General features: G+C 76.3%; 56 protein-coding genes (2 of these 56 running past the window's edge). 17 read left to right on the top strand and 39 right to left on the bottom strand.

Translation table 11 applies throughout. From position 1 onward, the window contains the following. Positions 1-91, top strand: partial view of a TetR/AcrR family transcriptional regulator gene (locus UXQ13_RS04340; protein ID WP_336391865.1) — the 3' portion only. Its footprint begins 473 nt before the window's first position; the window shows 91 of its 564 coding nt (coding positions 474-564); its start codon lies beyond the left edge, outside the window; its stop codon occupies positions 89-91. On the opposite strand, the gene UXQ13_RS04335 is transcribed toward UXQ13_RS04340, so the two are convergent. Continuing rightward, complete coding sequence (locus UXQ13_RS04335; RefSeq protein ID WP_225231972.1) at positions 88-1,587, bottom strand: potassium/proton antiporter; 1,500 nt, start codon at positions 1,585-1,587, stop codon at positions 88-90. The two genes, UXQ13_RS04340 and UXQ13_RS04335, sit on opposite strands and share 4 nt — an antisense overlap. Positions 1,588-1,673: 86 nt before the next feature. On the opposite strand from UXQ13_RS04335, the gene ileS reads away from it, so the two are divergent. Beyond that, positions 1,674-4,841: an isoleucine--tRNA ligase gene (gene ileS / locus UXQ13_RS04330; RefSeq protein WP_225235985.1), complete on the top strand. Its 3,168-nt coding sequence runs from the start codon at positions 1,674-1,676 to the stop codon at positions 4,839-4,841. Positions 4,842-4,898: 57 nt separating this feature from the next. Here ileS and UXQ13_RS04325 read toward each other — a convergent pair whose 3' ends face one another. From UXQ13_RS04325 to mraZ, 20 genes are all read right to left on the bottom strand, one after another. Continuing rightward, positions 4,899-5,714: a hypothetical protein gene (locus UXQ13_RS04325; protein ID WP_225231973.1), complete on the bottom strand. Its 816-nt coding sequence runs from the start codon at positions 5,712-5,714 to the stop codon at positions 4,899-4,901. A gap of 98 nt (positions 5,715-5,812) precedes the next feature. Beyond that, on the bottom strand, positions 5,813-6,529 hold the full coding sequence (locus tag UXQ13_RS04320) for a DivIVA domain-containing protein (RefSeq protein ID WP_225231974.1): 717 nt from the start codon (positions 6,527-6,529) through the stop codon (positions 5,813-5,815). A gap of 94 nt (positions 6,530-6,623) precedes the next feature. Continuing rightward, entirely contained in the window at positions 6,624-6,899 is a 276-nt protein-coding gene (locus UXQ13_RS04315) for a YggT family protein (RefSeq protein WP_225231975.1), read from the bottom strand. 75 nt (positions 6,900-6,974) lie between these two features. Further along, complete coding sequence (locus tag UXQ13_RS04310) at positions 6,975-7,754, bottom strand: cell division protein SepF (protein WP_225231976.1); 780 nt, start codon at positions 7,752-7,754, stop codon at positions 6,975-6,977. Positions 7,755-7,825: 71 nt separating this feature from the next. Next, positions 7,826-8,533, bottom strand: a complete 708-nt coding sequence (locus UXQ13_RS04305) for a YggS family pyridoxal phosphate-dependent enzyme (RefSeq protein ID WP_225231977.1) — start codon at positions 8,531-8,533, stop codon at positions 7,826-7,828. Further along, positions 8,530-9,324 (bottom strand): peptidoglycan editing factor PgeF, encoded by a 795-nt coding sequence (gene pgeF, locus UXQ13_RS04300; RefSeq protein WP_336391864.1) that lies wholly within the window; start codon positions 9,322-9,324, stop codon positions 8,530-8,532. The genes UXQ13_RS04305 and pgeF overlap by 4 nt, the downstream gene beginning before the upstream one ends. Before the next feature lie 14 nt (positions 9,325-9,338). Beyond that, positions 9,339-10,577, bottom strand: a complete 1,239-nt coding sequence (ftsZ, locus tag UXQ13_RS04295) for a cell division protein FtsZ (protein WP_336391863.1) — start codon at positions 10,575-10,577, stop codon at positions 9,339-9,341. A 274-nt stretch (positions 10,578-10,851) separates the two neighbouring features. Then, positions 10,852-11,433: a peroxidase-related enzyme gene (locus tag UXQ13_RS04290; RefSeq protein WP_225231979.1), complete on the bottom strand. Its 582-nt coding sequence runs from the start codon at positions 11,431-11,433 to the stop codon at positions 10,852-10,854. A 19-nt stretch (positions 11,434-11,452) separates the two neighbouring features. Beyond that, positions 11,453-12,253, bottom strand: coding sequence for a cell division protein FtsQ/DivIB (locus UXQ13_RS04285; RefSeq protein ID WP_336391862.1), 801 nt, complete (start codon positions 12,251-12,253; stop codon positions 11,453-11,455). A gap of 3 nt (positions 12,254-12,256) precedes the next feature. Next, the gene (gene murC / locus UXQ13_RS04280) at positions 12,257-13,693 is read right to left on the bottom strand and encodes a UDP-N-acetylmuramate--L-alanine ligase (RefSeq protein ID WP_225231981.1); all 1,437 of its coding nucleotides are present in this window, start codon (positions 13,691-13,693) and stop codon (positions 12,257-12,259) included. Continuing rightward, positions 13,690-14,820: an undecaprenyldiphospho-muramoylpentapeptide beta-N-acetylglucosaminyltransferase gene (murG, locus tag UXQ13_RS04275; protein ID WP_336391861.1), complete on the bottom strand. Its 1,131-nt coding sequence runs from the start codon at positions 14,818-14,820 to the stop codon at positions 13,690-13,692. The genes murC and murG overlap by 4 nt, the downstream gene beginning before the upstream one ends. A 25-nt stretch (positions 14,821-14,845) precedes the next feature. Continuing rightward, a complete protein-coding gene (ftsW, locus tag UXQ13_RS04270; RefSeq protein WP_336391860.1) occupies positions 14,846-16,501 on the bottom strand; it encodes a putative lipid II flippase FtsW in 1,656 nt (551 codons plus the stop codon). A 13-nt stretch (positions 16,502-16,514) separates the two neighbouring features. Continuing rightward, complete coding sequence (gene murD, locus UXQ13_RS04265) at positions 16,515-17,936, bottom strand: UDP-N-acetylmuramoyl-L-alanine--D-glutamate ligase (RefSeq protein WP_225231984.1); 1,422 nt, start codon at positions 17,934-17,936, stop codon at positions 16,515-16,517. Next, the gene (mraY, locus tag UXQ13_RS04260) at positions 17,933-19,009 is read right to left on the bottom strand and encodes a phospho-N-acetylmuramoyl-pentapeptide-transferase (RefSeq protein ID WP_225231985.1); all 1,077 of its coding nucleotides are present in this window, start codon (positions 19,007-19,009) and stop codon (positions 17,933-17,935) included. The genes murD and mraY overlap by 4 nt, the downstream gene beginning before the upstream one ends. Beyond that, positions 19,006-20,385: a UDP-N-acetylmuramoyl-tripeptide--D-alanyl-D-alanine ligase gene (locus UXQ13_RS04255; RefSeq protein WP_225231986.1), complete on the bottom strand. Its 1,380-nt coding sequence runs from the start codon at positions 20,383-20,385 to the stop codon at positions 19,006-19,008. The genes mraY and UXQ13_RS04255 overlap by 4 nt, the downstream gene beginning before the upstream one ends. After that, the gene (locus UXQ13_RS04250; RefSeq protein ID WP_225231987.1) at positions 20,382-21,872 is read right to left on the bottom strand and encodes a UDP-N-acetylmuramoyl-L-alanyl-D-glutamate--2,6-diaminopimelate ligase; all 1,491 of its coding nucleotides are present in this window, start codon (positions 21,870-21,872) and stop codon (positions 20,382-20,384) included. Before UXQ13_RS04250 ends, UXQ13_RS04255 begins: the two co-directional genes overlap by 4 nt. A gap of 81 nt (positions 21,873-21,953) precedes the next feature. Beyond that, positions 21,954-23,804 carry a peptidoglycan D,D-transpeptidase FtsI family protein gene (locus UXQ13_RS04245; RefSeq protein WP_225235986.1) on the bottom strand — a complete coding sequence of 617 codons (1,851 nt, stop codon included), beginning with the start codon at positions 23,802-23,804 and terminating at the stop codon, positions 21,954-21,956. Between the two features lie 2 nt (positions 23,805-23,806). Next, the gene (gene ftsL / locus UXQ13_RS04240; protein ID WP_336391859.1) at positions 23,807-24,388 is read right to left on the bottom strand and encodes a cell division protein FtsL; all 582 of its coding nucleotides are present in this window, start codon (positions 24,386-24,388) and stop codon (positions 23,807-23,809) included. Beyond that, positions 24,385-25,359: a 16S rRNA (cytosine(1402)-N(4))-methyltransferase RsmH gene (gene rsmH / locus UXQ13_RS04235; RefSeq protein ID WP_225231739.1), complete on the bottom strand. Its 975-nt coding sequence runs from the start codon at positions 25,357-25,359 to the stop codon at positions 24,385-24,387. Before rsmH ends, ftsL begins: the two co-directional genes overlap by 4 nt. Before the next feature lie 541 nt (positions 25,360-25,900). Next, on the bottom strand, positions 25,901-26,335 hold the full coding sequence (gene mraZ / locus UXQ13_RS04230) for a division/cell wall cluster transcriptional repressor MraZ (RefSeq protein ID WP_336391858.1): 435 nt from the start codon (positions 26,333-26,335) through the stop codon (positions 25,901-25,903). A gap of 330 nt (positions 26,336-26,665) precedes the next feature. Between mraZ and UXQ13_RS04225 the strand changes: the two genes are divergently transcribed. From UXQ13_RS04225 to UXQ13_RS04215, 3 genes are read left to right on the top strand one after another with little or no spacing between them, the layout of a single operon-like run. After that, positions 26,666-27,667, top strand: coding sequence for an AAA family ATPase (locus tag UXQ13_RS04225; protein WP_225231988.1), 1,002 nt, complete (start codon positions 26,666-26,668; stop codon positions 27,665-27,667). A 3-nt stretch (positions 27,668-27,670) separates the two neighbouring features. Further along, entirely contained in the window at positions 27,671-29,029 is a 1,359-nt protein-coding gene (locus tag UXQ13_RS04220) for a DUF58 domain-containing protein (protein WP_225231989.1), read from the top strand. Further along, the gene (locus UXQ13_RS04215; protein ID WP_336391857.1) at positions 29,026-31,320 is read left to right on the top strand and encodes a transglutaminase TgpA family protein; all 2,295 of its coding nucleotides are present in this window, start codon (positions 29,026-29,028) and stop codon (positions 31,318-31,320) included. The genes UXQ13_RS04220 and UXQ13_RS04215 overlap by 4 nt, the downstream gene beginning before the upstream one ends. 105 nt (positions 31,321-31,425) lie before the next feature. Here UXQ13_RS04215 and UXQ13_RS04210 read toward each other — a convergent pair whose 3' ends face one another. The 6 genes from UXQ13_RS04210 to UXQ13_RS04185 all read right to left on the bottom strand — a co-directional run bounded on the left by UXQ13_RS04210 (position 31,426) and on the right by UXQ13_RS04185 (position 36,333). After that, positions 31,426-31,824: a DUF3040 domain-containing protein gene (locus UXQ13_RS04210; RefSeq protein ID WP_225231991.1), complete on the bottom strand. Its 399-nt coding sequence runs from the start codon at positions 31,822-31,824 to the stop codon at positions 31,426-31,428. A gap of 198 nt (positions 31,825-32,022) precedes the next feature. Beyond that, a complete protein-coding gene (gene dinB, locus UXQ13_RS04205) occupies positions 32,023-33,273 on the bottom strand; it encodes a DNA polymerase IV (protein WP_225231992.1) in 1,251 nt (416 codons plus the stop codon). 45 nt (positions 33,274-33,318) lie between these two features. Continuing rightward, complete coding sequence (locus UXQ13_RS04200) at positions 33,319-34,035, bottom strand: glycosyltransferase (protein WP_225231993.1); 717 nt, start codon at positions 34,033-34,035, stop codon at positions 33,319-33,321. Next, positions 34,032-34,637 (bottom strand): SAM-dependent methyltransferase, encoded by a 606-nt coding sequence (locus UXQ13_RS04195; RefSeq protein ID WP_225231994.1) that lies wholly within the window; start codon positions 34,635-34,637, stop codon positions 34,032-34,034. The genes UXQ13_RS04200 and UXQ13_RS04195 overlap by 4 nt, the downstream gene beginning before the upstream one ends. Further along, a complete protein-coding gene (locus UXQ13_RS04190) occupies positions 34,634-35,368 on the bottom strand; it encodes a PIG-L deacetylase family protein (RefSeq protein WP_225231995.1) in 735 nt (244 codons plus the stop codon). The genes UXQ13_RS04195 and UXQ13_RS04190 overlap by 4 nt, the downstream gene beginning before the upstream one ends. Then, positions 35,365-36,333, bottom strand: a complete 969-nt coding sequence (locus UXQ13_RS04185) for an acyl-CoA dehydrogenase family protein (RefSeq protein ID WP_336391856.1) — start codon at positions 36,331-36,333, stop codon at positions 35,365-35,367. The genes UXQ13_RS04190 and UXQ13_RS04185 overlap by 4 nt, the downstream gene beginning before the upstream one ends. Before the next feature lie 119 nt (positions 36,334-36,452). On the opposite strand from UXQ13_RS04185, the gene UXQ13_RS04180 reads away from it, so the two are divergent. The 3 genes from UXQ13_RS04180 (at position 36,453) to UXQ13_RS04170 (ending at position 38,960) form a co-directional block, all read left to right on the top strand. Further along, positions 36,453-36,704 (top strand): BatC protein, encoded by a 252-nt coding sequence (locus tag UXQ13_RS04180; protein ID WP_336391855.1) that lies wholly within the window; start codon positions 36,453-36,455, stop codon positions 36,702-36,704. A gap of 68 nt (positions 36,705-36,772) precedes the next feature. After that, positions 36,773-38,011 carry a cupin domain-containing protein gene (locus tag UXQ13_RS04175; RefSeq protein WP_225231998.1) on the top strand — a complete coding sequence of 413 codons (1,239 nt, stop codon included), beginning with the start codon at positions 36,773-36,775 and terminating at the stop codon, positions 38,009-38,011. Beyond that, positions 37,989-38,960, top strand: coding sequence for a sucrase ferredoxin (locus UXQ13_RS04170; protein ID WP_225231999.1), 972 nt, complete (start codon positions 37,989-37,991; stop codon positions 38,958-38,960). The genes UXQ13_RS04175 and UXQ13_RS04170 overlap by 23 nt, the downstream gene beginning before the upstream one ends. Before the next feature lie 11 nt (positions 38,961-38,971). Here the strand turns inward: UXQ13_RS04170 and UXQ13_RS04165 are convergent, their stop codons facing one another. From UXQ13_RS04165 to UXQ13_RS04140, 6 genes are all read right to left on the bottom strand, one after another. Continuing rightward, the gene (locus UXQ13_RS04165) at positions 38,972-39,331 is read right to left on the bottom strand and encodes a hypothetical protein (RefSeq protein WP_225232000.1); all 360 of its coding nucleotides are present in this window, start codon (positions 39,329-39,331) and stop codon (positions 38,972-38,974) included. Beyond that, positions 39,328-40,488 carry an alkaline phosphatase family protein gene (locus UXQ13_RS04160; protein ID WP_225232001.1) on the bottom strand — a complete coding sequence of 387 codons (1,161 nt, stop codon included), beginning with the start codon at positions 40,486-40,488 and terminating at the stop codon, positions 39,328-39,330. Before UXQ13_RS04160 ends, UXQ13_RS04165 begins: the two co-directional genes overlap by 4 nt. Further along, on the bottom strand, positions 40,485-41,279 hold the full coding sequence (locus tag UXQ13_RS04155; RefSeq protein WP_336391854.1) for a methyltransferase domain-containing protein: 795 nt from the start codon (positions 41,277-41,279) through the stop codon (positions 40,485-40,487). Before UXQ13_RS04155 ends, UXQ13_RS04160 begins: the two co-directional genes overlap by 4 nt. A gap of 41 nt (positions 41,280-41,320) precedes the next feature. Next, complete coding sequence (locus UXQ13_RS04150) at positions 41,321-42,100, bottom strand: SAM-dependent methyltransferase (RefSeq protein ID WP_336391853.1); 780 nt, start codon at positions 42,098-42,100, stop codon at positions 41,321-41,323. A 69-nt stretch (positions 42,101-42,169) separates the two neighbouring features. Continuing rightward, entirely contained in the window at positions 42,170-42,649 is a 480-nt protein-coding gene (locus UXQ13_RS04145; protein WP_225232004.1) for an SAV_6107 family HEPN domain-containing protein, read from the bottom strand. After that, positions 42,649-42,966 carry a hypothetical protein gene (locus UXQ13_RS04140; RefSeq protein ID WP_225232005.1) on the bottom strand — a complete coding sequence of 106 codons (318 nt, stop codon included), beginning with the start codon at positions 42,964-42,966 and terminating at the stop codon, positions 42,649-42,651. Before UXQ13_RS04140 ends, UXQ13_RS04145 begins: the two co-directional genes overlap by 1 nt. A 214-nt stretch (positions 42,967-43,180) precedes the next feature. Here UXQ13_RS04140 and UXQ13_RS04135 point away from each other — a divergent pair, with 214 nt between their 5' ends. Both UXQ13_RS04135 and UXQ13_RS04130 read left to right on the top strand, forming a co-directional pair. Beyond that, a complete protein-coding gene (locus UXQ13_RS04135) occupies positions 43,181-43,888 on the top strand; it encodes a maleylpyruvate isomerase family mycothiol-dependent enzyme (RefSeq protein WP_225232006.1) in 708 nt (235 codons plus the stop codon). A gap of 50 nt (positions 43,889-43,938) precedes the next feature. Beyond that, a complete protein-coding gene (locus UXQ13_RS04130; protein WP_225232007.1) occupies positions 43,939-45,402 on the top strand; it encodes a peptide MFS transporter in 1,464 nt (487 codons plus the stop codon). Positions 45,403-45,417: 15 nt separating this feature from the next. On the opposite strand, the gene UXQ13_RS04125 is transcribed toward UXQ13_RS04130, so the two are convergent. Then, on the bottom strand, positions 45,418-46,617 hold the full coding sequence (locus UXQ13_RS04125; protein WP_225232008.1) for a Fic family protein: 1,200 nt from the start codon (positions 46,615-46,617) through the stop codon (positions 45,418-45,420). 86 nt (positions 46,618-46,703) lie between these two features. Here UXQ13_RS04125 and UXQ13_RS04120 point away from each other — a divergent pair, with 86 nt between their 5' ends. The 6 genes from UXQ13_RS04120 (at position 46,704) to UXQ13_RS04095 (ending at position 51,954) form a co-directional block, all read left to right on the top strand. Next, positions 46,704-47,186, top strand: coding sequence for a YbaK/EbsC family protein (locus UXQ13_RS04120; RefSeq protein WP_225232009.1), 483 nt, complete (start codon positions 46,704-46,706; stop codon positions 47,184-47,186). A 69-nt stretch (positions 47,187-47,255) separates the two neighbouring features. After that, positions 47,256-47,822, top strand: coding sequence for a GNAT family N-acetyltransferase (locus UXQ13_RS04115; RefSeq protein ID WP_336391852.1), 567 nt, complete (start codon positions 47,256-47,258; stop codon positions 47,820-47,822). Beyond that, positions 47,819-49,420 carry a phytoene desaturase family protein gene (locus tag UXQ13_RS04110; RefSeq protein WP_336391851.1) on the top strand — a complete coding sequence of 534 codons (1,602 nt, stop codon included), beginning with the start codon at positions 47,819-47,821 and terminating at the stop codon, positions 49,418-49,420. Before UXQ13_RS04115 ends, UXQ13_RS04110 begins: the two co-directional genes overlap by 4 nt. Positions 49,421-49,427: 7 nt before the next feature. After that, on the top strand, positions 49,428-50,198 hold the full coding sequence (locus UXQ13_RS04105) for a carotenoid biosynthesis protein (RefSeq protein WP_225232012.1): 771 nt from the start codon (positions 49,428-49,430) through the stop codon (positions 50,196-50,198). Continuing rightward, entirely contained in the window at positions 50,195-51,310 is a 1,116-nt protein-coding gene (locus tag UXQ13_RS04100) for a glycosyltransferase family 2 protein (RefSeq protein WP_336391850.1), read from the top strand. Before UXQ13_RS04105 ends, UXQ13_RS04100 begins: the two co-directional genes overlap by 4 nt. Further along, complete coding sequence (locus UXQ13_RS04095) at positions 51,307-51,954, top strand: flavin reductase family protein (RefSeq protein ID WP_225232014.1); 648 nt, start codon at positions 51,307-51,309, stop codon at positions 51,952-51,954. Before UXQ13_RS04100 ends, UXQ13_RS04095 begins: the two co-directional genes overlap by 4 nt. On the opposite strand, the gene UXQ13_RS04090 is transcribed toward UXQ13_RS04095, so the two are convergent. Beyond that, entirely contained in the window at positions 51,933-52,913 is a 981-nt protein-coding gene (locus UXQ13_RS04090; protein WP_225232015.1) for a carbohydrate kinase family protein, read from the bottom strand. The genes UXQ13_RS04095 and UXQ13_RS04090 overlap by 22 nt on opposite strands. 97 nt (positions 52,914-53,010) lie before the next feature. Then, positions 53,011-53,673, bottom strand: a complete 663-nt coding sequence (locus UXQ13_RS04085) for a CDP-alcohol phosphatidyltransferase family protein (protein ID WP_225232016.1) — start codon at positions 53,671-53,673, stop codon at positions 53,011-53,013. Positions 53,674-53,702: 29 nt separating this feature from the next. Here UXQ13_RS04085 and UXQ13_RS04080 point away from each other — a divergent pair, with 29 nt between their 5' ends. Next, positions 53,703-54,509 carry a lipase family alpha/beta hydrolase gene (locus tag UXQ13_RS04080; RefSeq protein WP_225232017.1) on the top strand — a complete coding sequence of 269 codons (807 nt, stop codon included), beginning with the start codon at positions 53,703-53,705 and terminating at the stop codon, positions 54,507-54,509. A gap of 14 nt (positions 54,510-54,523) precedes the next feature. Here the strand turns inward: UXQ13_RS04080 and UXQ13_RS04075 are convergent, their stop codons facing one another. The 3 genes from UXQ13_RS04075 to UXQ13_RS04065 all read right to left on the bottom strand — a co-directional run. After that, on the bottom strand, positions 54,524-55,306 hold the full coding sequence (locus tag UXQ13_RS04075) for a hypothetical protein (protein ID WP_225232018.1): 783 nt from the start codon (positions 55,304-55,306) through the stop codon (positions 54,524-54,526). A 92-nt stretch (positions 55,307-55,398) separates the two neighbouring features. Beyond that, the gene (locus tag UXQ13_RS04070; protein ID WP_225232019.1) at positions 55,399-56,211 is read right to left on the bottom strand and encodes an ABC transporter permease; all 813 of its coding nucleotides are present in this window, start codon (positions 56,209-56,211) and stop codon (positions 55,399-55,401) included. Next, positions 56,208-56,574, bottom strand: partial view of an ABC transporter ATP-binding protein gene (locus UXQ13_RS04065; protein WP_336391849.1) — the 3' portion only. Its footprint extends 551 nt past the window's final position; only the last 367 of its 918 coding nucleotides appear in the window; its start codon lies off the right edge, out of view; it ends in the stop codon at positions 56,208-56,210. The genes UXQ13_RS04070 and UXQ13_RS04065 overlap by 4 nt, the downstream gene beginning before the upstream one ends.

The following is a 56,574-nucleotide window of genomic DNA, read 5'->3' as shown; positions in this document are numbered from 1 at the left end:
CGGCACCCTGGCGATGCGGCTGCGCCCGGGGGCCGACTCCGCCGTCGCCCGCGGCCGCGCCACCGCCGAGGCCCTGGTGTCCAGCGTCTAGTCGACCTCGGTGGGGCGGCCGGCCTCGCCGCGCCAGGTGGCGAGCCGGCCGGCCCGGCTGACCGCCCGGAGCCGGCGCTCGGCCTCGGCGCGCGAGCCGCGGGCCGACACCAGCAGGGCCTGGTCACCCCGCATCAGCCGGGTCTCCGGTCCGGGCACGAACGGCTTGCCGTCCCGGACGACGAGGACGACGGCGGCGTCCTCGGGGAGCCGCAGCTCGGGCAGGTAGACCCCGTGCAGCCGGGACCCCGGCGGCACGGTCAGCTGCATCAGCTCGGCGCCCAGCTCGTCGAGCGGGGCGGACTCCACGTCGATGTCCCGCGGGGTGACCGGGGTGGCGATCCGCAGCAGCCGGGCGACGGCGGGCAGCGAACCGCCCTGCACCACGGTGAACACGACGACCAGCACGAAGACGATGTCGAACACCCGGGTGGCCCCCGGCACGGCCGCCGCGATCGGGAAGGTGGCCAGCACGATCGGCACCGCGCCGCGCAGGCCCGCCCAGGAGATGAACGCCTGCTGCGCCCACGGCACCCGGAACCAGGCCAGGCTGGCGACCACCGACAGCGGCCGGGCCACCAGCAGCAGCGCCAGGCCGACCAGCAGCGCCTCGGGCACCGCGGCCAGCAGCCGGCCGGGGCTGGCCAGCAGGCCCAGCAGCACGAAGAGCCCGATCTGGGCGAGGCTGGCCATGCCCTCGGCGAACCCGATGGTGCCGGCCCGGTGCGGCAGCGGGGCGTTGCCCAGCACCAGCCCGCACAGGTAGACCGCCACGAACCCCGAGGTGTGCACCAGGTCGGCCGCGGCGAAGGCCAGCACGCACAGCGCCAGGGTGGCCAGCGGGTAGAAGCCGGCCAGCGGCAGCGCGGCCCGCCGCAGCAGCCAGGCCCCGCCGAACCCGATGGCCACGCCGATGACAGACCCACCGGCCAGCTCGCCCAGGACCTCGACCAGGGTGATCCACCAGGCCGCGGTCTCCCCGCCGACCAGCCGCTCGCTGAGCACCAGCACGAGCAGGATGACCGGGGCGTCGTTGAGCCCGGACTCCATCTCCAGCGCGGCGGCCATCCGGCGCGGCAGTGGCAGCCGGCGCAGCGTGGCGAACACCGCGGCCGCGTCGGTGGAGCTGACCACCGCCCCCAGCAGCAGTGCGAAGGTCCAGGAGAAGTCCAGCAACCAGACGGCCACCGCCGCGGTGACCGCGATGGAGACCACCACGCCGACCGTGGCCAGGGTCAGCCCCGGCCCGACGGCCCGCCGGACGTCGGACCACCGGGTGGTCAGCCCGCCCTCGGCGAGGATCACCACCAGCGCGGCCACGCCGAGGGTCTGGGTCAGCTCGACGTCCTCGAACTGGACGCCGGCGCCGCTCTCGCCGAGCGCGACGCCGAGGGCCAGGTAGATCAGCAGCGCCGGCAGACCGAGCTTGTCCGACAGCCGCAGGGCCATGGCGGCGGTGAGCACGACGAGGGCCCCGACGGCGAGGCCGATGGTCACCGTCGTCGACATCTGCCCCCCGCCACGACCGCAGTCTCCCGCACCCGTGCGTCGGCCCGGTAACTCCGCTGGCGGGCCCTGGGATGATGGAGCACGTGAGCAGCCCCACCTCCCCGTTCCGCCCCCTCCCCGCCCAGGTGGACCTGCCGGCCCTCGAGCACGAGGTGCTCGACCGGTGGGCCGCCGAGAAGGTCTTCGCGCGGTCGCTGGAGGCCTCCGCGGGCCGGCCGCAGTGGACCTTCTACGAGGGCCCGCCCACCGCGAACGGTCGACCGGGCACCCACCACATCGAGGCCCGGGCGTTCAAGGACGTCTTCCCCCGGTTCAAGACCATGCAGGGCTACTCGGTGCCCCGCCGGGCCGGCTGGGACTGCCACGGCCTGCCGGTGGAGATCGCGGTGGAGAAGGAGCTGGGCTTCTCCGGCAAGCCCGACATCGAGGCCTACGGCATCGCCGAGTTCAACGCCCGCTGCCGGGAGTCCGTGGAGCGGCACGTCGCCGACTTCAGCGAGCTCACCGACCGGATGGGCTACTGGGTGGACATGTCCACCGCCTACTGGACGATGAACCCCGAGTACGTCGAGAGCGTCTGGTGGTCGCTGAAGACGATCTTCGACAAGGGGCTGCTGACCGAGGACCACCGGGTCGCCCCCTACTGCCCCCGCTGCGGCACCGGTCTGAGCGACCACGAGGTCGCCCAGGGGTACGAGACGGTGACCGACCCCTCGGTCTACGTCTCGCTGCCGATCACCAGCGGCGAGTGGGCCGGTAAGGCGGACCTGCTGATCTGGACGACGACGCCCTGGACGCTGCCGTCGAACACCGCTGTCGCGGTCAACCCCGACGTCACCTACCTCGTGGTGCGCGCCGACCACGCGGGCACCGAGCGCACCGTCGTCGTCGCCGAGCCGCTGGTGACCGCCGTCCTGGGGGCCGACGTGCCCTACGAGGTGCTGGCCACCACCACCGGCTGCGACTGGGAGCGGGTGCACTACCAGCGGCCCTTCTCCCTGGTCGAGTTCCCCGAGGGCGACGCCCACTACGTGCTGCTCGCCGACTACGTCACCACCGACAGCGGCACCGGGTTGGTCCACCAGTCCCCCGCCTTCGGCGCCGAGGACCTCGCGGTGTGCCGGTCCTACGGGCTGCCGGTCGTCGTCCCGGTGGACGCCACCGGGCACTTCGCCGCCGACGTCCCCCTGGTGGGCGGGCACTTCTTCAAGGCCGCCGACCCCACCCTGGTCCAGGACATGGCCGACCGCGGCGTGCTGTGGCGCGAGCAGCGCTACGAGCACCCGTACCCGCACTGCTGGCGCTGCCACACGCCGCTGATGTACTACGCCCAGCCGTCCTGGTACATCCGCACCAGCTCGGTGAAGGACCAGCTGCTGGAGCAGAACGAGGGCACCCGCTGGCACCCGGAGAACGTGCAGTGGGGCCGCTACGGCGACTGGCTGCACAACAACGTCGACTGGGCGCTGTCCCGCGACCGGTACTGGGGCACGCCGCTGCCGATCTGGCGCAACGAGCTGGACCCCGCGCACCTGGTCGCCGTCGGCTCGCTGGCCGAGCTGTCGGAGCTGACCGGGCGTGACCTGGCCGACCTGGACCCGCACCGGCCCTTCATCGACGACGTCACCTTCACCCTGCCCGGGGTCGAGGGTGAGTTCCGCCGGGTCCGCCAGGTCATCGACGCCTGGTATGACTCCGGCTCGATGCCCTTCGCGCAGTGGGGCGCCCCGCACCGCAACCAGGAGCAGTTCGAGGCCGCCTACCCGGCGCAGTTCATCTGCGAGGCCATCGACCAGACCCGCGGCTGGTTCTACACGCTGATGGCCGTGGGCACCCTGGTGTTCGGGAAGTCCTCCTACGAGGACGTGCTGTGCCTGGGCCACATCCTGGCCGAGGACGGCCGCAAGATGAGCAAGCACCTGGGCAACATCATCGAGCCCATCCCGCTCATGGACCGGCACGGCGCGGACGCCGTCCGCTGGTTCATGCTGGCCGGCGGCTCGCCGTGGCAGGCCCGCCGGGTCGGCCACGAGACGCTGTCCGAGGTGGTCCGCAAGGTCCTGCTGACCTACTGGAACACCGCGAGCTTCTTCACCCTCTACGCCTCGACCAACGGCTGGGACCCGGCCACCACCCCGGCTCCCCCGGCCGCCGAGCGGCCGCTGCTGGACCGCTGGGCGCTGGCGTCGCTGGCCACGGTCACCGACGGCGTCACCCAGGCACTGGAGGCCTTCGACACCCAGACCGCGGGCAAGCTGCTCGCCGGCTTCGTCGACGACCTGTCCAACTGGTACGTCCGGCGCTCGCGCCGGCGCTTCTGGGACGGCGACGCGGCCGCGCTGGGCACCCTGCACGAGGTGCTCGACGGGCTGACCCGGCTGATGGCCCCGTTCACCCCGTTCGTCACCGAGCGGGTCTGGTCGGAGGTGGTGGCCCCCGGGCTGCCGGACGCGCCGGACTCCGTGCACCTGTCCTCGTGGCCGCAGGTCGACGAGGCCGCCCGCGACGACGAGCTGGTCGCCCAGATGGAGGTCGTCCGTCGACTGGTGGAGCTGGGCCGCTCGGCCCGCACGGCGTCCAAGGTGCGCACCCGGCAGCCGCTGGCCCGGGCGCTGGTCGCCGCGCCGGGCTGGGCCGACCTGCCCCGGGACCTGGTCGCCGAGGTGGCCGAGGAGCTCAACGTGGCCGAGCTGGCCCCGGTCGCCGAGGCCGGGGGCGACCTGGTCGACGTGGGTGTGAAGGTCGACTTCCGGGCCGTGGGACGGCGGATGGGCAAGCAGGTGCAGGCGGTCGCGCAGGCCGTCGCCGCCCGGGACGCCGCCGGGCTGGTCGCCGACTACCGGGCCGGCACGGCGTCGGTGACCGTGGACGGCGCCGACGTCCCGCTGGTCGAGGGTGACCTGGTGGTCACCGAGACCCCGCGCGAGGGCTGGACCGTGGCCTCGGGCGGCGGGCTGACCGTGGCGCTGGACCTGACCATGACCCCGGAGCTGGAGCGGGCCGGGCTGGTCCGCGAGGTGGTCCGGCTGGTGCAGGACGCCCGCAAGGCCGCCGGCTTCGAGGTCAGCGACCGGATCCAGCTGTGGTGGACCGCCGACGGCCAGCTGGCCCAGGCGCTCACCGAGGCCGGCGACGCCCTGGCCGCCGAGGTGCTGGCGACCACCGTGCACGCGGGCACGGCCGGCGACGGCACCGGCGTCGAGGGCCCGGCCGGCGGCCGCGTCTGGGTCGCCCTCGCTTGACGCCCACCCCGAAGCCCTCGATGGCAGGGCGCCGGGCCGGGCCGGTCGGTGCCGAGATCAGGCCTTGGCGGCGGCGCGGCGGCGGCGCTCGGCGTCGGCGAGGTGCCGGTCCGGGCGGCAGATGCCGCAGGCGGTGAAGCCGTCCTCGCGGGCCTCGCTCAGCGGGAGCGGGAACTCCTCCTCGCCGGCGGTCTGGCTGCAGCCGGCCAGGTGGTAGCGCGGGTGCTCGTCGACGACGACGACCTCGTCGGTGAGGTCCAGGATCATCAGCAGGTCGGTGACCTCGACGTCCTCCTCGACCGGCTCGCCGTCCTCGCCCAGGGCCGCCACGGCCCGGGGCGTGTGCGACCCGGTCGACGGCCCCGCCACCGCGGGCGGTGCCACCGCCTCCGGGACCGGTGCGCTGGTCTCGGCCGGCTCGGGGGTCTGCGGAGGCACGTCGGGCTCGGGCTCGGGCTCGGGCACCTGTACGGGGATGACGGCTGTCTCGAGCTTCGCGGGCTCGACGGCCGTCTCGGACTCCGCGGGCTCGACGGCCTTCACAGGCGCGGGAGGCTCTGCAGCGGGCTCCGCAGCCTTCACGGGCTCCGCAGCCTTCACGGGCGCAGCGGCCTCCACTGCCCCCGGGGTGGCCTTCGTGGCCCCCACCAACGCCGTGGCGGGCTCAGCGGCCTTCGTGCTGGCCGGGGCCTCGGTATCGGTGGACCGGGCGCGGGCGGCACGGTTGCGGCGGACGGAGCTCAGCACCAGGGCGACGGCGGCCAGCGCGCTGACGCCGATCGAGCCCCAGAGCATGGTCGTCTCGCCGTTGCCGAGGCCGCCGACGAGCAGGGCCCCGGCGACGAGGATCAGGAGGCCGGCCAACGCGATCACGGCCGGATCGTAACGGGGACCGCACAAGCCGGGCACCACACGACGGAGCCCCCGCAGACCTGGTGGTCTGCGGGGGCTCCGTCGTACGGCGCGCTGGGTCAGGCGCCGGCGTGCTGGTTCTGCCGGGCGTTCGAGGCGGGCTCGGCCGAACCGCGGCTGTCCAGGTCGCGCAGGTGCGACTCGAGGTAGGACCGCAGGCGGGTGCGGTACTCGCGCTCGAAGGTCCGCAGCTCCTCGATCTTGCGCTCCAGGCTGCTGCGCTTCTCCTCCAGCGAGCCCATGACCTCGACGTGCTTGCGCTCGGCCTCCTGGTCGAGGGCCGTGGCCTTCGCCCGGGCCTCGCGCTCCATCGTGTCGGCGCGGGTGCGGGCGTCGCCCAGCATCGCGTCGGACCGCTGCTTGGCCTCGGCGAGCTGCTGCTCGCTCTTGGCGCGGGCGTCGGCCAGCATCCGGTCGCTGTTGGTCTTCGCGCTGCCGACCAGCTGGTCGGCCTGCTGCTTGGCCTCGTTGACGTACCGGTCGGCGGTCTCGGTCGCCAGGGTCAGCATCCGGGAGGCGCGCACGCCGTCGTCCTCGCGGGGCTGCTGCACCGGCGGCGGGGGCGGAGTGGCGGCGACGGGCTCGGCCGGCCGCTCCTCGGCGCGGGCAGAGCCGCCACCGTTGCTGCGGAGCTCGTTGTTCTCCTCGATCAGGCGAGCGAGCTCGGCCTCGACCACGTCGAGGAAGGCGTCGACCTCGTCCTCGTCGTAGCCACGCTTGCCGATCGGCGGCTTCTTGAAGACGACGTTGTGCACGTCGGCGGGCGTGAGTGGCATCGGGGTCACCTCGGGTCGGACGGGAGGAACAGGGCGCAGTCTCCACGGGCGGCACGTGGCCGCGACCGCAGGACCGGTCCTAGGACAGAACTGGTCACACGGACGCAGCCAGTGAATCGACGATGCCGCGCAGGATGAACACGGCGATCAGGAGCACCATAAACCCGAGGTCCAACCTGATGCTGCCCAGGTTCAACGGCGGGATGACCTTCCGGACCGCCTTCAGCGGCGGATCGGTGGCTGCGTAGACGACCTCCAGGCCCGCGGCGACGGCACCCGAGGGGCGCCAGCTGCGGGCCAGGACCATCACCCAGTCCACCACGAAGCGGGCGAACAGCAGGATCAGGAAGACGAGCAGGACCGATGACACGATCTGCAGGAGAAGGGACACGGTCCTCGCTCGTTCGGGGCTGGGCGGACGGGTGCCCGCCGGCAGCCGATGGGGTCAGGACTGGCTGACGAACCCGCCCTCGCGGATCCGGGCCTTGTCCTCGGCGGTCACGGCGGTGCCGGCCGGGGAGAGCAGGAACACCTTGGCCGTGACCCGCTCGATACTACCGTGCAGGCCGAAGGACAGTCCGGCGGCGAAGTCGACGAGCCGCTTGGCGTCCGCGTCGTCCATCTCGGCCAGGTTCATGAGCACCGCGTCGCCCTCGCGGAAGCGCTCGCCGATGGTGCGCGCCTCGTTGTAGGTCTGCGGGTTCAGCGTGGTGATCCGGTAGCCCTTGGGGGCCGGTGCCGGCGGGGTGACCACGGGCGCGGGCACCGGAGCCGGCTCGGGGGCCTGCAGGGCCGCCGCGGTGGCCCCCACGGGGCCGGAGGTGGCGGTGCCGCCCGACAGCGCGGAGCTGCCGGCCAGGGCCGACCCGCCGGAGCGGGAGGCACCGGTCAGCCGCGGGCCGACCGTCGCCGGTGCGGCGAGGTCGAGCCGGCGCGGGCCGGTCCGCCGGGGCAGTGCGGGCTCGGCGACCGGCGGGGTGGCCAGCACCTCGGCCGGCAGCTCCTCCGAGGGGTACTCCGCCGACGGGTAGGTCGTGTCGTACCGGTCGTCGTACCGGCTGTCGTGCTCGTACCGGTCCCGGTCGGTGGCGCGCCGGTCGGCACGCCGCTCGGGGCGGTCGTCGTAGTCGGACTGTCGCGCGTCGTACCGCCCGTAGGCGGCCCGGGTGTCGTCGTCCTCGACGAGTCCGAGGTAGATGCCCATCTTGCGCATGGCGCCGGCCATCGAAGGGCCCCTCTCTGCTGGTCGTCATCCGTGACTGGTGGGACCCGTGTGACGGTGGTGCCTGGTGTGTCCTACGGTCCTGATCCGGAGGCTAGGGCGCGGTCGCCGAACAGTGCGGTTCCGACACGCACCAGCGTGGCGCCCGCGGCCACGGCTGCCTCCAGGTCGGCCGACATGCCCGCCGACAGCTCCGCGGCCCCCGGGTGGTCGCTGCGCACCCGGGCCGCCAGGGCGGCCAGCCGCTCGAAGGCCGGGCCCGGGGCGCCCTCGCGCGGGGCCACGGCCATCAACCCGCGCAGCCGCAGCGACGGGTGGCCAGCCACCTCGTCGGCGAGCTCGGCGGCGTGCTCCGGTGCCACCCCGCCCCGGGCGGCGGTCCGCCCCTCGGGCCCGCCCAGGTCCACCTGGACGAACACCTCGGTGACCAGCTCGGCCCGCTCGGCCACCCCGGCCAACCGCTCGACCAGGGAGACCCGGTCCACCGACTGCACCACCGCGCCGACGCCGACCACCGCGGTGGCCTTGTTGCGCTGCAGCTGGCCGACCAGGTGCCAGCGCAGGTCCAAGTGGGCCAGCTCCTCGGCCTTGGCGACGAGGTCCTGCACCTTGTTCTCGGCGAACTCCCGCTGCCCGAGCTCGGCCAGGGCCACCACGTCGGCGACCGGCCAGGTCTTGCTCACGGCCAGCAGCGCGACCTCGGCGGGGTCCCGCCCGGCCGAGCGGGCCGCGGCGTCGACCCGGGCCCGGACGGCGGCCAGGGCGCCGGCGGGGTCCTTCACGCCTCGAGCCAGACGACGCCCGCCTGCCGGCCGGTGACGCCGTCGCGGCGGTGGGAGAACAGCCGGCGGTCCTCGACGGTGCACCGCGGGTCCTGCACGACCTGGCCGACACCGCCCGCGCGGAGGACCTGGGTGAGCCCGGCGCGCAGGTCCAGCGCCGGGGTCCCGGTGCGGGAGGTGACCGCGGCGTCCTTCGCGACCCGGGCCACCTGCACCTGCATCGCCCGGGGCACCTCGTAGTCGGCGCCGCACACGGCCGGGCCGAGCAGCGCCTGCACGTCACCCGGTCGCGAGCCGAGCCGGGCCATCGCGGCCAGCGCGGCGGGCACCACGCCCTGCCGCACGCCCTCGCGGCCGGCGTGCACCGCGGCGACGACGCCGGCGACCGGGTCGGCCAGCAGCACCGGCACGCAGTCGGCGACCAGCACGCAGAGCACCAGCCCGGGGGTCGCGGTGACCAGGGCGTCGGCCTGCGGCGGCGGGCCGGTCTGCGGCCCGTCGACGACCACCACGTCGGTGCCGTGCACCTGGTCCATCCAGACCAGGGCGGCCGGGTCGACGCGCAGCTCCCGGGCCAGCCGCGCCCGGTTGGCCGCGACGTCGTCGGGGTCGTCCCCGACGTGGCCGCCGAGGTTGAAGGCGTCGTACGGGGACGACGAACGGCCGCCCCGCCGAACGGTGACCCCCCGCCGGGGGCGGGGGGACCGGGTCGGCGGGGCGGCCGGGCCGCGACCTGCTGGAACGGCCTCGGTGCAGGGTCCCGCGCCGAGCCTGCGAGGTGTGGGGGGCACCGAGGTCCTTCTCCTTACTGGGACCGCAGGAACTCGGGGATGTCGAGCTCCTCCTCGAAGTCGTCCGAGGACAGCGGACGACGGGCACCCTGGCCCTGCACCGGCGGCAGCGGCGGGACGGTGATCCCACCACCCTGCTGGGGCGGGGTCCGGGGGGCGGGCTGGGACTGCTGCACCAGGCGCTCGCCGGTCTGGCGCGGAGCCATCGGGGCGGGCTGGACCGGCCGCTGCTGCGGCTGGGCAGGTGCGGTGGCCACCGGGGGCGCCGCGGCGGGCTGGGCGTCCTTGCGGGCCGCGCCGCTGGGCTTGCCGTTGTCGAACCCGGCCGCGATGACCGTCACCCGGACCTCGTCACCCAGGGCGTCGTCGATGACGGCGCCGAAGATGATGTTGGCGTCGGCGTGGGCGGCGTCGGAGACCAGCGAGGCGGCCTCGTTGATCTCGAACAGACCCAGGTCCGAGCCGCCGGAGATCGACAGCAGGACGCCGTGGGCGCCCTCCATCGAGGCCTCCAGCAGCGGCGAGGCGATCGCCTGCTCGGCGGCCAGCAGCGCGCGGTTGTCCCCGCGGGCGCTGCCGATGCCCATCAGCGCCGAGCCCGCCCCGGACATGACCGACTTGACGTCGGCGAAGTCCAGGTTGATCAGGCCGGGCGTGGTGATCAGGTCGGTGATGCCCTGCACACCGGACAGCAGCACCTGGTCGGCGGTGCGGAAGGCGTCCATGACGGACACGTTCCGGTCGCCGAGCTGCAGCAGCCGGTCGTTCGGGATCACGATCAGCGTGTCGCACTCGTTGCGCAGCTCGTCGATGCCCGACTCGGCCTGCACGGCCCGCCGCTTGCCCTCGAAGGAGAACGGACGGGTGACCACGCCGATGGTCAGCGCCCCGAGCTTGCGGGCGATGGACGCCACGACGGGCGCGCCGCCGGTGCCGGTGCCACCACCCTCGCCGGCGGTCACGAAGACCATGTCGGCGCCCTTGAGCACCTCTTCGATCTCCTCGCGGTGGTCCTCGGCGGCCTGCCGGCCCACGTCGGGCTGGGCGCCGGCGCCCAGGCCGCGGGTGAGCTCGCGGCCGACGTCGAGCTTGACGTCGGCATCGCTCATCAGCAACGCCTGCGCGTCGGTGTTGATCGCGATGAACTCGACCCCCTTGAGGCCGACCTCGATCATGCGGTTGACCGCGTTCACCCCGCCGCCGCCGATGCCGACGACCTTGATGACCGCGAGGTAGTTGTGCGGAGGTGTCATGCTGCGCTCCCCAACTGGACCCTCATCCTCAGGTTAAGCCTTATAGTTATGTCAACTAGGGCGATGGGAGCGACGCTAGGTGGGCAGGTTGCCCGACGCCAGCACCCCCGGCGAGCACGGCGTGTCGGTCCCCCGCAGCCCGTCCGTCCCCGGCGACCCGTGCGTCACACCGGTCTCACGCCTCGTGACGACCCGCGCCGTCGACGTCTCATCCTGGGGTGGAGACCGGGCCCGGGCAGATTTTGCTCACCCGTCGCGGCCCGGGCGTGTCGCGCTAGCTCCGCGGCTGCCGGCCCATGAGGAAGAACTCCGGGTTCGGCGGGATCGCCGCCCAGTGCGCCAACCGGTTGGACAGCGCGAAGAAGCTCACGATCGCGCCGACGTCCCAGACGTCGTCCTCGGTGAGGCCGTGCCCGCGCAGGGCGTCCAGGTCGGCCGCGGTGACCTCGGCCGGCGCGACGGCCAGCCGGACGGCGACGTCGAGGACGGCGTGCATCCGCGGGTCCAGCGGTGCCTTGCGCCGGTCGACGGCGACCTGGTCGGCCAGGTAGGGGTCGCGGGACCGGATCCGGGCGATCGCCCCGTGCGCCACCACGCAGTACAGGCAGTCGTTGGCCGCGCTGGTGGCCACCACGACGACCTCGCGGTCGGCCTTGGACAGCCCGGGGGTCTCCTTGTCCATCAGTGCGTCGTGCATCGCGAAGAACGCCCGGGCCTCGTCGGGCCGGTGGGACAGGGCGGCGAAGACGTTGGGCAGGAACCCGGACTTCTCCTCGACGCCGTCGAACCGCTCGCGCAGGTCGGCGGGCAGGTCGGCGCGGGCGGGCACGGGGAACCGGGAGATCGGTGCGCTCATGGGCCCCACCCTGCACCGCTCAGCGCAGCACGACCTCCTCGGGCGAGCTCACGTCGATCTGGGTGGCCGGGTCGAGGGTGCCGGCGGCCAGCTGGTCGAGGACGGCGGCCAGCACCTGCCCCTTGCGGGCCGCGTCGGCCGCGCTCCCCCACAGCACGCTGGTCCCGTCGGTCAGCGTCAGGGTCACGTCGTCGGCGCCGGTGGCCACCACCTCGGTGACCTGCGGCAGCACCGCGGCCGGCAGCGACACGATCGCCGCCAGCGCCGCCCGGGTCGCCCGGTCGTCGGGCCCGGGGTCGGCGACCTGCAGCGGCACCACCCCGGCCGGGGCGTCCCCGGTGATGGTGTCGAAGAGGGTGCCGCCGGCGTCGACCAGGGACCGGGTGCCGGCGGTGGAGACCACCGCGACCGGCACCCGCTCGCGCAGGGTCACCACCACCCGGTCCGGCCAGCCCCGGGTGACCTCGGCGTCGGCCACCTGGGGCAGCGCCGCCACCCGGGCCGCGGCGGCCTCGGTGTCGACCCGGACCAGCGGGGTGCCCGGGGCCACCCCGGCGGCCTCCCGGACCTCGTCGGCGGACAGCGTGGTCGCGCCGTCCACCTGCACGGTGCGCACGGCCAGCAGCGGGCTGGCCAGCACCACCCAGGCCAGGACGGCGACCAGGACGGCGACCGTGCCCGCGATCAGCAGCCGGCGGCGGCGCGGGCCCAGCGGGGGCCGGCGCGGCCGGATCCGGGTGACTCCCCCACCGGGTCGCCCGGCAGCACCCCGGCGCGGACCGCGGTGGCGGTCCCGGGTGGTGCTGCCCGTCCGCGGCACGACCTACCGCACCCCGTCCGCGCGCTCGGCCAGGGCGGCCAGGATCTCCGGACCGACCATGACGACGTCCCCGGCACCCATGGTGAGCAGCAGGTCCCCGGACCGGGCGCGCTCGGCCATCACCCCGGCCGCGGCCGACCAGGACGGCTCGAAGCGCACCTGCCCGGCCGGCAGCGGGACGGCGTCGGCGACCAGGGCACCGGTCACGCCGGGCACCGGGTCCTCGCGGGCGCCGTAGACGTCCATCACCACGACCTCGTCGGCCAGGCCGAGGGCCCGCCCGAAGCCGGTGGCGAACTCGCTGGTGCGGCTGTAGAGGTGCGGCTGGAAGAGCACCACCAGCCGACCGTCGCCGACCACCGCGCGGGCGGCCCGCAGCTGCGCGTCGACCTCCGTGGGGTGGTGGGCGTAGTCGTCGTAGACCCGCACGCCGGCCGCGACTCCCTTGAGCTCGAACCGCCGGTGCACCCCGCCGAACCGGGCCAGACCGGCGAGCAGGCCGCTGGCCGGGAAGCCCAGCTCGAGCCCGGCCAGGAGGGCCGCGGCGCTGTTGAGCGCCATGTGCGCGCCGGGCAGCCGCAGGGTCACCCGGCCCAGCTCGACGCCGTTGTGCACCGCCGTCCAGCTGGTGCCCTCGGGCCCCACCACGAGGTCGCGCAGCTGCAGGTCGACCCCGTCGGCGAACCCGTAGGTGACCACCCGGGCGCCGCCGGTGGGCACCTCGCGCAGCCGGGCCGAGCCCGGGTCGTCGGCGCACAGCACCACGAACCCGGCCGGGTCGACGGTGGTGACGAACCGGTCGAAGGCGGCCTCCACCGCGGCCAGGTCGCCGTAGTTGTCCAGGTGGTCGGCCTCGACGTTGGTCACGATTCCGGCGTAGGGCGCCAGCAGGAGGAACGACCGGTCGCTCTCGTCGGCCTCGGCGACGAAGACGTCCCCGGTGCCGGCGTGCGCGTTGGAGCCGGACTCGTTGAGGTCCCCGCCGATGGCGAAGGACGGGTCGGCCCCGCACGCCTGCACGGCGACGGTGAGCATCGAGGTGGTGGAGGTCTTGCCGTGCGTGCCGGCGACGGCGACGCTGCGCCGGCCGGCCATCACGGCCGCCAGCGCGACCGCCCGGGGCAGCACCCGCAGCCCGCGCTCGCGCGCCGCGGCCAGCTCCGGGTTGTCCGGCCGGATGGCGGTGGAGACGACCACGGTGGCCGCGTCGCCCAGGTGCGCGGCGTCGTGGCCGACCTCGGTGCGGGCGCCGAGCGCGGCCAGCGCCAGCAGGGTGGGCGTGCTGCGCCGGTCGCTGCCGGACACCGCGACGCCGCGGGCCAGCAGGATGCGGGCGATGCCGCTCATCCCGGCCCCGCCGATGCCGATGAAGTGCACCGCGCCCAGCTCGTCGAGGGCGGGGATCGGGTCGGTCCAGGCGGCGACGTCGGCGGCGCTCATGCCCGCACCACCGAGAGGGTCAGGTCGGCCAGCTCCTCGTCGGCGTCGGGCACGCCGGCGGCCGCGGCGTGCCGGGACAGCTCGGACAGGCGGGCGGGGTCGGTGAGCACGGGCACCAGCGTGGACCCGATCCAGGCCGGGGACAGCTCGGCGTCGTCCACCAGCAGCCCGCCGCCGGCCTCGACGACCGGCAACGCGTTGCGGCGCTGCTCGCCGTTGCCGATCGGCAGCGGCACGAACGCGGCGGGCAGGCCCACCGCCGACAGCTCGGCCACGCTCACCGCGCCCGACCGGCACAGCGCCAGGTCGGCGGCGGCGTAGGCGAGGTCCATCCGCTCCAGGTAGTCCACCACCACGTAGGGCACCTCCCCGGCGGGCACGGCCACCTCGGTGTTCTTGGGGCCGCGGGCGTGCAGCACCTGGATCCCGGCCGCCCGGAGCTCTGCGGCGGCACCGGTGGCGGCGGTGTTCAGCGAGCGGGCGCCCTGGGAGCCGCCGAAGACCAGCAGGGTGGGCCGGTCGGCGTCCAGGCCGAAGTGCTCCCGGGCCTCCGCCCGCAGCGCCGCGCGGTCCAGGCCGGTGATCGCCGGGCGCAGCGGCATGCCCGTGTGCACCGCACCGCGCAGCGGGGTGCCCGGGGTGGTGACGGCGACCGCGGCGGCCAGCCGGGCCCCCACCCGGTTGGCCAGCCCGGGGAGCGGGTTCTGCTCGTGCACGACCACCGGGATGCCCGACCGGCGGGCGGCCAGGTAGGCCGGCAGCGCCACGTAGCCGCCGAAGCCGACGACGACGTCGGCCTCCAGCTCGGCCAGCAGCGCCCGGGTCTCGGCCACCGCCCGGCGCACCCGGCCCGGGACCCGCAGCAGGTCCGGGGTGGGGTTCCGGGGCAGGGGCACCGGCGGGATCAGCCGCAGGTCGAACCCGCGGGCGGGAACCAGCCGGGTCTCCATGCCCCGGGCGGTGCCCAGGCAGGTGACCCGCGGGGTGCCGCCGGGGGCGGTGGTGCGCCGGACGAGGGCGTCGGCGAGGGCCAGCATGGGCTCGATGTGCCCGCCGGTTCCCCCGCCGGCCAGCACGACGCTGACCGGCCGGGTGCGGACGGGGGGACGGGGTGGTGCGGAGGTCACGGGGTCAGTCTCACAGGGTCGGTGCTCAGCGCGGACGGCGCGGCCGGTCCCGGGGCACCCGGGGCGGCTCGCCGGCACCGGCGCCGACCCGCTGACCGACCCGCTGACCGGCCCGTTCGGGCAGGCGCTCGCGGGGCGCCGGCCGGGCAGCGCGGTCGGGGCGGGCGGCGCGCTCGGCACGGGCATCGCGGTCGGGACGGGCGGTGCGGTCGGGACGGGCGGCGCGTGCTGCCCGGCCCGGGTCGTCCTCGCGGACCCGGGCGACGGTGCGCCCGGTCGGCCGACGGCCGCCACGGCCCTCGACCGGCGGCGGGGTGCTGCGCCGACCCAGGGTGGGCAGCGGGGCGACGGCGTGCTCGGGCACCGGGACCAGCCAGCGGCCCAGCCGGCCGAGCCGGCCGACCGGGTGCGACCGGCGGTGCGCCCGCAGGTGCTCGATCGCGTCGGGCTCGGCCCGGGCGAACCGGACGAGGAGCCCGACGATGAACAGCGTCAGCACCAGCGAGGTGCCCCCGGCGGAGATCAGCGGGAGCGTCACACCGGTCACCGGGAGCAGGCCGACCACGTAGCCCATGTTGATCAGCGCCTGGCCGATCAGCCAGACGGTGATGGCGGTGCTGGCGAGCTGGATGAAGCGGTCGGTGGAGGTGCGGGCGATCCGGAAGCCGGCGTAGGCCAGCACGCCGTACAGCGTGATCACCACCAGGCAGCCGAGGAAGCCCAGCTCCTCGCCGATGATGGCGAAGATGTAGTCGCTCTCGGCGTGCGGCAGCAGGTTCCACTTCATCCGGCTGTTGCCCAGCCCGACGCCCCAGAACCCGCCGGTGGCCAGCGCGTAGAGACCCTTGATCGCCTGGAAGCCGCCGTTCTCCGCGTCGGCGAACGGGTCCAGGAAGGAGAACAGGCGGGCCGCGCGGTAGGACGCCGACAGCGCGGTGATCGCGATCCCGACGACGGCGAGCAGCCCGAGCCCGGCGATCCAGCGGCCGGGCAGGCCACCGGTCCACAGCAGGCCGGCCACGACGAGGCCCAGGCCGACGGTCGCGCCCATGTCGGGCTCGGCCAGCAGCAGCGCGGCGAAGACCACGAACGCCGGGACGACGGGGACCAGCAGCGACTTGGTGGTCAGCCACCGCTCGCGGACGGCGATGATGTGCGCGCCCCACAGCGCGAAGGCCAGCTTGGCGAACTCCGAGGGCTGGAAGTCGGCCACGCCCAGGTTGATCCACTGCCGCGCGCCGTTGAGCTCCTTGCCGATCCCGGGGACCAGCACCGCCAGCAGCAGGACGGCGGCCACCAGCAGGGCGACGCCGGACCACCGGCGCAGGTGCCCGACCGGCATCCGCACGGCGACCAGGGCCAGCAGCAGCCCGAGGACGGCGAACGTCAGCTGCCGGACGCCGGGCAGCCAAGCGGGCTGGTCGTCCAGCGCGGCCTCGACGCTGGAGGCCGAGAACACCATGACCAGCCCGATGGCCAGCAGCAGCCCGGCCGAGCCGAGCACGAGGTAGGTGCTGGTCATGGGCCCGTCGAGCCAGGCGGGTGCCCGGAACACCGGCTCGCGGGAGACCCGCGCGCCGCGCTGGGCGCCGCGGGAGGCCCGCGGTGCCGTCGCGGTGGTGGCGGTGCCCCTCGTGGCGCCCGTCGTGGTTCGGTCCGTGCCGGTCGTGGTGGCGGCCATGCCGGTACCCCCGTCAGTGCAGGGCGCGCACCGCGTCGGTGAAGGCGCGGCCGCGGTGCCCGTAGTCGGTGAACACGTCCATGGACGCGGCGGCCGGTGCCAGCAGGACGGTGTCGCCGGGACGGGCCAGCTCGGCAGCCGCGTGCACCACCTGGACCATCACCGCCTCAGCCGTCCCGCTCGTCACACCAGCCACACCGACATCGTCGCCGCTGGGGACGACGATCCGTGGGACCGCGGGGGCGTGTCGCGCCAGCGACCTGGCCAGCACCTCCCGGTCGCGGCCCAGCAGCACGACGCCGGCCAGCCGCGGGGCCACCGCGGCGACCAGCGGGTCGACGTCGGCGCCCTTGAGCAGCCCGCCGGCGATCCAGACCACCCGGGGGTAGGCGGCCAGCGACGCAGCCGCGGCGTGCGGGTTGGTCGCCTTGGAGTCGTCGACGTAGTCCACGCCGTCCACCGCGCCCACCAGCACGTTGCGGTGCGCGCCGCCGCGGAAGCCGGCCAGCCCGGTGCCGATGTCGGCCGCCGACACCCCGGCGACCCGGGCGAGCGCCGCGGCGACCAGGGCGTTGACCACGTTGTGCGGGCCGGCCACCTGCAGCCGGTCGGCGGCCAGCAGCACCTCGCCGGCCGGGTCGTCGGCGAAGGCGCGGTCCACCAGCACCCCGGCCCGCACGCCCAGCTGACCGGCGGCCGGCTCCCCCGCGGTCACGGTGACCGGGTGCCGGTGCGTCGCGACCAGCGAGGAGGCGACCGGGTCGCCGGCGTCGGCCACCGCGACCGGGGCCCGCTCGAGCACCTTGGCCTTGGCGTCCCGGTAGGCCTGCGGGCTGCCGTGCCAGTCGACGTGGTCGTCGGCGACGTTGAGCACCGCCGCCGCGGCCGGGGCCAGCGAGCTGGACCAGTGCAGCTGGAACGACGACAGCTCGACCGCGACCGCGTCGAAGGCCGGGGCGCCGTCGTCGTCCAGGGCGGTGACCACCTCGACCAGCGGGCGGCCGACGTTGCCCGCCGCCACCGCCCGTCGGCCCCCGGCCAGCAGCAGCGCCTCGAGCATGGTGACCGTGGTGGTCTTGCCGTTGGTGCCGGTGACGGCGTACCAGGGCGCGGGCTCGCCGCCGGCCAGCGGCAGCCGGAGCCGCCAGGCCAGCTCGGGCTCGCCGACCACCTCGACGCCGGCCGCGGCGGCCGACACCAGCAGCGGGGAGTCCGGGCGCCAGCCCGGGGAGGTGACGACCAGGTCGACGTCGTCCGGGCAGCGGTCGGTGGCACCCAGCCAGGTGGCGCCGGCGGCCTCGAGCTCGGCCCGGACGGCGGGGGTGCCGGCGTCGGCCAGCAGCACGGTGTCCCCGCGGGCCAGCAGCACCCGGGCGGCGGCGGCGCCGGAGACGCCGAGCCCGCAAACCAGGACCCGACCCAGCGGGCCGGTCACAGGCCGGTGAGGGAGAGCCAGTCGGCGTAGAAGGCGCCGATGCCGAAGGCGACGGCCATGCCCGTCACCAGCCAGAACCGCACGATCACGGTGTTCTCGGCCCACCCGGCCAGCTCGAAGTGGTGGTGCAGCGGTGCCATCCGGAAGACCCGCCGTCGGGTGGCCTTGAAGAACGCGATCTGGATGGCCACCGAGAGGGTGACGGCCACGAAGAGACCGCCGAGCACGACCAGCAGCAGCTCGGTGCGGGTGACCACGGCGATGCCGGCCATCAGCCCGCCCAGGGCCAGCGAACCGGTGTCGCCCATGAAGATCCGGGCCGGCGAGGTGTTCCACCACAGGAAGCCCAGGCAGGCGCCCATCGCGGCGGCGGCGACCAGCGTGACGTCCAGCGGGTCGCGGACGGTGTAGCAGCCCTCCACGGCGGCGGTGCTGCAGTCGTGGCCGAACTGCCAGAAGGAGATGACGACGTAGGCGCCGAACACCATGGCCGAGCAGCCCGCGGCCAGGCCGTCCAGGCCGTCGGTCAGGTTGACCGCGTTGGAGAACCCGGCGATGAACACCAGCGCGAAGAGCACGAACGCCGCAGACGGCAGCGCCAGCGGGGCGATCTCCCGGACGAAGGAGATGCTGGTCGAGGCCACCGGGGCGCGGCCGCCGATCTCGATGATCGCCAGGATCGCGAAGCTGAGCCCCACCACCGTCTGGCCGACCAGCTTGGCCGTGGAGTTCAGGCCCAGGCTGCGCCGGTGCCGGATCTTGAGGTAGTCGTCCAGGAAGCCGACCACGCCCAGCCCGACCAGCAGGAACAGCAGCAGCAGTCCGGTCGAGGTGACCCCGCGCCCGGGCTGCCCGAGCAGGAACAGGTGGGCCACCAGGTAGCCGATCACCGTGGCCAGCACGATGACCGTGCCGCCCATCGTGGGCGTGCCCTTCTTCGACAGGTGGCTCTCGGGACCGTCGTCCCGGATCTCCTGGCCGAAGCCCTGCCGGCGGAAGGTCTTGATGGCCACCGGGGTGAGCAGGATCGATACGATCAGCCCGACGGCGGCGGCGATGAGGACGGACTTCACGGCTGAGTTCTCCCGGTGGTGACCCCGTCGGCGATCAGGTCGGCGGCCAGCAGCTCCAGGCCGTAGGCGCGGGATGCCTTCACCAGGACGACGTCGCCCGGGACCAGCACCTCCGCGAGCAGCCGGCGGGCGGCGGCCCGGTCCGGCACGTGCAGCGAGCCCTCCCGCGCCGCGGCGATCGCCGCGGCGTCGGGGCCGACGGCGACGACCAGGTCGACGGCGTCCGCGGCGGCCGCGCCCAGCCGCCGGTGCTCCTCGTCGGCGCCGGCGCCCAGCTCGCCCATCGCGCCGAGGACGGCGACCCGGCGGGTGCCCGTCATGCCGCGGACCGCCGCCAGGGCGGCCCGCATCGACTCGGGGTTGGCGTTGTAGGCGTCGTTGACCACCACCACGCCGTCGGGGCGGGTGGTGACCTCCATCCGCCAGCGGCTCTGCGGCACCGCGGCCGACAGCCCGGCCGCGACCTGCTCCAGGTCGAGCCCGGCGGCCAGCGCGGCCCCGGCGGCGGACAGCGCGTTGGCCACCTGGTGGGCGCCCACGACCTGCAGCGCGACCGGCCGGGCGGCGCCGCCGGCGTGCAGGGTGAAGCGGGCCCGGGCGGCGTCGTCCAGCTCGACGTCGGTGGCCCGGACGTCGGCGTCCGGGCCGGTGCCGGTCAGCAGGACCCGGGCACCGGTGCGGTCGGCCATCGCGGCGACCCGCGGGTCGTCGGCGTTGAGCACGGCCGTGCCGGTGGCCGCCTCGGCCAGCTCGCCCTTGGCCGCGGCGATCGCGTCGGCGCTGCCGAACTCGCCCAGGTGGGCCGAGCCGACGTTGAGCACGACGCCGATCGCGGGCCGGGCCACCGCGCAGAGCCGGGCGATGTGCCCCGGGCCGCGGGCGCCCATCTCCAGCACCAGGTACCGGGTGCCCGGCTGGGCGGTGAGCACGGTGAGCGGCAGGCCGATGTCGTTGTTGAACGAGCCGGGCGGGCTGACCGTGGCCCCGACCCGGCCGAGCACCTGGCCCAGCAGGTCCTTGGTTGAGGTCTTGCCCGAGGAACCGGTGATGCCGATCGTCGTCAGCTCGGGCAGCCGGGCGTGCACGGCGTGCGCCAGCCGGCCCAGCGCGACGACCGGGTCCTCGACGACCACGACCACGGCGCCCTCCTGGGGCCGGGTGCCCAGCGCGCCGACCGCGCCGGCGGCCACGGCCGCGGCGACGAAGTCGTGGCCGTCCACCCGCTCCCCCGGCAGCGCCACGTACAGGTCGCCGGCCGCGACGGTGCGGGAGTCGACGGTCACCTTCCCGGTCACCGTGCCCACCGCCGTCGGGTCCGCGCCGGTGAGCACGCCGCCCACCGCCTCGGCGACCTCGTGCAGGCCCAGTGCGATCACGCCCGTGCCCCCAGTGCTCGTCGGAGTTCCAGCCGGTCGTCGAAGGCGCTGACCACCCCGGCGACCTCCTGGCCGCTCTCGTGGCCCTTGCCGGCCAGCAGCAGGGTGTCACCCGCGCGCGCGGCGCCCACCGCCGCCTCGATCGCGGCCCGCCGGTCGCCCACCTCGCGCACCTCGCACGCGGTGTCCGCCGGCACCCCGGCCAGCATCGCGGCCCGGATGGTCGCGGGGTCCTCCGAGCGGGGGTTGTCGTCGGTGACCACCAGCAGGTCACTGCCGGCCGCGGCGGCGGCACCCATGGCCGGGCGCTTGCCGGGGTCCCGGTCACCGCCGCAGCCGAGCACCGTGATCAGCCGGCCCGGGGTGCTGCCCCGGAGCGCGGCGAGCGCGGTGGCCACCGCGTCGGGGGTGTGCGCGTAGTCCACGACGGCCACGAAGGGCTGGTCGGCGTCCACGGGCTCCATGCGGCCGGGGACGACGGTGCCGGCGATGCCGGTCAGCGCGTCGGCCACCGGCACCCCGACCGCGTCGAGCAGGGCGACGGCGAGGACGGCGTTGGCCACGTTGAACCCGCCGGGCAGGCGGAGCCGCGCGGCGTGCCGGCCGCCGGACGGGGTGTGCAGCGTGAACGCCGAGCCGCCGTCCTCGGTGGTGGTGACGTCGGTGGCCCGCCAGTGCGCCTCGCTCCCCCGGCCCGAGACCGTCACGGTGCCCGGGTGGACGAGGCGGCGGGCGTGCGCGTCGTCGACGTCGACCACCTCCACGGCGGCCCGGCCGTCGAAGAGCATCGCCTTGGCCGCGAAGTAGCTCTCCTCGTCGCCGTGGAAGTCCAGGTGGTCGCGGGAGAAGTTGGTGAAGCCGGCCGCGGCGAAGCGCACACCGCCGACCCGGCCGAGCACCAGGGCGTGGCTGGAGACCTCCATGACCACCGCGGAGACCCCGGCGTCGCGCATGCCGGCCAGCAGCGCGTGCAGGTCGGGGGCCTCGGGGGTGGTGCGCACGCTGGACAGCTCGGTGAGCACGGGCTCGCCGTCCGGGCCGGTGCCGCGGGTGCGGATCTGCACGGTGCCGATCAGCCCGCTGGTCCGGCCGGCGGCGGCCAGCCCGGCCTCGACCAGGTAGGCGGTGGTCGTCTTGCCGTTGGTGCCGGTGATGCCGATGACCGCCAGGTCGTCGGCCGGTCGGCCGTGCACCCGGGCCGCGACCTCGCCGAGCACCGCCCGCGGGTCGGCCACGACGCAGACCGGCAGGGCCTGGTCGGTCACCTGGGCCGCGCCCTCGGGGTCGGTGAGGACGGCGACCGCGCCGGCGGCCAGCGCCTGCGGCAGGAACCGGATGCCGTGCGCCTTCGCGCCGGGCAGCGCGGCGAACAGCGACCCCGGGCGCACCCGGTCCGAGGCCAGGCTCACCGCGACCAGCTCGGTGGCGGCATCGCCCTGGACGGGCACGCCGACGAGGTCGGCCAGCTCGGACAGCGCGGTGCTCACGGGATCCCAATCTAGCGGCGGGGCACGCCGGGTCCGGGCATCGACCCGGTGATCAGCGCAGGTGATCAGTTCGTCGGCCGGTCAGTTCGTCGGCGCGGTCCCGGTCAGCTGGAAGTCCGGGCGGGCGGTGCCCGAGGGCACCACGCCGTCGGCGGTGAGCACGTAGCGCATGACGTCGGCGAACACCGGCGCGGCGACCTGGCCGCCCTCGGCGTCGCTGGAGGGACGCTCCAGGTCGACGGCGACGACGTACTGCGGGGCGTCGGCCGGGGCGAACCCGACGAAGGTGGTGAAGTAGCCGCCGCCGTCGTAGCAGCCGCACTCGGGGTTGGCCCGCTGCGCGGTGCCGGTCTTGCCGGCGACGCGGAACCCGTCCACCTCGCCCAGCGGGGCGGTGCCGCCGGGGCCGACCACGGCCTCGAGCATGTAGGCCATCTGCTGGGCGGTGGACTCGCTGACCACCCGGGTGCCCTCGGGCTGCTGCTCGGAGGTCACGGTGCCGTCGGGGGCGGTGACCGCGGAGACGATCCGCGGCGGGATCCGGACGCCGCCGTTGGCGATGGTCTGGTAGACCGACGCCATCTGCAGCGCGGTCACCGAGACGCCCTGGCCGATCGGTACGTTGGCCGCCCGGGACGCCGTCCAGTCGGCGGAGTCCTGCAGGATGCCGGCGCTCTCGCCGGGCAGCTCGATCCCGGTCGTGGAGCCCAGGCCGAAGGCCCGCATGTACTCCTCGAGCCGCTCGTCCCCGACCTCGCGGGCCAGCATGATCGTGCCGACGTTGCTGGACTTGGCCAGGATGCCGGTGACCGTCCAGTCGACCGGGGCGTGGTCGTGGGCGTCGGTGACGACGACGTCCCCGGCCTGGATGTGCCCCGGGACGGTGAGCACGGTGTCGGGGGTGGCGTAGCCCTCCTCGATGGCCGCCGAGAGGGTGACCGCCTTCATCACCGAGCCGGGCTCGAAGACGTCGGAGACCGCGGGCAGGCCGAGCAGCTCGGGGTCGGTGCTGCCGGCCTGCGCCGGGTCGTAGCCCGGGCAGGTGGCCATGGCGACGACCTCGCCGGTGCGCACGTCCAGGACGACGGCGGACCCCTGGGTGGTGGCGCCGTCGGCGCAGGCCTGGTCCAGCCGCTGCTGCACCGTGTACTGCAGGTCCTCGTCGATGGTCAGCGAGACCGACGAGCCGTCCTCGGCGGGGGTGGACTCGTCGATGCCGGCGGGGATGGGGACGCCGCCGGCGCCCACCTCGACCCGGCGCTGGCCGTTGGTGCCGGCCAGCACGTCGTCGTAGCGCTGCTCGATGCCGGCCAGGCCGTCGCCGTCCCGGCCGACGAAGCCCACGACCTGCCCGCCGACGGTGCCGGCGGGGTAGAGCCGCACCGGGTCGTCCTCGAGCACGATGCCGGGCAGCGCCAGGTCGGTGATCCGGTCGCTGGTGGCGGTGTCGACGTCCTCGGCGAGCACGGAGTACCGGCCGTCGGCGGTGAGGTCCTCGGTCAGCTGGGAGGTGGGGACGCCGAGCAGGGTGGTCAGCGCGAGCGCCGTCCGCTCCGGGTCCTCGACGATGGTCGGGTCGGCGACGACCTTGCTGGCCTCGACGGTGTAGGCCAGCGGGTTGCCGTCCCGGTCGAGGATCGCGCCGCGGATGGCGGCGATGTCGAACACCCGCATCCGGTCGGTCTCGGCGGCCTGGGCGTAGGCGCTGCCGTCGATGCCCTGCAGGACCACGAGCTTGGTCACCACGGCGACCAGCAGCACGACCAGGATGCCCAGACCGGCCTTGTTCCGGCGGGTGCGCACGGCGGGCGAGAGCCCACGGGTGCGCCGGGTGCCGGGCTCGCGCCGCGGGCGGAGGGCGTCGTGCGAGCCCGGACGGCGGGGGGTGCCGGTCCGGACCGGGCGCCGGCTCGGGTCGGGTCGTCGGTCCACGGTCAGCCTCCTGCCGGCGCGGGGGCCGCTGCGGGGTCGGGTGCGGGCTCGGGCTCGGGGGCGGGCACGGGGGCACCGCGCACCACGGAGGTGCCGTCGGGGCCGAGCACGAGGTGGCCGGCGGTGTCGGCCGGCACCAGCCCGGCCGCGGCGGCCGCGGCGGCGAGGGCGGCCGGGGTGCGGGCCGAGGTGACCTGCTGCTCGAGGCGGTCGACCTGCCGGGAGAGCTCGGTGTTGGCCGCGCGCTGCTGGGAGGCCCGCAGCGAGTCCACCGCGATCGCGGTGTTCAGCGCGAGCAGACCCAGCGCGGTGCCGGCGATCAGCACGACGAGCAGCGCGACGAACGGTGCCCGGCGGGGGCGCGCGGCGGCCACCCGGCGGGGGCGGGCGGGGGTGCCGACGGGGGCGGTGACCAGCCGGAGCTGGGGCCGGACGTGCACCGGCCCGGTGCGCCGGGTGGTGCCGGTGCGCGGGCTGCTCGTCCGGGCGGTGGCGGCGCGGCCGCCGGTGGACCGGGCGCTGCCGGTGCGGGTTCCGGACCGGTCGCGCAGGGGGCCGGTGGGCACGCGGGCGGTGGCGCTCACCGGTCAGCCCGCCGGACGCGCTCGGCGGCGCGGACGCGGGCCGAGGCCGCGCGGGGGTTGGTCGCGGTCTCCGCGTCGCCCGGGGCCTCGCCGCCGCGGGTCAGCAGCCGCAGCACCGGGGCGTGCTCGGGCATCGGGAACGGCATGCCCGGAGGGGTGCCGTCGGCGGCGCCGAGCGCCAGGGCCTGCTTCACGATCCGGTCCTCCAGGGAGTGGAAGGTGATGACGACGACGCGGCCGCCGACGGCGAGGGCGTCGACCGCGGCCGGGAGCACCCGGGTCAGGACCCCCAGCTCGTCGTTGACCTCGATGCGCAGCGCCTGGAAGGACCGCTTGGCCGGGTGGCCGCCGGTCCGCCGGGTCGCCGCGGGGATGGAGTCGCGGACCAGCTCGGCCAGCCGTGCGGTGCCGGTGAAGGGCTCGCGGGCGCGCTCGCGCTCGATGGCGGCGGCGATCCGGCCGGCGAAGCGCTCCTCGCCGTAGACCTTGAGGACCCGGGTGAGCTCGCCACGGGAGTAGGTGTTCACCACGTCGGCCGCGGTGCGCGGACCGCTGGGGTCCATCCGCATGTCCAGCGGTGCGTCGGTGGCGTAGCTGAAGCCGCGGCTGGGCCGGTCCAGCTGCAGGGAGGAGACGCCGAGGTCGAACAGGATGCCCTGGACCTCGTCGATGCCGAGGTCGGCCAGCACGTCGGGCAGCTCGTCGAAGACGGCGGGGACCAGGGTGACCCGGTCGGTGTGGCCGGCGGCGGCGATCCGGGCGGCGGCCTCGGCGCGGGCGTCGGGGTCGCGGTCCAGGCCGACCAGCCGGAGACCGGGGTGAGCGTCGAGCATGGCCAGGGAGTGCCCGGCCAGCCCGAGGGTGCAGTCGACCAGCACGGCGCCCTCGGCGGCGCAGGCCGGGCCGAGGAGCTCGGTGACCCGGTCGAGCAGCACGGGGACGTGCAGCGCTGGCTGCTCGTCTGCGCTCATCGGGTCCTCCAGGTGCGGTCCGTGCTGCGGGGCGTCGTCTCGGCCGTGGGACGTCGTCGGTGCGCTGGTGGTGCGTGCTCTGGGGTTCTCGGCCGGTCCCGGCCGATCTCCACTCGGTTCTCCTCGACCGCTGCAGGTCGAGGCGGTGCGGGTGTGGCTCGTGGTGCTGGTGGGACGTCGGCGGGCCGGAGGGTGCCCGGGTCCGGGTGGTGCGGAGGGGTCCGGGGCGTCGCGCCCGGTGCGTCGGTCGGTGGTGCGGCCCGCCCCACCGCGGGGCCCGTCCGGCGACGGGGAAGGTCACCGGCACGGGCCCCGCATCGGGTGCGGCTGCTGCTCGGGTCAGGGAGCAGGTCGTGCTGTGCGGTTCTCGTGTGCGGTGGTGCTGTGCGGTCGTGCGGTCCGTCTCGGCCGGGTCCAGCCGCGGGGAAGTCGGCTGGCGGGTCCGGTGGTCCGAGCCCCGGGGAAGTGGGCTCGGGCTGGAGGCGGGTGGGTGTCGGTGGAGCGCGGTGGGTGGGGCGGGGCGCCGTGGGGCGCCGGGGGCTCAGGACAGGGTCGGCATCCCCTCGCTCTCGCTCTCCGCGTAGGCGGCCTCCTGCTCGGCGACGTAGGCGTCCCAGGCGGTGGCGTCCCAGATCTCGAACCGGGTGTCGACACCGACCACGACGACGTCGCGGTCGAGACCGGCGTAGTCGCGCAGCAGCGCCGGGAGGGTGATGCGGCCGGCCTTGTCGGGCTCCAGCTCGACCATCGAGCCGAAGCCGAGACGGTTGACCGCCCGGGCCTTGGAGGTGTCGGCGGCCATGGCGGCCGCGCGGGCCCGCTGGACCTCGGCGACGCGCTCGTGGGTCAGGCCGTAGACGCAGCGCTCCTGGCCCTTGGTCAGCACGACGCCGCCCGAGGCGAGCTCGCGGAAGCGCACCGGGAGGGCCAGGCGGCCCTTCTCGTCGAGCCGCAGGGCGTGGCTGCCGAGGAACACCGGTCCACCACCCCCACCCGCTCTTCCCGGGGGCCTCGCAGGTCCCCCTGTAGGCCCTGCCTCCCCATCGAGCGCCACAGTAACCCACTGGCCCCCACTGGACACCACTTCGCACCCCGTGTCCCCTTTTCCCCCACCGACCCCCACCGGTAGGGGTCTGTGACAGGAGTGACTCGCCCTCCCCGACCGTCCAGAGGGCCCCGGATCCGGCCGATCCCGTGGGCCTCCCGGCACAGGGAGGCCCCGCGTGCCGGGTGGGGGCCGGGGTCACCGACCGGGGCGGGCTCGGACCGCGGCACCGGGCGGGTCGGGGCACGTACCGTGGCGGGGGTGACGGAGGCGACAGCGCTGGGCGCGTCGGGCGGGGCGCGGCACGGTGGTCCGGCGGCCGAGGTCGACGTGCAGGCCGAGGGGGCCCGGATCGCCGCCGCGATGGGCACCGTGGTCGTCGGCAAGCCCGACGTCGTCCGGCTGGCCCTGGTGGTGCTGCTGGCCGAGGGGCACCTGCTCATCGAGGACGTGCCCGGGGTCGGCAAGACCACCCTGGCCAAGGCGATGGCCAAGTCGATCGACTCCGAGGTCCGGCGCATCCAGTTCACGCCCGACCTGCTGCCCAGCGACATCACCGGCGTGGCGGTGTTCGACCAGGAGTCGCGCACCTTCGAGTTCCGGCCCGGCGCGGTGTTCGCCAACCTGGTGGTGGCCGACGAGATCAACCGGGCCTCCCCCAAGACCCAGTCGGCGCTGCTGGAGTGCATGGAGGAGCGCCAGGTCACCGTGGACGGCGTGACCTACGAGCTGGCCCGGCCCTTCATGGTGCTGGCCACCCAGAACCCGCTGGAGATGGAGGGCACCTACCCGCTGCCCGAGGCCCAGCGCGACCGGTTCACCGCGCGGGTGTCGATGGGCTACCCCGACCGCGAGGCCGAGCTGGCCATGCTCGACGACCGCGGCACCGTCGACCCGCTCACCCGGCTGGAGCCGGTCGCCGACGCGGCCGGCGTCCGGGCGATGGTCGACGCCGTCACCCGGGTGCACGTGGCCGAGTCCCTGCGCCGGTACGTCGTGTCGCTGGTCGAGGCCAGCCGGCGTAGCCCGGACCTGCGGCTGGGCGCCTCCCCGCGGGCCGGCCTGCAGCTGCTCCGCTCGGCCCGCGCGGCCGCGGCCCTCGCCGGCCGGGACCACGTGCTGCCCGACGACGTGCAGGAGATGGCCTCCCCCGTGCTCGCACACCGGCTGCTGCTCACCCCGGACGCCTCGCTGGCCCGCCGCACCCCCGAGCGGGTGGTCGGCGACCTGCTGGCCGCCGTCCCGGTCCCCCGCCGGCGCTGAGGCGTGGCCAGGCGCCGCGGCCGGTTGGCCGAGCTCACCTCGAGCCTGACCCTGCGCGGCGGCTGCCTGGTCGCCGCCGGGGTGACGCTGGTGCTGCTGGGCGCGCTGCTGGGTGAGCGGACGCTGGTCCAGGTGGCGCTGTTCGTGCTCACCCTGCCGGCGCTGGCCGCCGTCGGCGTCGTCCGCGCCCGGTTCCGGCTGGCCTCCCGCCGCACCGTCTCCCCCGCCCGGCTGCCCCGCGGCCAGGACGCCGAGGTGCTGCTCGAGGTCACCAACACCGACCGCCGCCCCGGTGGCCTGTGGGCGATGTCCGAGCAGCTGCCCGCCGAGCTCGGCCCCCGGCCCCGCTTCCTGGTCGAGCGCCTGCCCAGCGGGGCGACCGCGGCGCTGCGGTACCCGGTGCACGGCGTCCGGCGCGGCCGGGTCCCGCTCGGCCCGCTCCGGCTGCGGCTGGTCGACCCGTTCGGCCTGGTGCTGCGCACCACCTCGGGCACGGACACCGCCACGCTGCTGGTCGTGCCGCGGGTCCGCCCGCTGGGCCCCCTGGCGCTGTCCGGCGGCGCCGGGGGCGGCGCGGCCGGCGCCCGGCGGTCGCTGGCCGTGCACGGCGAGGACGACGTCAGCGTGCGCGAGTACCGGCGCGGGGACGACCTGCGCAAGGTGCACTGGCGGGCGACCGCGCGCACCGGTGAGCTGATGGTCCGGCTCGAGGAGAAGCCCTGGCGGTCCTCGGCCACCCTGCTCGTGGACACCCGCGAGCGGGCCCACGTGCTGGGCACCACCGCCGCCGGACCCGACGGGGACCCCGCGCCCCCGCCGGACACCCTGGAGTGGGTGGTGGAGGCCGCCGCCAGCATCGGCGACCACCTGCTCGCCCGGGGCGCCGACCTGCGCGTGCTCACCGACGTCGGCGAGGTGGTCACCGGCACCGCGCTGGACCGGCCCGGGCTGGCCGAGCGGCTGGCCACCGTCTCCGCCTCGCGGGCCACGGAACTGGACGCCGGGCTGCAGGCCCTGCGCCGCGGCGCCGACAGCGGTCCGCTGGTCTGCCTGCTGGGCGCCGTCGGGCCGGCCGACGTCGCCGCGCTCGTCCGGGCGCGGTCGGGCCCCGGCACGGACGTCGCCGTCCTGGTCGACGTGGCCGCCTGGCGCGCCGCACCCACCCGCGCCGGACGCCGGCACACACTGGCCCCGGAGGCCGCGCGGGAGCTGACCGACCGGCAGCAGCAGGCCGCCGCGGCGCTGCGGGCCGCCGGCTGGCGGGTGGTGACCGCGGGGCCGCAGGACGCGGTCGAGACGGCGTGGGCCCGGCTGGGCAGCTCGACCACCGAGGCCGCGCCCGGCCGGGCGGTGCCGGCGTGAGCGGGGCGCGCTGGGGCACCGCGGCCGCGGTGGCCACGGCGATGGTGCTGGGCTCCCTCACCCTCACCCCGGTCTTCCTCACCGCCGGGTGGTTCCCCCCGGTGGTCCTCGTCGTGCTGGCGATCACGGTGTCCGGCGCGCTCGTGCGGCTGCTGGTCGAGCGCCGGGGCCGGTCGGACACCGTGCTGGGCGGGCTCGCCGTCCCCGTCGTCCAGGTCGTGGTGTTCCTGACCGTGCTCACCGCGGTCTTCACCCCCGGGCGGGCGCTGGTCGGGGTGCTGCCGACCCCGGGGAGCACCGCCGACCTGCTCGCCGTGCTGGGCTCGGGGTTCTCCGAGATCCGCGAGCAGGTCACCCCGGCGATCGCGCTGGACGGCCTGGTCGCGCTGACCGCGGTGCTGGTCGGCGTCCTGACCCTGGTGGTGGACCTGGTCGCCGTCGGCGCCCGGCAGCCGGCCGCCGGCGGGCTGGCGCTGCTCGTGCTGTGCTGCGTACCGGTGGCGACCACCACCGGCGACGTCTCGCTGCTGGTCTTCCTCGGCCCGGCCCTGGGCCTGGCTGTGCTGCTGTGGGCCGACCAGCGGCTGCGGCTGTCCGGGCGGCAGCGCTCGGGGCCCGGCGCCTTCGGCGGCACCGGGGTGCTGCCGGCCGTGCGCACCGGGGCGGTGGCCGTGCTGGCGGGCATCCTGCTGCCGGTGCTGGTGCCCACCCTGGCCGAGGGCTCCTTCGCCGCGGGGCTCGGCACCGGGCGGGGACCGGGCATCTCCAGCACCGGGACGTCGCTGGACCCGCAGGCCGCGCTGCGCGGGCAGCTGACCCAGCCCGACCCGATCGACCTGCTCCGCGTCGAGACCGACGTGGCCGACCCCTCGTACCTGCGCGCGGTGACGCTGGACCAGTACTCCGACGACGGCTGGAGCATCGGGAACCTCGACGGCACCGAGTCCACCGACGACTCCGACGACCTGGTGCCGCTGGCGCCCGGCGTGCCCGAGCGGGAGGTGCGGGCCCGGATCACCGCGCTGGAGCACGACGACCGCTTCCTGCCGCTGTTCTCCTCCGCGCAGCAGGTGACCGTCCAGGGCGCCGACGACGGCGAGTGGCGGGTGGACCCGGAGAGCGGCACGGTCTTCGGCCGGGACGACGCGCGGACCGACGGGCTGACCTGGGAGGAGGTGGCCCAGGAGGCCCGTCCTACCGTCGAGCAGATGGCGGCCAGCCCGGCCCTGCCGGCCGACGACCCGGTGCAGCAGACCTTCACCGCCCTGCCCGAGCTCGACCAGCGGGTGCGCGACCTGGTCGAGGAGCTGACCAACTCCGGGCAGTCACCGGACGAGCGGGTTCGCGCGATCTTCGACTTCCTCACCGACCGCGCCAACGGGTTCGTCTACAGCCTGAGCACGACGCCGGGTACCACCGGTGACGACCTGGCCGACTTCCTCGCGCTACGCCGGGGCTACTGCGAGCAGTACGCCGGTTCGATGGCCGTCCTCGTCCGGGCGGCCGGGGTACCGGCTCGAGTGGTGCTGGGTTACACCCCCGGCCAGCTGCAGGCCGACGGCAGCCGGCTGGTCACCACGTTGGACGCCCACGCCTGGGTGGAGGTGTTCTACGACGGGCTGGGCTGGCTCCCCTTCGACCCCACCCCGATCGCTGCGGACCGGGCCGTGGACCTGCCGTGGGCCCCACGCGCCGACGACGCGGCGGCGGAGGCCTCGGCGGGCGCAGCCTCGCCGACCACCGCGCCGGCTGCACCGAGCGCCGAGCTGGACCGGGACGACACCGCCACCCCCGAGATCGGCCCGACCATCGCGACCGGGGTGCCCTGGGGGTCCGTCGCAGCGTGGGGCGGCGGATCGGCGGGTGTGCTCGCGCTGCTGGCGGTGCCGGCCCTGGCCCGGGCCGCCCAGCGCCGTCGACGGCTGGCCACCGGTGCGCCGGGCGCGGTGTGGGACGAGCTGCTGGCCGTCGCGGTGGACCTCGGCGTCCCGGTGCGCACGACCGGCACCCCGCGGCAGCTGGCCGACGACCTGGTCGAGCGGGTGGGCGCGGACACCGCGCCGGCCGTCCGCACCCTGTCCCTCGCCCTGCAGCGGGAGGTCTACGCGCCGTCCACGGGCGCCGAGGCCGCGGACCTGGTCGGCCCGGCCGGCGAGGTCAGCCGCGCGCTGCGCCGGTCCGCCGACCTCCGCTCCCGGGTCGTGGCCCGGCTGCTGCCGGCCAGCACCGTGGCCGACGCGCGGGACTGGCTGGCCGCCCACCGCCCCGGCGCCCGCCCCACCCCCGCCTGACCTCCACCCCCGGCCCGAACCGGGGGCGGTGAGGTGGGACGACGACGAGGACCCGCTCCCTCGGGGAGCGGGTCCTCGTCGTGCGTGCGGCTGGGCCGCGGGCGGCTACTGGTCGTAGCGGCGGCGGAAGCGCTCTTCCAGACGGTCCTTCAGCGGCTGCTTGCGGGCCTTGGCGGCGCCGCGGCCACCGGCCTTGGCCGGTCCGCTGGGCGCGGGGCCCGTCTCGACGGCGCCGGTGGCGTGCTTGTAGTTCAGCACCCCGAGCCCGGCACCGGCCAGCATGACCAGGAACCCGGCCACACCCAGCGGGACGGACGGCAGCGCCGCACCGCCCACGAGGAGGGCGAGTCCGACGACGACGAGCAGGGCACCGAGCTGGAGCTTCCGGCGCGCAGCCTTGCGACGGTCGCCGGTACGGACCTGGGAAGCGAACTTCGGGTCGTCGTCGACGAGCGCGCGCTCGATCTGCTCCAGCAACTTCTGCTCGTGCTCGGAGAGCGGCACGACGACCTCCTGAGGTCCACCTTCGGTACCGCCGGTGGCGAGTCGCCGGCGGTGCACCTGAGGATACGAGTCCGCGCCGGGGTGCGAAAGGCGAGTCGCCCCCCGACACGGGGATGGCTTGTGCGGATCACCCGTCCGGGATCCCCGCCACCGGGTGAACGCCCCGGCAGGGGTGGACGTTCCCGGTGCCCGGGGGCTTCACACCTGCGGGTCGGCGGGTCGGCCGCGGCTCCGCTCCACGCGCGGGGCGGGCCGGGAGCGCCCGGTGACGCCGTCCCGGTGCAGGAGGGTGGCCGGGCGCACCGCACCGGCCCCGAACCGGCGGGCGGCCCGGTCGGCGGCCAGCTCGACGTCGCGGCGGCCGTGCTCGCGGGCGCCGAGCACCAGCTGGGTGGGGGTGGTGCCGGTGTCGGCCAGCCGCTCGGCCCGCACGCCGACCAGGCGGATGCGCACCCGGTCCAGGCCGAGGGCGTCGAACAGGCCGCGCGCGGTCTCGTAGAGCTCCTGGCCCACGTCGCTGGGCACCGGCAGCGTGCGAGAGCGGGTGATGGTGGTGAAGTCGGCGAAGCGCACCTTGAGGCTGACCGTGCGGGCCAGCCACCCCGCCGACCGCAGCCGCCCGGCCACCCGCTCGGACAGGTGCAGCAGCTCGCGGTGGATGAGCACCGGGTCGGCCACGTCGACGCCGAAGGTCTCCTCGGCGCCGGTGGACTTCTCCGGCTCGTCGGGCACCACCCGACGCGGGTCCCGGCCGTGGGCCAGCTCCTGCAGGTGCCGCCCGGCGCCCTGGCCGACGGCCCGCTCCAGGGCGCCGGCCGGGGCGCGGGCGAGGTCGCCCACGGTCCGCAGCCCCAGCGACAGCAGCACCTGCTCGGTCTTCGGGCCCACCCCCCACAGCGCGCCCACCGGCAGCGGGTGCAGGAAGTCCAGCACCTCGCCCGGCCGCACGACGAGCAGGCCGTCGGGCTTGCTCCGGGTCGAGGCGACCTTGGCCACGAACTTGGTGGGCGCCACCCCGACCGAGCAGGTGATGCCCTGCTCCTCGTGGATCCGGGCCCGCACCAGCTCGGCCACGGCCACCGCGTCGCCCAGCCGGCGGCCGGCCCCGGAGACGTCGAGGAACGCCTCGTCCAGGGACAACGGCTCGACCAGCGGGGTGATCGACCGGAACACCGCCATCACCCCGCGGGAGACCTCCGAGAACAGCGCCAGGTCACCGGGGACGACGACCGCGGTCGGGCACAGCCGCAGCGCCCGCGCGGTGGGCATCGCGCTGTGCACGCCGAATGCCCGGGCCTCGTAGGTGGCCGAGGTGACCACGCCCCGGCCGCCGGCACCGCCGACGATGACCGGCCGGCCGACCAGCGACGGGTCCTCGCGGACGGCGACGCTGGCGAAGAAGGCGTCCATGTCCACGTGCAGCACCCGGCAGCCCCGCGCGCGGTCCATCCACCACCCCATCGACGTCGAACACGTGTTCGACAGCCTAGCCGGTCACTCCCCCGCCAGCCGGTCCAGGTCGGTGCCGAACCCGCCGCGCGCCCGGGGGTGCCGCCGGGCCGAGGTCACCACCGGGGACGACGGCGTCCGCAGCACGGTGCGGCCGGCCAAGGCCAGGGCACCGACCAGGGCGGCGTCCTCGGAGACCGCCAGCGGCGGGAAGCCGCCGACGGCCAGGTACGCATCGCCCCGAACACCCAGGTTGGCCCCGTGCACGTGCGGGTGCACCGCGCCGGGGCCGTCGGCGCGCCACCGGTCGTACTCCTGCGCGAAGGCCGCGGCGACGTGCGGCGGGTGGCCGGTCCAGTCCCGGACCTGCACCAGCCCGAGGACGGCGTCCACCCCCGACTCGGCGGCCGCCCGCTGCAGGGCGAGCCAGCCCGCGGGCACCACGCTGTCGGCGTCGGTGCTGGCCAGCCAGACCCGGTGCGGGGGCACCCCGGCCGCGGCCGCCTCGGCCAGCACCGCAAGCGAACCGGCGTGCCGCGCGTCGCCCACCGTCTCGCCGTGGGCCTCGACCACCACCGCGCCGGCGGCGGCCGCCACCGCCGCGGTCGCGTCGGTGCACCGGTGGGCCACCACGACCACCCGGACGGCGACGCCGGCCAGCTCGGGGTCGGCCGCGGCCACGGCGAGCGCGGCCAGGCAGGCGGGCAGCACGCCGGCCTCGTCCCGCGCCGGCACCACGACGCCCAGCAGCTCGGGGATCACCAGAGGTCCTCCGCGGCCGCGACCGACGCCGCGCGCACGTCGCCGGCCGGGGCCCGGACCCAGCAGTCCATGAGCAGGTCCGGCTCCTCGTGCGCGGCCACGCGCGGCCAGTCCAGGGCGGCGCGCAGGGCGGCGTGGACGGCGTCCCCGGTCTGCGGGTAGTCGGCCACCGGGTGCCGCCAGTGCACGGCCAGCAGCGTCCCGCCGGGGCGCACCGCCGTCTGCACCTGGTCCAGCAGGCCGGCCAGGTCGGGCGGGGACAGGTAGTAGAGGACCTCGGAGAGCACCAGCAGGTCGACCGGGGGCAGCGGGTCGCCGGGCACCACCCGCTGCTCCACCTGCACGCCGGGGTTGCGCTGCGCGGCGCGGGCGACCGCGGCGGCGCTGGCGTCCCAGGCGGTCAGCCGGTCGCAGCGCGGGGCGAGCGCGGCGGTCAGCTCCCCGACCGAGCAGCCGACCTCGAGCCCCTCGGGGTACCGCTCGCGGGGCAGCACGGCCGTGGTCAGGGCGTACTTGCGCCGCTCGTACCAGCGGCTGCGCATCGACCACGGATCGTCCGCGGCGCGGTACATCTGGTCGAAGTAGGACGGCGGCAGGGTCACCAGAGCACCTCGTGGTCGCGGTCGGCGTGGGCCAGGAACTCCGGCGGCAGCACCGCGGGGTCGGGCCCCAGCGGGTGCACCTGGGTGGTGAAGCAGGCGATCGCGGCCTGCTTGGCGGCGCGGACCGACGGCGGCAGCGGGACCGCCTGCGCCCGGTGCCACGGCACCCGCGGGTCGTCGGGGACCGCCCAGTGCCAGGTCCAGACCGGGTACTGCAGGACCGGGACGCCGAGCCGGGCGGCCGCGGCGAGGGTCGCGCGGCCCACCGCCTCGTGGTCGGGGTGGCCGTCGCCGGTCCAGGTGGTGAGGACGGCGTCCGCACCTGCCAGCTGCGCCCCCAGCGCGAGGGCCAGCTCGTCCTCGTGCGCGGCGACGGCGGAGTCGGGCAGGCCGAGGCGGGTGGTGGTGGCCCCGGCCCCCAGGGCGGCCGACGCACACGCGGACTCCGCCACCCGGGCCGCGGCGAGCTCGGCCGGGCCGAGCACCGGGTTGCCGGGGTGGCTGGCCTCGCCGTCGGTCACCGCCACGAGGTGCAGCTGCACGCCGGCCCCGGCGAGCAGGGCCATCGTGCCGCCGACGCCGAGCACCTCGTCGTCGGGGTGCGCCGCGCAGACCACCACCCGGCGCCAGGTCGGGTCGGGGACCCAGCCGGGCCAGGGTTGCGGCAGCCAGGCGGCCCAGGTCTCCTCGGAGGTGGCGTCGGGCCGGTGGCCGGCCGCGGGCGCGCTCACCGGGCCGCCCGCAGGGGCTCGGCGAGGGCCGCCAGGTCGCGGTCGCCGTGGTGCTGGCGCAGGTAGACCTCGAGGTCGGCGCGGTGCGCCGCCCGGGGTCCGTCGTGGGCGGCCGGACCGGCACCCAGGGCCCGCCCGACCACGGCCAGCACCTCCAGCCCGGTGCGGGCGGCCAGCCCGCGGACCCGGTGCGCCCGGAGCGCGGCGGTGCCCGCCCGGTCGGCGGGGTCGGCGTCCACCTCGGCGGCGGCGACGGCCAGGGCGGCGTCCACCGCGTGCAGGGCGACGTCCACCTGCCCCCAGGCCGCGTCCCGGTGCGGGTCGGCGCCGGCCGCGACCGCCTCGGCCAACGGCGCGGCGACCCCGTGCGCGCCGCCGGCCCAGACCGCGGCGACCCCGATGCCGCCGTGCCAGAACCCCGGCCGGTCCAGGTAGGCCCGCGGCCCGCCGAGCGCGGCGGCGGGGACGTCGTCGAGCTCGACGTCGGCGGTGTCGCTGCCGACCATGGCCGGGGTCGCCCAGCGGCCCGGGCGCGGCGTCGCGCCGGGCGCGGTCAGGTCGACCAGGAACAGCCGTCGGCCGTCCTCGGCGTGCGCGGTGACCAGCGCCGAGGTGCACGAGCGAGCCCCGGAGCACCACTGCTTGGTGCCGGTCAGCACCCACCCGCCGTCCGTGCGGCGGGCCTCGACCCGGCCGGCCGGGGGCTCGGCGGCCCAGACCCCCAGCCGCTCCCCCGCGGCCGGTGCGGGGCAGCCCAGCTCGGCGAGGATCGCGACGGCGTCGGCGTGGCCCTCGGCCAACCGGGCCAGCGGCAGGTCCCGCTCGCCGAGGTCGCGGAGGGCGGCCCAGCGCTGCGCGGTGCGGCCTGCCCCCGGCAGCGGCGGGGACCACCCGTCGTCGAGCAGGCGGGTCAGTGCGGCGGCGGTCCGGGCGATGCTTTCACCCGGCCGCTCGATGGCGGTCACCGGCGCCAGCTACCCGGGACCCGGGGGATCCGAACCGGATGTGTAGCCCGACGATCTTCGCGGTACTGCAGCGACGAGACCGCCGACCGGCGGTCGCACGACGAGCTGATGGAGGAATCGTGGCGTTCGATGACGACGACATGACCAGCACCGAGGGCCCCGCGGACAGCGGCGCCGGCGAGGGCACCCCGGGCCAGCACGACGGCGGTGCCGACGGCGGCGCCGAGGGCCCCGCGGACAGCGGTGCCGGCGAGGGCACCCCGGGTCAGTCCGACGGGGGTGCCGACGGCGGCGCCGAGGGCCCCGCGGACAGCGGCGCCGGCGAGGGCACCCCGGGCCAGTCCGACGGTGGCGCGGACGGGTCGGCCTGAGCACCATCCCGACCTCGCAGGGCCGGGCGGAGGACACCCTCCGCCCGGCCCTGCGGCGCTGCGTGGGCGTGGACCCCGACGTCTTCGCCGCGGCGTACTGGTCCCGCCGTCCCCTGCTGACCAGCGCCGCCGACCTGGGGCGTGACTTCTCCGACCTGCTGACGCTGGCCGACGTCGACGAGCTGCTCTCCGTCCGCGGCCTGCGCACCCCCTTCCTCCGGATCGCCAAGGACGGCGCCGTCGTGGAGCCCCGGCGGTTCACCGGCTCCGGCGGGGCCGGTGCCGAGGTGGCCGACCAGGTGTCCTCGGACTCCGTGCTCCGGCTGTTCAGCGAGGGCTCGACCGTCGTCCTGCAGGGCCTGCACCGGCTCTGGCCGCCGCTGATCGCCTTCGCCGACGCGCTGGCCGCCGAGCTCGGCCACCCCACCCAGGTCAACGCCTACATCACCCCGCCGTCCTCGCGCGGGTTCTCCCCGCACTACGACGTGCACGACGTCTTCGTGCTGCAGGTGGCCGGCGAGAAGCACTGGACCATCCACGAGCCGGTGCTGGCCGACCCGCTGCGCACCCAGCCGTGGGGCGACCGGGCCGAGGCCGTCGCCGCCCGCGCGCAGGAGGCGCCGGTCATCGACGCCGTGCTGCGCCCCGGCGACGCGCTCTACCTGCCCCGGGGCTACCTGCACTCCGCCGTCGCGCTGGGCGAGATCAGCGCCCACCTGACCATCGGCGTGCACAACGTCACCCGGTGGGGCGCGGTGGAGTCCGCGCTGGACCTGGTCCGGACGCTGGCCACCGACGACCCCGCCCTGCGCACCTCGCTGCCGCTGGGCGTCGACCTGACCGCACCCGGCACCACGACCGAGGACGTCGCCGCGGTGCTCGCCGGGCTGCACGCCGCCCTGGACCGGGTGGACCCGGCGGCGGTGGCCGACCGGCTGCGCTCCCGGACCTGGGCGCAGGTGCGCCCCGAGCCGGTGGCCCCGCTGGCCCAGGCGACCGCGGCCGCCGCGCTGACCACCGACACCGTGCTCCGGGTGCGCCCGCGGCTGCGGCTGCAGCTGCGCGACGTCGTGGGCGACGAGGTCGTCCTGGTCGCCGGCCGGCAGCACCGCACGTTCCCCGCGGCGCAGCGGCCGGCCCTGGCCGAGCTGCTGGCCGCCGGCGAGCTGAAGGTCGGCGACCTGCCCGGCCTGCCCGCCGCCGAGCAGTGCGAGCTGGCCCGCCGGCTGGTCGTCGAGTCGGTGGCGGTGGTCCCGGACGCGCAGCCTGTGCACCATGGAGGGGATGAGCGCGGAACAGGTGCCTGAGACGGCACCGGAGGACCCCTTCTGCCAGGACCCCGACCCGCGCACCTACCCGTCGGGCCGGCTCGACGCCGGCCGCTGCTCGGTGCAGGCGCTGCTGGCCGGGGACTCCCCCGTGGCGACCGCGCCGCCCGCGCGCCGGTGGCTGCTGGTCGAGCAGCCCGGGCCGTGGGGGCGCGACGCGCTGCTGCAGTCCCGGTTCGACGCCGACGTGGCGCCCCGGCTCGCCCAGCGCGCCCGAGAGGCCGGGCTGCGCATCCAGATGGTCCGCCGGCCCGGTGAGCGGCTGGCCGACTCCGGCGGCCGGTGGGCGGTGGCCGACGTCCTCGCCCCGTGGGTCCGGTGGTCCACCCGCGCCACCGACGCCGAGCTGCTCGACGTCCCGCTGGACGGGTCGGTCGGCGTGCAGTCCGACGGCCCGACCTTCCTGGTCTGCACGCACGGCGGGCACGACGCCTGCTGCGCGGTCCGCGGGCGCCCGCTGGCCCGCTCGCTCGCCGGCGACGTGTGGGAGACCAGCCACCTCGGCGGGGACCGGTTCGCCGCCAACGTGCTGGCGCTGCCCACCGGCCACCTCTACGGGCAGGTGCCCGAGGACGGCGGTGGGCTGGTCGAGGCGCACGGCCGCGGCGAGGTCGTGCTCGGCATGCTGCGCGGCCGCGCCGGGCTCACCCCCGTCGCGCAGGCCGCCCAGCAGTTCGCCCGGGTCGAGCTCGGGCTCGTGGGCGTGGCCGACCTGCCGGTGACCGCGGTGCGGTCGGTGCCCGACGCCGCCGAGGGCACCGAGCGCTGGGCGGTCGTGCTCACCGGTCCCGACGGCGACGTGCCGGTCCTGCTGGAGAGCCGGCTGTCCGCCGAGCCCCGGCGGTTGACCTGCTCGGCGCTGCGACCGGGCCGGTTCCGGACCTGGCACCCGCTCGCGGTGGGCTCCGTCCCGGTGGGCTCCGTCTAGATCGGCTCCGTCTAGAGCTCGGCCTCCGCGCGCACCCGCCGGGACGGCGAGAAGACCTGCAGGTCCAGGAAGTCCGGCGGGTCGGCGATGCCCGGGCCGCCGTCGGCTACCCACTGCAGGACGTCGCCGGTGGTCTCGTCGTCCAGGATGCCGCCCAGCCACACCGGGCGGGCGCCGGCGGCGCGGCCGGCCGGGCTCGGGCTGACCACCACCACGTTGGACCGCTCGCAGGCGTCCAGGCAGTCCACCACCCGCACCCGGGCGGCACCGCGCTGGAACGCCGTCAGCTGGGCCCGGTGGTCGGTGCCGGGGTGCTTCTCGGCGCGGCCGCAGCAGCAGCCCCGGCAGACGGTCAGGGTCGGGCCGCTCACAGCGCGCTGCCCCGGGCCACCAGCAGCGGGATCGCCAGCTCGGTCGGGGTGAGCGAGCCGTGGTAGGCGGCGAGCATCGAGGGCACCTTCTCCTGCCGGGTGGCGGTGAGGGCCCACGTGCCGCGGGCCAGGGAGACGACGTCGCCGATCCGGGCGGCTAGCGCGTCCTCGACCGGGCCGAACACCCCGCTGGCGACGGCCTCGTCCCGGCTGACCACCCAGGCGCGGTCGCCCAACTCGGCCCGCCAGGCGGCGAGGACGTCGTCGGCGGCACCGTCGACCGCGTGCACGTAGCGCGCCCGGGGCTCCCCGGCCAGCAGCCGGACGCCGGCGGTCAGCGCGGGGGTCGCGTCGATGTCCAGCCGGGTGTCGTCGGGGACGTCGAGCATGCCGTGGTCGGCGGTGACCAGCAGCGCCGCGTCGTCGGGCAGGCCGTCGAGCAGCTGGGCCACCATCAGGTCGACGTGGGCCAGCTGCTGGCGCCAGCTCGGTGAGTCCACCCCGCGCACGTGCCCGGTCAGGTCGAGCTCGGCGTGGTAGCCGTAGACCAGCGCGCGGTCGGTGGCCGCCAGCGAGTGGCCCAGCACCGCGGCCAGGTCACCCGGGCTGACCGCCGGCGCGTAGCGGGCACCGCGGTAGGCCGCTCGGGTCAGCCCCGAGCCGGCGTAGGCGTAGGGCCCGACCACGGTGGCGGGCACGTCGGCGGCGGCCACCCGCTGGAAGACCGTCGGCTGCGCCTGCCAGGTGGTCGGGTCGGGGTCGTCGGTCCACTGCGTGTGGGTCAGCGCCCGGTCCTGCCCGGGGACGTCGGTGACGAAGCCGAGCACGCCGTGGCTGCCCGGCGGCAGGCCGGTGCCCAGGCTGGTCAGGCTGACAGGGGTGGTGCTCGGGCACGGCGCCTGCAGGTCGCCCAGCGGGCCGGACAGCGCCGTCAGCGTGGGCGCGAGGTCGGGGTGGGCCCGCACCAGGTCGGCACCCAGCCCGTCGACGAGGAGGACGGCGACCCGGCGGGCGCCGCGGAGCACCTCGGTGAGCCCGAGCGGGTCGGGACCGCCGACGCCCAGGCAGGCGGCCACCGACGGCAGCACGTCGGCCAGCGTGGTGGCGCCGTAGGCGGGCCGGCGCAGGTCGTCGGGCAGCATGTCGGGCCGGGTCACGACTGCTCGGCACCCCGGGTGGCGATGACGTGCAGCCCGGTGGCGACGTCCCGGTAGGGCGAGACCCCGGCCAGCTCGAGCTCCAGGCGCCGCAGCGCGTCCGGGTCGGCCCCCGACGTGGACTCCAGCAGGTCGGCCACCACCGACACCCCGCGCCACTCGCCGGCCTGCAGCCCGGCGGCTCGGACCAGCTCCAGCAGCTCGTCGGGGGCGAAGCGGCGGCGGCCCGGCCGGGTGCGCGAGCGCGCCGGCGCCGGGTCACGGTCACCGAGCAGGGCCCGGGCCTCGACGGGGTGCCCGCCCAGTGCGCGGGCCAGCACCGCGCCGGCCCGGTTGGCCGCGGTGACGCTCAGCCGGCCGCCGGGGCGCAGCACCGCGGCGATGCCGGCCAGCGTCGCGGCCGGGTCGTCGACGACCTCGAGGACGGCGTGCACCAGCACCAGGTCGTAGCCCCCGTCGGGGCCGCCGTCGGGGCCACGCACGGCGCCGAGCTGGTCGGCGTCGCCCTGCACGCCGTGCACCGACCCGCCCACCCCGGCGAGGTCCGCCCGGCGGCGCAGGGTGGCCAGCGCGTCGGCCGAGGTGTCCACCACGGTGACCGTGTGGCCCAGCTGGGCCAGCGGGACGGCGAACACCCCGGCACCGCCGCCGACGTCGAGCACCTGGAGCGGGCCGGCGCCGACGACCGGGTCCAGCGCGGCCCAGACCGCGGCGGTCCGGACCGGGGGCGCGGCGAGGCCGGCTCCGGCCACGGGTGGGTCGCCGGCGGGTGGGTTCTGCGGCAGCGGCACCCTGGCGACCCTAGACGGCGCCGGTCGGCGGCGCGTACCGGTCAGCGCCGGCGGACCGCCCGCAGCACGGCGTCCCGGACGCTCATCAGGGTGCCCTCGGGGCCGGGCGGGAAGACCGCCTCCCGAGTGGGGTCGGTGGCGCTGACCTCCCAGCCGGCGTCCAGCGCCAGGCCGTCGGCCATCTCCTGCGCGGTGGCGAACAGGTCGGCGGTGAACGGGGTGCCCTCGCCCGCGTGGCTGTCGGCGTGGTGCGCGGTGATCAGCAGGGTGCCGCCGGGGGCGACGGCGGCGGCCAGCTTGCGGTGGAAGTCGGCGAGCTCGGACCGGGGGAACTGCAGGAAGGAGGCGGTGACCAGGTCGTAGGCACCGGCCGGCGGCGCCCAGTCGCCGCGGCCGTCGGCCTGCTCCCAGGTGACGGCGTCGGCGACGCCCGCGGCCTCGCCGGCCTGCCGCGCCCGCTCCAGCGCCACCGGCGACACGTCGGAGCCGGTCACCTGCCAGCCCTGGCCGGCCAACCAGATCGCGTCGCCGCCCTCGCCGCAGCCGACGTCCAGCGCCCGGCCGGGGGTGAGGTCGGCGGCGGTCTCGACCAGCCGCTGGTTGGCGTTGCCCGACCAGATCGGCCGCTCCCGGTAGCGGTCGTCCCAGAAGCGCTCGGTGAACCACTCGGCCGGGTCGGTCTCCTGCCAGGCGGCCACCCGGTCGGCGCTGCCGTGGTCGTGGCCGTGGTCGTGCCCGTGGTCGTGGGCCCGGCCGTGCTGGTGGCCGTCGGCCTGGCCGTGCTGGGGGTTGTGCTGGTCCTGGGGGTGCTCGGTCGCCATGCACCGACCCTCGACCAGCCGCACCGCCGGGGCAAGCATCCGTGCCGGAACGGCAACACCCACGCCCGGTCAGACGCGGCGCAGCGGGGTCACCTGCCCGGGAGGGGCCGGCCGGGCCGCCTCGACCGACACCGGGCGGCCCAGGGTGACCTCGACGACGGCCAGGAACGCCCCGGCGTCCCGGACCAGGTCATCGGCCTCGCGCTCGGTGACCGCCGACGACAGACCTGCCTCCGCGGCGGCCCGCTTGGCCGCGCCGGCGGCGAAGAAGGAGGCCCACTCCCCCAGCTCCGGGGCGACCTGCCCGATCAGCACCCACGCGCTGCGCGGGCGGCGGCGCCCCGCCTCGGGCCGGGTCCGCGCGGCGAGCACGGCGGCCGCCCCGCGCAGCGCGGCCAGGTGCGCCGTGGCGTAGCGCCAGCCCGCGTCGCGGCAGACCGCCGCCTCGGCGAGGCCACGGTGGGCCTGGCCCAGCAGCTGCGACGCCGCCGGCGGCAGCGGCGGGGTGAGCTCGAGCTGGGCCGGGGAGAACACCCGCACGGCGCCCATCAGTCGTGCACCCGGACCAGGCGCCAGCAGTTGCCGGCCGGCTCCCACGACAGGTCGAACACCCCGGCGAACGTGCTGCGGGACCGCCCGGACCGCACCGCCTCGACCCGCCACACCTGGCACGGGCCCGCCGCCGCGGGACCGTCCTGCTCCACCCACGGTCCGGCGGCCGGACCGGCCTCCGTCCAGTGCTCGATCAGCTCGCCCACCTCGTACCGACCCTGACCGCGCCAGAACCGGACCGGCCCGGCGACGCCCCGCTCGACCTGCACCCGCTCCCCGGTCCGACCCCCTGCGCCCACCAGCACCACGCTCATCCCCGGCCTCCGCACTCCCCGTCCCGCGACCGGCACCCCCGCCGGCCGTTCGAACGCACGTTCGAACACGTCGAGAACACCATGCGGGCCGACCGCCGTCAAGGCGACACCCGAACACCTGTTCCCCTGCATGCGGAGCAGTCGACCACCGACCACCGACAGTCCCGGCCGACGCCTCCCCCGACTGTCCGACCCGGGCCCTACCGTGCGGCCCGTGACCGTCGACCACCTCGCCTCCCTGCGACAGGGCACCGCCGCGCTCGCCGAGCTGCTGGCCCGCGCCGACCTGACCGTGCCAGTGCCGTCCTGCCCGGGGTGGTCGCTGGCCGAGCTCGGCCGGCACACCGGCGCGGTCCACCACTGGGCCCGGGCGGCGCTGTCCACCGACGGCCCCCCCGCACTGCCCCCGGGTCCCGCCGACGACCGCGACGTCCCGGGCGCCTACGCCGACGCGGCCACTGCTCTGCTGGACGCCCTGGCCACCACCCCGGCCGACCAGCCGTGCTGGACGCTGGACCGCGCCGACCGCACCGCGGCGTTCTGGGCCCGTCGGCAGGCGCACGAGGTCGCGCTGCACCACTGGGACGCGCGGGCGGCGCTGCACCGGCCGGCCTCCATCGACCCCGCCACGGCCCTGGACGGCATCGACGAGGTGCTGGGCATGTTCCTGCCGCGGCAGGTCCGGCTGGACCGGCTCCCGGCCACCGCGGACGTCGTCCACCCGGTGCCGGCCGAGTCCGGCGCGGTCCTGCCGGTCGGCTCCGGGGACCTCGCGGGCGCCCCGGTGGGCGCCGTCGCCGGGCCGGCCGAGGCCCTGCTGCTCCTGCTCTGGCGGCGGACCGACGTGTCCGACGACCGGCTGCAGCTGCGGGGCGACCGGGCCGCCGTCGCCGCCACCCTGGACCGGCCGCTGACCCCCTGAGCCGCCGGGTGGCGTGCACACCCGCCGATCCGGGAGGAGACTCGTTGCACGTGGCAACCACGACCTCGACGACCTCGCCCGGCGAGGCGACCTTCCTGGGCCAGCCGCGCGGCCTCGCGCACCTGTTCGGCGTGGAGATGTGGGAGCGGTTCAGCTTCTACGGCATGCAGGCTATCCTGCTGTACTACCTCTCCTACTCCGTGGCCGACGGCGGGCTGGGCATCACCACCTCGACGGCGGCCAGCATCGTCGGCGCCTACGGCGGCACGGTCTACCTGTCCAAGATCGTCGGCGGCTGGGTCGCCGACCGGGTGCTGGGCCCGGAGCGGGTGCTCTTCTGGTCTGCCGTCGTCGTCATGGCCGGCCACGTGGCGCTCGCCCTGCTCCCGGGCCTGGCCGGGGTCGGCGTCGGGCTGGTGCTCATCGCGCTGGGCAGCGGCGGGGTCAAGGCTACCGCGACCACCCTGGTCGGCCTGCTCTACACCGCCGACGACGTCCGCCGCGACGCCGGGTTCTCCGTGTTCTACCTGGGCATCAACCTCGGCGCCCTGGCCGGGCCGCTGCTGACCGGGCTGGCCCAGTCCGCCGTCGGCTTCCACCTGGGCTTCGGGCTGGCCGCGGTCGGCATGGCCGCGGGGCTGGCCCAGTACGCCTGGGGCCGGCGCGGGCTGGACGGCACCGGCCGCCAGGTCCCGTCCCCGCTGCCGCCCGCCGAGCGGACCCGCTGGGTCGTCGGCGCCGTCGTGGCCGCGCTGGCGGTCGTCGGGCTGGCGGTGGCCGGGGTGGTCCGCGCCGACCGGCTGGCCACGATCGTGGTGTGGGTCTGCGTCGTGGTGTCGGTGGGCTACTTCGCCCAGCTGCTGCGCAGCGCGCAGGTCGACCGGACCGAGCGCCGGCGGGTGCTCGCCTTCATCCCGATGTTCGTGGCCAGCGTGGCCTTCTGGTCGCTGTACCAGCAGCAGTCCACCGTGGTGGCCCTCTACGCCGACACCCAGCTCGACCGGGACCTGTTCGGCTGGACGGTGCCGGCCTCGTGGGTGCAGTCGATCAACCCGGTCTTCATCATCGCGCTGTCCGGGGTCTTCGCGGCGCTGTGGACCCGGCTGGGCCCCCGGCAGCCCTCCACCCCGGTCAAGTTCGCCGCCGGGACGGCGATCATGGGTGTCGCGTTCCTGCTCTTCCTGCCGATGGCCGGGGCCGGCCCGGGCGGCGCGCCGCTGCTGGGCCTGGTCGGCGTCCTGCTGGTGTTCACCGTGGCCGAGCTGCTGCTGTCCCCCGTCGGGCTGTCGCTGTCGACGAAGCTGGCACCGGCGGCCTACCGGACCCAGATGGTGGCGCTGTGGTTCCTGTCCACCGCGATCGGCACCTCGCTGGCCGGGGTGTTCGCCGGGGCGTACGACCCGGCGGACCAGGTGCCCTACTTCGGCACGCTGGGCGGTGTCGCGGTCGTGCTGGGCGTGGTGCTGGCGCTGGCCACGCCGGTCATCCGGAGGTTGATGTCCGGGGTGCGCTGAGCACGGGCCGGGGAGTCAGCGGCCACCGCGCCGCCCGGCCCGGGCGGCGAACCCGTCCAGCGCGTCCAGCACCTCCCGGGCCTGCCACATCCGGTTGCGCCGCCGGCCGGTGAACTCGGTGACCACCCCGGCGGCCAGCAGCGGCGCCAGCGCCCGGACGACGTTCTGCGCCGGCACCCCGAGCTCCCGGGTGACGGCCGCGGCGTCGACCACGGGCTGGCGGACCAGCAGGTCGGCGATCCGCCAGGCGGCGGCGTCCGAGCGGGCCCGCACGACGTCGTCCCAGCCGGCGCGGACGCCGCGCAGCTCCTCGACCAGCTGGGTGGCGTTGGTGATCGCGGTCAGGGTGCCGCGGGTGAACGCCTCGACCACCGTCTCCAGCTCGCCGCGCCGGTAGGCGGTCAGCGCGTCGAAGTAGCCCTCGACGTCGACCAGCAGGCCGGCCGAGACCGGCACGGTGACCGCCCGGGTGACCCCGTGGTGGCGGAGCAGGCAGTGCACCAGCGCCCGGCCGGCGCGGCCGTTGCCGTCCGGGAACGGGTGGATGGTCTCGAACTGGGCGTGCGCGACCGCGGCCAGCACCACCGGCGCGATGTCGGTGCGGACGGCGAACCGGGTGACGTCGGCGACCAGGCCGGGCACGTCCTGCGCCACCGGGGCGACGTACTCGGCCTGGTGCGGGCCGTAGGACGTGCCGCCCACCCACACCTGCTCGCTGCGCCACCGGCCGGCGATGCCGGGCTCGGTGTCGCGCAGCAGCGCGTCGTGCATCGCCAGCACGGCCGCCGGCGACGGGGCCTCGGCCAGGTCCAGCGCGGCCCGCATGGCCGCGACGTTGCCGACGACGGCCTCCGCGTTGCGGGTGGACGGCGACCCCAGCTCGGCGACCGCGATCGCCCGGGCCCCGCTGGTCAGCTGCTCGATGCGGGAGGACGACGCGGACTCCGTGCGCAGCAGGACCGCGGCGAACGGTGCGACCTCGGACCCCATCCGGGTGTCGAACCGGGCGATCTCGGCGGCCGCGTCCTCGGCGGCCCGGAGCACGGCGGCCCCCACCTGCGGCGTCCGCCCGGCGATCTCCGGGACGACGGCGGCGCGGTAGGGCCCGGTGTGCCGCAGCCGGACCGCCCGCGGCACCACGTCCTCGGGCAGCCCGGGGCGCCAGGGCACCTCGCGGGTCCCGATCGCCGGCCAGTCGGGGGCAGCTGCGCTCACCCGGCGATCTTATCCTCACTTGTGCCACTATGTGCGAACAAGAGCGGAGCCTGCCCTCAGGACGGGTGGGTGCGACGATCAGCGGCGTGACGTCGTCCGAGCACCCGATGGTGGCCCACGTGCAGCAGGTCCTCCGCGACGCCGGCGCGACCGGCGAGGTCCGGCACCTCGCCGACGCCGCGCCCACAGCGCAGGCCGCCGCCGACCAGCTCGGCGTCCCCGTCGGCGCGATCGCCAACAGCCTGGTGTTCGACGTCGGCGGCTCCCCGGTGCTGGTGCTGACCAGCGGTGCGCACCGGGTGGACACCGCCAAGGTGGCCGCCCTCCTCGGCGTGCCCGAGCTGACCAAGGCCACCGCGGCCTTCGTCCGGGAGCACACCGGGCAGGCGATCGGCGGGGTCGCCCCGGTCGGCCACCCGGAGCCGATCGGCACGCTGGTCGACATCACCCTGGCCCGGCACGAGCAGGTGTGGGCCGCGGCCGGCCACCCGCACACCGTCTTCCCCACCACCTACGACGAGCTGCTGCGGATCACCGCCGGCACCGCCGCCGAGGTCGACGCCGGCTGACCGACGGCGCCGGTGGACCGGTGGGATGATCGGAGCCATGCCGTCCGTGGACCCCGCAGCACCCGCAGCATGAGCGCACCGACCACCCGGGTGACCGAGCTGCCCACCCCCTGGATGCGTGAGCACCTGCACGAGGCGCTGGCCGTCTACGGCCTGGCCATGGGCTACGGGGACTCCGTGGTGGCCGGCCGGTACGGCTACGCCGTCCAGCACACCGAGCGCCAGGGCTTCCGCGCGGTCGGTGCCTTCGCCGAGGGCCCGGACGGCGAGACCCTCGTCGGGTTCGGCTACGGCTACCTCGTCGCCCCGGGCCAGTGGTGGCACGACCAGGTCAAGCACGCCCTGGACCGGCGGACCGCCAAGCGCTGGCTCCCCGGCGGGTTCGAGGTCTGCGAGCTGCACGTGCACCCCGAGCACCAGAGCAAGGGCCTGGGTCGGCAGCTGCTGCACGCGCTGGTGGCCGACCTGCCGCACCCGGCCGCGCTGCTGTCCACCCCGGACGCCGACACCAAGGCCTTCCGGCTGTACCGGGCCGACGGCTTCGTCGACCTCGCGCGCAACCACCACTTCCCCGGCGACGCACGACCCTTCGCCATCCTCGGGGCCCGCCTGCCCCTCGGGTCGGCCGCCGAGTGACCGACGCCGTCGTCGTCGGGTCGGGCCACAACGGGCTGGTCGCCGCCTGCCACCTGGCCGTCGCCGGGCTCTCGGTCGAGGTGGTCGAGGCCGACGAGGTGCTCGGCGGAGCGGTCTCCACGGTGGAGCGCTGGCCGGGGGTCCGGGTCGACCGGGGCTCCAGCGCGCACGTGATCATCCGGCACTCGGGCATCGTCGAGGAGCTGGACCTGGCCGCCCACGGCCTGCGCTACGTCGACTGCGACCCGTGGGGCTTCGCCCCGGCTCCCGAGCCCGGCAGCGACGGGCCCGACGGCCGACCCCTGGTCTTCTCCGTGGACCTCGACGCCACCTGCGCCTCGATCGAGGCCGCCTGCGGACCGGCCGACGCCGCGGCCTACCGGCGGTTCGTCGAGGTGTGGGGCCCGCGCAGCGCGCAGGTCGTGCAGGCCTTCGGCGACCGGCCGAGCCCGGCCCGGCTGGTCCGGCACCTGTGGCCGTTGGGCGCCCCGGCCAAGGGCCGCCCGCGCACCCCCGGCGGCGAGCTCGCCACCGACTTCCTGGGCTCCGGCGACGCGCTGCTGGACAAGTGGTTCGGCAGCGAGCGACTCAAGGCCGCCCTGGCCTGGTTCGGCGCGCAGTCCGGCCCGCCGATGTCCGAACCGGGGACGGCGGCGATGGTGGGCTGGGCAGCGCTGCTGCACACCACCCCGCCCGGTCACCCGGTCGGCGGCTCGGGCGGGCTGACCGCGGCGCTGCGGCGCAAGCTCGAGGCGCACGGCGGCCGGGTCACCCTCGGCGACGGCGCGGCCGAGCTGCTGGTGTCCGAGGGGAAGGTGGCCGGCGTGGTCACCGCGTCCGGACGCCGCATCGAGGCGCCGACCGTGGTCGCCGCCTGCCACGTCGGGGCGACCCGGGCCTTCGTCGGCGAGCACGCGCCGCCGGCCCTGCGCGACGCCGACCCGCCGCTGGGCAACGGCTTCGGCCTGGTGGTGCGCTGCCTGACCGACGCCCTGCCCAGCTACCCCGGGGTGTCCCAGGCCGAGTCGTTGCAGGGACTGCAACTGCTGTGCACCGACCGCGCCGTGCTGGCCCGGGCGCACGGCGACTGGCAGGCCGGCGACCTCCCCCGTGAGCCGGTCCCGCTGGCGATGAGCTTCTCGGCCAGCGACGACACCCTCGCCCCGCCCGGTCAGCACGTGGTCACGATCTGGGGCCAGTGGTACCCCTACCGGCTGGCCGACGGCTCCGACTGGACGGCGATCGCCGACGCAGAGGCCGCCCGGCTGGTGGCGTCGGTCGACCGGTTCGCCCCCGGCTTCGCCGACTCGGTGCAGCGGCTGTACGTCCAGACCCCCCTGCTGCTCGAGCAGGAGCTCCGGCTCCCCCGCGGCAACGTCATGCACGTGGAGATGTCGCTGGCATCGATGTTCGCGTTCCGGCCCACCCCGGAGCTCTCCGGCCACCGGGTGCCCGGCCTGCCCGGCCTGTACCTGACCGGCGCCTCGACGCACCCCGGCGGCGGGGTCAGCGGCAACAGCGGCCGGACGGCGGCCCGGGTGGTCCTCGCCGACCGCGGACGCCGGGCCCGGGCGGTGCGCCGCCTGCTGCGCCGGTGAGCCGGTCGTGACCCGGGTCCTGCCCTGGGCGCTGACCGGGCTGCTGCTGGCCACCGCGATCGCCTACCCGCTGACCGCCGGCGCGGCCCGGGACGCGGTCAGCTGGTCCATCGTGCTGCTGGGTGCTGCGCTGGCCGTCGTCCACGCCTCGCTGTCCCGGCGGCTGGGGCTGGCGGTGTTGGGCACGGTCGCGCTGGCCTCGGTGGTCTTCGAGTCCGTCGGGCTGGCCACCGGGTTCCCCTACGGCAGCTACACCTACAGCGACGCCCTGGGCCCCACGCTGCTCGGCGTGCCGTTCCTGGTGCCGCTGGCCTGGCTGATGATGGCTTGGCCGAGCTGGCTGCTGGCCCACCGGCTGGTGCCCGGGTCGAGGATCGGCCGGATCGCGGTGGCCGCCTACGTGTTCGCCGCCTGGGACGTCGTCCTGGACCCCCAGCTGGTGCAGGCCGGGTACTGGACCTGGGCGCACCCGAGCCCCGGGCTGCCCGGCATCGACACCGTGCCGCTGACCAACCTGGCCGGCTGGCTGCTGGCCGGCGTCGTCCTCATGACCGCGCTGGACCTGCTGGCCGCCCGGCGCACCCCGACCCTCCCCGACCACGCGCCCCTGCTGGCGCTGGCCTGGATGACCCTGGGCGGCGCGCTGGCCCACGTCGGCTGGCTGGGCCTGCCCGGCTCGGCGGCCTGGGGCGTCGTCCTGGCGCTGCCGGTGCTGGTCGCCCTGGGGCTCCGCCACCGCGGTGCGGCCGCCCGCCGCCGGGCGCGCGCCGTCGCATGACCACCCGGACCCGGGGCCGCCGCGGGGTGGGCCGGCAGGTGCTGCGCGGGCTGGTGGCGGTCGACGTCGCGCTCGCGGTGCACGCAGCCGTCAACGGCGCGCTGCTGCGGACGCCGGCCGCGGACCCGCCGGCCACCGACGACCGGGTGCGGGTGGTGGTGCCCGCCCGGGACGAGGCGCACCAGATCGGCGGGTGCCTGGACGCCCTCGCCGCGCAGACCGGCGTCGCCCACCTGCAGGTCGTCGTGGTCGACGACGGCTCGACCGACAGCACGGCCGACCTCGCCCGGGACCGCGGCGCCACGGTGCTGCCCGCCGACCCGCCGCGGGACGGGTGGCTCGGGAAGCCGAACGCGTGCGCGCAGGGTGCCGCCGGCGCCGCGGACGTCGACGTGCTGGTCTTCGTCGACGCCGACGTCCGGCTGGCCCCGCACGCGGTCGCGGCCGCCGTCCACCTGCTCCGGGCGCACGACCTGGACCTGGTGAGCCCCTGGCCGCGGCAGCTCGCGGTCACCCCGGCCGAGCGGCTGGTGCAGCCGCTGCAGCAGTGGCTGTGGGCCACCCTGCTGCCGCTGCGCGCGGCGGAGCGCTCGCCGCGGCCGAGCCTGGCCGCGGCCAACGGGCAGTTCCTGGTGGTCGACCGGGCCGCGTACGAGCGGGCCGGTGGGCACGGCGCCGTCCGCGACGAGGTGCTGGAGGACATCGCGCTGCTGCGGGCGGTGAAGCGGGCCGGCGGGCGGGGCGTCGTGGTCGACGGGTCGACGCTGGCCGCGACCCGGATGTACGAGGACTGGCCGGCGCTGGCCGCCGGGTACGAGAAGTCGCTGTGGGCGGCGCTGGGCGGCTCCCCGGCGGGCAGCCTGGCCGCGGCGGCCGCACTCACCGCGCTGCACGTCGTCCCCCCGCTGACCGGCACGCGGGCCGGGCTGGTCGGCTACCTGGCCGGGGTGGCCGGGCGGGCGGTGACCGCGCGCCGCACCGGCGGGCGGGTCTGGCCCGACAGCCTGGCGCACCCGCTGGGGGTGGCCGTGCTCGACCTGCTCGTCGTCCGGTCGGTGCTGGGGAGGCACCGCGGCACCCTGCGGTGGCGGGGCCGCACACTGGGTCGGTGACCGCACACGAGCGCACCCGCTTCGACCCCGCCGAGCTGGGCCCCAAGGCCTTCTACCGGGTGCTGAACTCCGTCGTCGTCCCCCGGCCCATCGCCTGGGTCTGCACCCGGTCGGCCGAGGGCGTGCACAACCTGGCCCCGCACTCCTTCTACACCGTGGCCTGCGTGGACCCGCCGATCGTGCAGTTCACCAGCGTCGGCCGCAAGGACAGCCTGAACAACGTCGAGGCCACCGGGGAGTTCACGGTCAGCGTGACGCCCGAGGACCTCTTCGAGCAGGTCAACGCCACCGGCACCGACTTCCCGCCCGGCCACGACGAGGCCGAGCACACCGGCGTCGTCCTCGAGGACAGCGACGTGGTGGGCACCAAGCGGGTCGCCCAGAGCCCGGTCTCGCTGGAGTGCACGCTGCACTCGACCCTGTCGCTGGGTGACTCCACGATCGTCTTCGGCCGGGTGGTGGCCGTCAGCGCGTGGAGCGACGTCGTCCGCGACGGCCGGCCGCGCATCGAGGGCCTGCGCCCGCTGGCCCGGCTGGGCGGCAACGAGTGGTCGACCATCGGCGAGCTCAAGGAGATCGCCCGGATCCCGTTCAGCCGGTGGGCCGAGGATCCCTCGATCGGTCAGGCGCTGCGCGGGGACTGAGGCACGTGCGGGGCCACCTCGTCGGCGGCGTCGGCACCGAAGGCCAGCGCGAACCGCTCCAGGAAGGACTCCCGGGGCAGGTCGTACTCCTGGGTGCCGATGACCTCGACGGCGGCGGTGGCCACGGCCGACCCCACCTGGGTCGCCCGCTCCACGCCCAGGCCCCACTGGCGGGCGGCGACGAAGCCGGCGCGCAGCGCGTCGCCGCCGCCGGTGGGCTCCACCGGCTTGGTCTCCGGGACCGCGATGACCTCGATCGTCTCGCCGTCGCGCTGCTCGACGCGCACGCCGTTGGCGGCGCGGGTGGTCACCCAGGTGCCCACCCGGCCCAGCACGTCGGCGTGGCTCCAGCCGGTCTTCTGCTTGAGCAGCGCGGCCTCGTACTCGTTGGTGAACAGCAGGTCGGCGCCGTCGACCAGGGTGCGGATCATCTCGCCGTCGGCCCACGCGAGCTGCTGGGAGGGGTCGGCCAGGAACGGGTAGCCGCGGTCCCGGCACTCCTGGGTGTGCCGCACCATCGCGGTCGGGTCGTTCGGGCCGACGATCACCAGGTCGGGCGCACCCACCCGGGCGGCCACCGGGGCCAGCTCGATCTCCGAGGCCTCGGCCATCGCGCCCGAGTAGAAGGAGGCGATCTGGTTGTTGGTCGCGTCGGTGGTGCAGGTGAAGCGGGCGGTGTGCTTGACCTCCGACCAGCGGATCGAGGCGGTGTCCACGCCGTGCCCACGCAGCCAGGCCTCGTACTCGTCGAAGTCGCTGCCCACGGCGCCGACCAGCACCGGACCCAGCCCGAGCAGGCCCATGCCGTAGGCCATGTTGGCGCCGGCGCCGCCGCGGTGCTGCACCAGGTCGTCGACCAGGAAGGACAGCGACACGTTCTCCATCTGCCCCTCGACGAACTGCTCGGCGAACTTGCCCGGGAAGGTCATGAGGTGGTCGGTGGCGATCGAACCGGTCACGACGACGGACACGGTGGGGCTCCAGGGGGGTTCGACAGGCAGGACCCGGCGTTCGAGGTGGACGTCGCCGGTGGTTCACCCGAGCGTAACGGCCTGCTCAGCCCAGGGCGCGGCGCAGCTGGAGCCCGAGCTGGCCGGTGCCCACCACGCCCAGCAGCGTCCCGACGGCCGCGCCGACGGTGACCACGAGGTCGGCGGCGCCGAGCGCGGACACCACCCCGGCCCCGCCCAGCACCATGCCGACCATCGCCACCCGGGTGGGTCGCTCCCACACCGAGATGGCGCCGGTCTCGTCGACCCCGGCCTGCCCGGCCCGGGCCCGCAGGTAGTCGGGGAACCAGCACAGCGCGCCGAAGGCGACGGCCAGCCAGGCCGGTGCGCCGGCTGCCCACAGCGCGACCGCGTAGGCCACCTCGGTGAGCCGGTCGACGGCGGAGTCCAGCACGAACCCCCGCCGGGACGCCCGCCCGCCGGCGATGGCCAGGGCGCCGTCCAGGGAGTCCAGCAGCCCCGACAGCCCGACCAGGACGCCGGCCGCGACCAGCCACACGCCACCCGCGGCGGCCGGTCCCACCGCGGCGGCGGCGACCACCAGGCCCAGCGCGGTCACCGCCAGCGGGGACACCCGGGCCAGCGGGCGGGCCAGGGTGTGCGCGATGGTCAACCAGCCGCGCACCACGGCGGAGGTCCGCGGGTCGGTCCCCCCGTGCCACTGTGACCAGGCTGTGAAGTACTCCTCCCGGGTCAGGAACGGCGGCATGGGCCCAGTCCACCAGGGACAGTGGAGGAATGCTCGCCGGCCTCTCCCCCGCCCGTCGCCGTCTGGTGCTCGGGCTGCTCGCCGCCCTCGTCGTCGGCGTGCTGGCCGTGGTCGGCGCGGTGCTGGTCCCCCGGCTCACCGCCACCACCCCGGCACCGGTCAGCCAGGCCGAGCCCGGCCCGGTCCTGCTGGTCCCGGGCTACGGCGGGTCGACCACGGGCCTGCAGACGCTGGCCGACGCGCTCACCGCGGTCGGCCGGGACGCCGAGGTGGTGCCGCTGCCCGGGGACGGCACCGGTGACATGCGGGAGTCCGCCGCCGTCCTGGGCGACGCGGTGGACGCCGCACTGGCCCGCACGGGCGCGGACAGCGTCGACGTCGTCGGGTACTCCGCCGGCGGGGTGGTCGCCCGGCTGTGGGCCGCCGACGGCGGGGCCGACCAGGCGCGGCGGATCCTCACCCTGGGCTCCCCGCACCACGGGACGACGGTGGCCGACCTGGGCGCCACCCTGGCCCCCGGCGAGTGCCCGGAGGCCTGCCGGCAGCTGACCACGAGCAGCGACCTGCTGCGGCAGCTCAACGCCGGCGACGAGACCCCGGCCGGACCCACCTGGGTCTCCGTGTGGACCGACGTCGACGCCACCGTCACCCCGCCGGACTCCGCCTCGCTGGACGGCGCGCTGGACCTCACCGTGCAGTCGGTGTGCGCCGACAGCCGGGTCGGGCACGGCCAGCTGCCCAGCGACCCGCTGGTGCAGGGCATCGTCGTCGCCGAGCTGGCGGCGGGGCAGCCGGTCGACCTGGGGCCGGCCGACTGCGCCCGCCTGTCCTCCTGACGCCCGCCCGGACCTCAGCGCCCCAGCGCGGCGCGGATCCGGGCGACGGCGATCGGGCCGACCCCGTGCAGGGCCAGCAGGTCGGCCTCCGGGACGGCGGCGACCGCCTCCAGCGTCGTGAGCCCCGCCGCCCGCAGCGCCCGGGTGGCCGGTGCGCCCACGCTGGGCAGCGGCGTGCCCGCCGGCGGCGCGGCCCGCTCCGGCACGGGTGACCCGGCGGCCCGCAGCGCGGCGTCGACCACCGCGGCGCCGCGGGTCGACAGCCGGTAGCCGATGTCCAGGGACTCGGTGAGGCCGAGCTCCTTGAGCTTGCGGACGTCCCGCTTGAACTCCGCGGTCGGCCGGCCCAGCTCGTCGGCCAGCTCGGGTGCCCGGCGCTCCGGGTGCGCGTCCACGATCGTCAGCGTGGCCGCCGTCCAGGGGCCGTTCGACGAGGCGCGGTCCAGCCGGTCCAGCCGCGCCTGCAGGTCCGCGACCTCCTCGGCGCTGGGCGGGGTGCGGCGCAGCACGGCCCGCGGGTCCTCGCCGGCGAAGCGGACGCCGACCCGGAACACCGGCCGGTCCGGGTTCGCGGCCAGCCCGCGCTGCAGGGCGGCGAGGTCGGTCGCCCCGGCGCGGCGGGCGTCGTCCTCGGTCAGCCCGTCGGGGTCCACCTGGTCGACCGAGGTGACCTCGACCAACCCCACCCGGGTGCGCATGCGGGTGCCCACCAGCAGCCGCGGCCGCTCCCACCGCCGGAACGCCAGGTCGATCCGACCCGCCACGACCTCGTCCAGTTCGACCGGGCTGATCCGCACGGCCAGAGGATAGGGGTCTTCCGGTGGCGGTCCGGCCTCGTCCCGAGGCTCGCGGCGAGCGTGCTCGTCGTGAGGAGGACGTGGTCCTTCCCTTAGGAGGTGATGTCCTTCGTCGTGAAGTTCGCCCACGCCGCACCCAGCAGCACGACCACGTAGACCGCCTGAAGCCCCAGCCCGCGGGCCACGTTGCGCCACTGGATCGGGTCGCGGAAGAAGTCCACGAAGCTCAGCCAGTACCGGGTGGGCAGGTAGGGCGCGATGTCCGAGGCGGCGTCCAGGGTGAACAGCAGCGAGGAGCCGATCAGCACCGCCAGCGCACCGAGGGTGGCCAGCTGCGGGGAGTCGGTGAGCGTGGAGAAGAACATCGCGAACGCCGCGACGCCCAGCATGGAGATGGTCACGTAGCCGATCGACAGCAGCGTCCGGCCGGCCACCTGCTCGGGGGTCAGCGAGGTGCCCGAGACCGCGGTGGTCGCGCCGAGGGACTGAACCTCGAACAGCGCCGTGCCCACCACGTAGCCGACGGCCGCCACGATCACCACCGTGACCAGCACGAACACCACGATCGCGACCAGCTTGGCCACCAGCAGCCGGGTGCGCCCGGCCGGGCGGGCGAGCAGGTAGCGCAGCGTCCCGCCCTGCGCCTCGCCGGCGACGGAGTCCCCGGCGACGACCGCGACGGCGATCGGCAGGAACAGCGGCAGCACGATCGCCAGCGCGGCCAGCGGGAACAGCGTCCCGTTGGTGAGGACGGCGGACAGGAACGCCGGGCCCTCCCCCGGGCGCGGCGCCAGGTCGGTGACCTTGAGCAGCACCGCGACCAGCACCGGCAGGCTGTTGAGCAGCGCGATGGTGATCCAGGTGCGGGGCCGGCGGAACAGCTTGCGGAGCTCGACGGCGATCACGCGGCCACCCGGTCCCCGGAGCCGGTCGCCGCGGCGAGCACGACCTCCTCCAACGTCGGTCGCTGCAGCACCAGCCCGGTCACCGGGACCCCGGCCCCGACCAGCGCGGTGTTGACCTCGGCGGGGTCGCTGCCCCGCACCACCAGCCGCTCCCCGTCCGAGGTGAGCACCCGGTCGCCCAGCACCCGGGCGGCCTGCGCCGGGTCCGTGGTCGTGACGACGGTGGCGCCGGTGGGTGCGGTCAGCGTGGCCAGGTCGTCCTGCAGCACCATCCGGCCGCGGTCGAGCACGCCGACCCGGGTGGCCAGCTGCTCGATCTCGGCCAGCAGGTGGCTGGAGACGAAGATCGTCGTCCCGGTGCGG

Origin of the sequence: Klenkia terrae, from assembly GCF_037083865.1 — a bacterium.
GTDB lineage: Bacteria > Actinomycetota > Actinomycetes > Mycobacteriales > Geodermatophilaceae > Klenkia > Klenkia terrae.
Note: the sequence above shows the minus strand (reverse complement) of the source record. Positions and strands in the feature narration are given on the sequence as shown.

Excerpts from the sequence above, each read along its gene's own strand:
- UXQ13_RS04080 (WP_225232017.1), top strand. The coding sequence starts at position 53,703 with ATGCTCGCCGGCCTCTCCCCCGCCCGTCGCCGTCTGGTGCTCGGGCTG.
- UXQ13_RS04320 (WP_225231974.1), bottom strand. The coding sequence starts at position 6,529 with ATGCCACTCACGCCCGCCGACGTGCACAACGTCGTCTTCAAGAAGCCG.
- UXQ13_RS04140 (WP_225232005.1), bottom strand. The coding sequence starts at position 42,966 with ATGAGCGTGGTGCTGGTGGGCGCAGGGGGTCGGACCGGGGAGCGGGTG.
- murC (WP_225231981.1), bottom strand. The coding sequence starts at position 13,693 with ATGAGCGCCGCCGACGTCGCCGCCTGGACCGACCCGATCCCCGCCCTC.
- rsmH (WP_225231739.1), bottom strand. The coding sequence starts at position 25,359 with ATGAGCGCAGACGAGCAGCCAGCGCTGCACGTCCCCGTGCTGCTCGAC.
- dinB (WP_225231992.1), bottom strand. The coding sequence starts at position 33,273 with ATGGACCGCGCGCGGGGCTGCCGGGTGCTGCACGTGGACATGGACGCC.
- ftsZ (WP_336391863.1), bottom strand. The coding sequence starts at position 10,577 with ATGACACCTCCGCACAACTACCTCGCGGTCATCAAGGTCGTCGGCATC.
- UXQ13_RS04290 (WP_225231979.1), bottom strand. The coding sequence starts at position 11,433 with ATGAGCGCACCGATCTCCCGGTTCCCCGTGCCCGCCCGCGCCGACCTG.
- UXQ13_RS04310 (WP_225231976.1), bottom strand. The coding sequence starts at position 7,754 with ATGGCCGGCGCCATGCGCAAGATGGGCATCTACCTCGGACTCGTCGAG.
- UXQ13_RS04085 (WP_225232016.1), bottom strand. The coding sequence starts at position 53,673 with ATGCCGCCGTTCCTGACCCGGGAGGAGTACTTCACAGCCTGGTCACAG.
- UXQ13_RS04145 (WP_225232004.1), bottom strand. The coding sequence starts at position 42,649 with ATGGGCGCCGTGCGGGTGTTCTCCCCGGCCCAGCTCGAGCTCACCCCG.
- UXQ13_RS04170 (WP_225231999.1), top strand. The coding sequence starts at position 37,989 with ATGAGCGCGGAACAGGTGCCTGAGACGGCACCGGAGGACCCCTTCTGC.
- UXQ13_RS04150 (WP_336391853.1), bottom strand. The coding sequence starts at position 42,100 with ATGGCGACCGAGCACCCCCAGGACCAGCACAACCCCCAGCACGGCCAG.
- UXQ13_RS04100 (WP_336391850.1), top strand. The coding sequence starts at position 50,195 with ATGACCACCCGGACCCGGGGCCGCCGCGGGGTGGGCCGGCAGGTGCTG.
- UXQ13_RS04115 (WP_336391852.1), top strand. The coding sequence starts at position 47,256 with ATGAGCGCACCGACCACCCGGGTGACCGAGCTGCCCACCCCCTGGATG.
- ileS (WP_225235985.1), top strand. The coding sequence starts at position 1,674 with ATGGAGCACGTGAGCAGCCCCACCTCCCCGTTCCGCCCCCTCCCCGCC.
- ftsW (WP_336391860.1), bottom strand. The coding sequence starts at position 16,501 with ATGGCCGCCACCACGACCGGCACGGACCGAACCACGACGGGCGCCACG.